At 35.2% G+C, this 57,671-nt stretch carries 64 protein-coding genes and 2 pseudogenes (1 of these 66 running past the window's edge); 11 read left to right on the top strand and 55 right to left on the bottom strand.

The genetic code is table 11. The annotated features are described in order from the left end of the window. The 7 genes from JI665_RS26105 to JI665_RS26075 all read right to left on the bottom strand — a co-directional run. Nucleotides 1-169, bottom strand: partial view of an RsfA family transcriptional regulator gene (locus JI665_RS26105; RefSeq protein WP_206845644.1) — the 5' portion only. The gene continues 347 nt to the left of window position 1, outside the view; 169 of the gene's 516 nt are visible here — the first part of the coding sequence; it begins with the start codon at nucleotides 167-169; its stop codon lies beyond the left edge, outside the window. A gap of 186 nt (nucleotides 170-355) precedes the next feature. Beyond that, nucleotides 356-595 carry a hypothetical protein gene (locus JI665_RS26100; RefSeq protein WP_035333209.1) on the bottom strand — a complete coding sequence of 80 codons (240 nt, stop codon included), beginning with the start codon at nucleotides 593-595 and terminating at the stop codon, nucleotides 356-358. Nucleotides 596-632: 37 nt separating this feature from the next. Next, nucleotides 633-1,514 (bottom strand): helix-turn-helix domain-containing protein, encoded by an 882-nt coding sequence (locus JI665_RS26095; protein WP_071158570.1) that lies wholly within the window; start codon nucleotides 1,512-1,514, stop codon nucleotides 633-635. A 205-nt stretch (nucleotides 1,515-1,719) separates the two neighbouring features. Continuing rightward, nucleotides 1,720-2,802 (bottom strand): DUF2325 domain-containing protein, encoded by a 1,083-nt coding sequence (locus JI665_RS26090; protein WP_206845641.1) that lies wholly within the window; start codon nucleotides 2,800-2,802, stop codon nucleotides 1,720-1,722. Nucleotides 2,803-3,008: 206 nt separating this feature from the next. Continuing rightward, nucleotides 3,009-3,200: an aspartyl-phosphate phosphatase Spo0E family protein gene (locus tag JI665_RS26085; protein WP_206845639.1), complete on the bottom strand. Its 192-nt coding sequence runs from the start codon at nucleotides 3,198-3,200 to the stop codon at nucleotides 3,009-3,011. 412 nt (nucleotides 3,201-3,612) lie between these two features. Next, entirely contained in the window at nucleotides 3,613-5,202 is a 1,590-nt protein-coding gene (locus JI665_RS26080; protein WP_244671325.1) for an NlpC/P60 family protein, read from the bottom strand. Nucleotides 5,203-5,659: 457 nt separating this feature from the next. Next, on the bottom strand, nucleotides 5,660-6,985 hold the full coding sequence (locus tag JI665_RS26075; protein WP_206845637.1) for a helix-turn-helix domain-containing protein: 1,326 nt from the start codon (nucleotides 6,983-6,985) through the stop codon (nucleotides 5,660-5,662). 732 nt (nucleotides 6,986-7,717) lie between these two features. Here JI665_RS26075 and JI665_RS26070 point away from each other — a divergent pair. After that, entirely contained in the window at nucleotides 7,718-8,317 is a 600-nt protein-coding gene (locus JI665_RS26070; RefSeq protein WP_206845635.1) for a hypothetical protein, read from the top strand. Nucleotides 8,318-8,595: 278 nt separating this feature from the next. On the opposite strand, the gene JI665_RS26065 is transcribed toward JI665_RS26070, so the two are convergent. The 8 genes from JI665_RS26065 to JI665_RS26030 form a co-directional block, all read right to left on the bottom strand. Beyond that, nucleotides 8,596-8,943: a hypothetical protein gene (locus tag JI665_RS26065; protein ID WP_206845633.1), complete on the bottom strand. Its 348-nt coding sequence runs from the start codon at nucleotides 8,941-8,943 to the stop codon at nucleotides 8,596-8,598. 82 nt (nucleotides 8,944-9,025) lie between these two features. Then, nucleotides 9,026-11,137, bottom strand: a complete 2,112-nt coding sequence (locus JI665_RS26060) for a type IA DNA topoisomerase (RefSeq protein ID WP_206845631.1) — start codon at nucleotides 11,135-11,137, stop codon at nucleotides 9,026-9,028. 18 nt (nucleotides 11,138-11,155) lie between these two features. Beyond that, nucleotides 11,156-11,407, bottom strand: coding sequence for a zinc-finger domain-containing protein (locus JI665_RS26055; protein WP_206845627.1), 252 nt, complete (start codon nucleotides 11,405-11,407; stop codon nucleotides 11,156-11,158). A gap of 134 nt (nucleotides 11,408-11,541) precedes the next feature. Further along, a complete protein-coding gene (locus JI665_RS26050; RefSeq protein WP_175502206.1) occupies nucleotides 11,542-11,709 on the bottom strand; it encodes a hypothetical protein in 168 nt (55 codons plus the stop codon). A gap of 146 nt (nucleotides 11,710-11,855) precedes the next feature. Further along, nucleotides 11,856-13,919: an ATP-dependent helicase gene (locus tag JI665_RS26045; RefSeq protein ID WP_206845623.1), complete on the bottom strand. Its 2,064-nt coding sequence runs from the start codon at nucleotides 13,917-13,919 to the stop codon at nucleotides 11,856-11,858. A 62-nt stretch (nucleotides 13,920-13,981) separates the two neighbouring features. Next, nucleotides 13,982-14,674: an XF1762 family protein gene (locus tag JI665_RS26040; RefSeq protein ID WP_206845621.1), complete on the bottom strand. Its 693-nt coding sequence runs from the start codon at nucleotides 14,672-14,674 to the stop codon at nucleotides 13,982-13,984. A gap of 66 nt (nucleotides 14,675-14,740) precedes the next feature. Further along, nucleotides 14,741-15,025, bottom strand: coding sequence for a hypothetical protein (locus JI665_RS26035; protein WP_206845619.1), 285 nt, complete (start codon nucleotides 15,023-15,025; stop codon nucleotides 14,741-14,743). Nucleotides 15,026-15,074: 49 nt separating this feature from the next. After that, complete coding sequence (locus JI665_RS26030) at nucleotides 15,075-16,451, bottom strand: phosphoadenosine phosphosulfate reductase family protein (RefSeq protein ID WP_206845617.1); 1,377 nt, start codon at nucleotides 16,449-16,451, stop codon at nucleotides 15,075-15,077. A gap of 579 nt (nucleotides 16,452-17,030) precedes the next feature. Here JI665_RS26030 and JI665_RS26025 point away from each other — a divergent pair. Then, complete coding sequence (locus tag JI665_RS26025; RefSeq protein WP_206845616.1) at nucleotides 17,031-17,441, top strand: DUF5301 domain-containing protein; 411 nt, start codon at nucleotides 17,031-17,033, stop codon at nucleotides 17,439-17,441. Nucleotides 17,442-17,481: 40 nt separating this feature from the next. Here the strand turns inward: JI665_RS26025 and JI665_RS26020 are convergent, their stop codons facing one another. From JI665_RS26020 to JI665_RS25970, 11 genes are all read right to left on the bottom strand, one after another. Then, on the bottom strand, nucleotides 17,482-17,931 hold the full coding sequence (locus tag JI665_RS26020; protein WP_206845615.1) for a hypothetical protein: 450 nt from the start codon (nucleotides 17,929-17,931) through the stop codon (nucleotides 17,482-17,484). A gap of 107 nt (nucleotides 17,932-18,038) precedes the next feature. After that, entirely contained in the window at nucleotides 18,039-18,194 is a 156-nt protein-coding gene (locus tag JI665_RS26015) for a YvrJ family protein (protein ID WP_081757371.1), read from the bottom strand. Between the two features lie 83 nt (nucleotides 18,195-18,277). After that, nucleotides 18,278-18,514 (bottom strand): hypothetical protein, encoded by a 237-nt coding sequence (locus tag JI665_RS26010; protein WP_071159777.1) that lies wholly within the window; start codon nucleotides 18,512-18,514, stop codon nucleotides 18,278-18,280. Nucleotides 18,515-18,519: 5 nt separating this feature from the next. Then, nucleotides 18,520-18,792, bottom strand: coding sequence for a sigma factor-like helix-turn-helix DNA-binding protein (locus JI665_RS26005; protein ID WP_206845614.1), 273 nt, complete (start codon nucleotides 18,790-18,792; stop codon nucleotides 18,520-18,522). 32 nt (nucleotides 18,793-18,824) lie between these two features. Next, nucleotides 18,825-19,103, bottom strand: coding sequence for a hypothetical protein (locus JI665_RS26000; protein ID WP_206845612.1), 279 nt, complete (start codon nucleotides 19,101-19,103; stop codon nucleotides 18,825-18,827). Between the two features lie 222 nt (nucleotides 19,104-19,325). Next, the gene (locus tag JI665_RS25995; RefSeq protein ID WP_035333511.1) at nucleotides 19,326-19,541 is read right to left on the bottom strand and encodes a hypothetical protein; all 216 of its coding nucleotides are present in this window, start codon (nucleotides 19,539-19,541) and stop codon (nucleotides 19,326-19,328) included. A 51-nt stretch (nucleotides 19,542-19,592) separates the two neighbouring features. Then, a complete protein-coding gene (holA, locus tag JI665_RS25990; protein WP_071159779.1) occupies nucleotides 19,593-20,567 on the bottom strand; it encodes a DNA polymerase III subunit delta in 975 nt (324 codons plus the stop codon). 823 nt (nucleotides 20,568-21,390) lie between these two features. Beyond that, nucleotides 21,391-21,618: a DNA translocase FtsK gene (locus JI665_RS25985; RefSeq protein WP_035333507.1), complete on the bottom strand. Its 228-nt coding sequence runs from the start codon at nucleotides 21,616-21,618 to the stop codon at nucleotides 21,391-21,393. Nucleotides 21,619-21,710: 92 nt separating this feature from the next. Further along, complete coding sequence (locus tag JI665_RS25980; protein ID WP_160169290.1) at nucleotides 21,711-21,887, bottom strand: hypothetical protein; 177 nt, start codon at nucleotides 21,885-21,887, stop codon at nucleotides 21,711-21,713. Between the two features lie 272 nt (nucleotides 21,888-22,159). Beyond that, nucleotides 22,160-22,843: a DUF4046 domain-containing protein gene (locus JI665_RS25975; protein WP_206845610.1), complete on the bottom strand. Its 684-nt coding sequence runs from the start codon at nucleotides 22,841-22,843 to the stop codon at nucleotides 22,160-22,162. 154 nt (nucleotides 22,844-22,997) lie between these two features. Next, the gene (locus tag JI665_RS25970; RefSeq protein ID WP_071159783.1) at nucleotides 22,998-23,564 is read right to left on the bottom strand and encodes a site-specific integrase; all 567 of its coding nucleotides are present in this window, start codon (nucleotides 23,562-23,564) and stop codon (nucleotides 22,998-23,000) included. A gap of 482 nt (nucleotides 23,565-24,046) precedes the next feature. On the opposite strand from JI665_RS25970, the gene JI665_RS25965 reads away from it, so the two are divergent. Beyond that, entirely contained in the window at nucleotides 24,047-25,030 is a 984-nt protein-coding gene (locus JI665_RS25965; protein ID WP_206845608.1) for a hypothetical protein, read from the top strand. 58 nt (nucleotides 25,031-25,088) lie between these two features. Here JI665_RS25965 and JI665_RS25960 read toward each other — a convergent pair whose 3' ends face one another. The 5 genes from JI665_RS25960 to JI665_RS25940 all read right to left on the bottom strand — a co-directional run bounded on the left by JI665_RS25960 (nucleotide 25,089) and on the right by JI665_RS25940 (nucleotide 27,136). Beyond that, nucleotides 25,089-25,925 carry a hypothetical protein gene (locus JI665_RS25960; RefSeq protein ID WP_206845607.1) on the bottom strand — a complete coding sequence of 279 codons (837 nt, stop codon included), beginning with the start codon at nucleotides 25,923-25,925 and terminating at the stop codon, nucleotides 25,089-25,091. Between the two features lie 2 nt (nucleotides 25,926-25,927). Then, on the bottom strand, nucleotides 25,928-26,203 hold the full coding sequence (locus JI665_RS25955) for a hypothetical protein (protein WP_206845606.1): 276 nt from the start codon (nucleotides 26,201-26,203) through the stop codon (nucleotides 25,928-25,930). Nucleotides 26,204-26,257: 54 nt separating this feature from the next. After that, entirely contained in the window at nucleotides 26,258-26,428 is a 171-nt protein-coding gene (locus tag JI665_RS25950; RefSeq protein ID WP_206845605.1) for a hypothetical protein, read from the bottom strand. A 125-nt stretch (nucleotides 26,429-26,553) separates the two neighbouring features. Next, nucleotides 26,554-26,856 (bottom strand): hypothetical protein, encoded by a 303-nt coding sequence (locus JI665_RS25945; RefSeq protein ID WP_206845602.1) that lies wholly within the window; start codon nucleotides 26,854-26,856, stop codon nucleotides 26,554-26,556. 46 nt (nucleotides 26,857-26,902) lie between these two features. Beyond that, entirely contained in the window at nucleotides 26,903-27,136 is a 234-nt protein-coding gene (locus tag JI665_RS25940) for a hypothetical protein (protein WP_206845600.1), read from the bottom strand. Nucleotides 27,137-27,307: 171 nt separating this feature from the next. On the opposite strand from JI665_RS25940, the gene JI665_RS25935 reads away from it, so the two are divergent. After that, nucleotides 27,308-27,850 carry a hypothetical protein gene (locus JI665_RS25935; protein WP_206845598.1) on the top strand — a complete coding sequence of 181 codons (543 nt, stop codon included), beginning with the start codon at nucleotides 27,308-27,310 and terminating at the stop codon, nucleotides 27,848-27,850. 73 nt (nucleotides 27,851-27,923) lie between these two features. On the opposite strand, the gene JI665_RS25930 is transcribed toward JI665_RS25935, so the two are convergent. The 7 genes from JI665_RS25930 to JI665_RS25900 all read right to left on the bottom strand — a co-directional run bounded on the left by JI665_RS25930 (nucleotide 27,924) and on the right by JI665_RS25900 (nucleotide 33,324). Then, a complete protein-coding gene (locus JI665_RS25930) occupies nucleotides 27,924-29,543 on the bottom strand; it encodes an HNH endonuclease (RefSeq protein WP_206845596.1) in 1,620 nt (539 codons plus the stop codon). A 204-nt stretch (nucleotides 29,544-29,747) separates the two neighbouring features. Continuing rightward, on the bottom strand, nucleotides 29,748-30,488 hold the full coding sequence (locus JI665_RS25925) for a helix-turn-helix transcriptional regulator (protein ID WP_206845594.1): 741 nt from the start codon (nucleotides 30,486-30,488) through the stop codon (nucleotides 29,748-29,750). A 14-nt stretch (nucleotides 30,489-30,502) separates the two neighbouring features. Continuing rightward, the gene (locus JI665_RS25920; protein ID WP_206845592.1) at nucleotides 30,503-30,775 is read right to left on the bottom strand and encodes a hypothetical protein; all 273 of its coding nucleotides are present in this window, start codon (nucleotides 30,773-30,775) and stop codon (nucleotides 30,503-30,505) included. Between the two features lie 526 nt (nucleotides 30,776-31,301). Then, a complete protein-coding gene (locus tag JI665_RS25915) occupies nucleotides 31,302-31,814 on the bottom strand; it encodes a hypothetical protein (protein ID WP_035333491.1) in 513 nt (170 codons plus the stop codon). A 76-nt stretch (nucleotides 31,815-31,890) separates the two neighbouring features. Next, the gene (locus JI665_RS25910; protein ID WP_206845591.1) at nucleotides 31,891-32,370 is read right to left on the bottom strand and encodes a macro domain-containing protein; all 480 of its coding nucleotides are present in this window, start codon (nucleotides 32,368-32,370) and stop codon (nucleotides 31,891-31,893) included. A 179-nt stretch (nucleotides 32,371-32,549) separates the two neighbouring features. Next, nucleotides 32,550-32,936, bottom strand: a complete 387-nt coding sequence (locus JI665_RS25905) for a hypothetical protein (RefSeq protein ID WP_035332677.1) — start codon at nucleotides 32,934-32,936, stop codon at nucleotides 32,550-32,552. A gap of 34 nt (nucleotides 32,937-32,970) precedes the next feature. After that, on the bottom strand, nucleotides 32,971-33,324 hold the full coding sequence (locus JI665_RS25900; protein ID WP_206845590.1) for a hypothetical protein: 354 nt from the start codon (nucleotides 33,322-33,324) through the stop codon (nucleotides 32,971-32,973). 75 nt (nucleotides 33,325-33,399) lie between these two features. On the opposite strand from JI665_RS25900, the gene JI665_RS25895 reads away from it, so the two are divergent. Continuing rightward, nucleotides 33,400-36,396, top strand: coding sequence for a Tn3 family transposase (locus JI665_RS25895; RefSeq protein WP_206845588.1), 2,997 nt, complete (start codon nucleotides 33,400-33,402; stop codon nucleotides 36,394-36,396). Between the two features lie 56 nt (nucleotides 36,397-36,452). Next, nucleotides 36,453-36,569: pseudogene (locus tag JI665_RS29295) on the top strand (transposase); the annotation flags it as partial. 144 nt (nucleotides 36,570-36,713) lie between these two features. On the opposite strand, the gene JI665_RS25890 reads toward JI665_RS29295, so the two are convergent. The 3 genes from JI665_RS25890 to JI665_RS25880 are packed head-to-tail and all read right to left on the bottom strand — an operon-like array spanning nucleotide 36,714 to nucleotide 40,556. Then, complete coding sequence (locus tag JI665_RS25890) at nucleotides 36,714-37,784, bottom strand: GerAB/ArcD/ProY family transporter (RefSeq protein ID WP_206845586.1); 1,071 nt, start codon at nucleotides 37,782-37,784, stop codon at nucleotides 36,714-36,716. 28 nt (nucleotides 37,785-37,812) lie between these two features. Beyond that, nucleotides 37,813-38,994, bottom strand: a complete 1,182-nt coding sequence (locus JI665_RS25885) for a Ger(x)C family spore germination protein (protein ID WP_206845584.1) — start codon at nucleotides 38,992-38,994, stop codon at nucleotides 37,813-37,815. Beyond that, nucleotides 38,991-40,556, bottom strand: coding sequence for a spore germination protein (locus JI665_RS25880; RefSeq protein ID WP_206845582.1), 1,566 nt, complete (start codon nucleotides 40,554-40,556; stop codon nucleotides 38,991-38,993). The genes JI665_RS25885 and JI665_RS25880 overlap by 4 nt, the downstream gene beginning before the upstream one ends. An 845-nt stretch (nucleotides 40,557-41,401) precedes the next feature. Here JI665_RS25880 and JI665_RS25875 point away from each other — a divergent pair. Further along, complete coding sequence (locus JI665_RS25875; protein WP_095373808.1) at nucleotides 41,402-41,971, top strand: recombinase family protein; 570 nt, start codon at nucleotides 41,402-41,404, stop codon at nucleotides 41,969-41,971. 193 nt (nucleotides 41,972-42,164) lie between these two features. Here the strand turns inward: JI665_RS25875 and JI665_RS25870 are convergent, their stop codons facing one another. The 4 genes from JI665_RS25870 to JI665_RS25855 all read right to left on the bottom strand — a co-directional run bounded on the left by JI665_RS25870 (nucleotide 42,165) and on the right by JI665_RS25855 (nucleotide 45,302). Beyond that, nucleotides 42,165-42,326: a hypothetical protein gene (locus JI665_RS25870; protein WP_160169274.1), complete on the bottom strand. Its 162-nt coding sequence runs from the start codon at nucleotides 42,324-42,326 to the stop codon at nucleotides 42,165-42,167. Nucleotides 42,327-42,390: 64 nt separating this feature from the next. Beyond that, complete coding sequence (locus JI665_RS25865) at nucleotides 42,391-42,906, bottom strand: hypothetical protein (protein WP_035332675.1); 516 nt, start codon at nucleotides 42,904-42,906, stop codon at nucleotides 42,391-42,393. Between the two features lie 426 nt (nucleotides 42,907-43,332). After that, a complete protein-coding gene (locus tag JI665_RS25860) occupies nucleotides 43,333-43,905 on the bottom strand; it encodes a hypothetical protein (RefSeq protein ID WP_035332674.1) in 573 nt (190 codons plus the stop codon). Nucleotides 43,906-44,390: 485 nt separating this feature from the next. Next, a complete protein-coding gene (locus JI665_RS25855) occupies nucleotides 44,391-45,302 on the bottom strand; it encodes a hypothetical protein (protein ID WP_009335983.1) in 912 nt (303 codons plus the stop codon). Nucleotides 45,303-45,432: 130 nt separating this feature from the next. Here JI665_RS25855 and JI665_RS29065 point away from each other — a divergent pair, with 130 nt between their 5' ends. Then, nucleotides 45,433-45,558 (top strand): hypothetical protein, encoded by a 126-nt coding sequence (locus JI665_RS29065; protein WP_256815743.1) that lies wholly within the window; start codon nucleotides 45,433-45,435, stop codon nucleotides 45,556-45,558. An 86-nt stretch (nucleotides 45,559-45,644) separates the two neighbouring features. Continuing rightward, a complete protein-coding gene (locus JI665_RS25850; RefSeq protein WP_206845580.1) occupies nucleotides 45,645-46,259 on the top strand; it encodes a hypothetical protein in 615 nt (204 codons plus the stop codon). A gap of 20 nt (nucleotides 46,260-46,279) precedes the next feature. Here JI665_RS25850 and JI665_RS25845 read toward each other — a convergent pair. The 10 genes and pseudogenes from JI665_RS25845 to JI665_RS25800 form a co-directional block, all read right to left on the bottom strand. Further along, nucleotides 46,280-46,405 (bottom strand): annotated as a pseudogene (locus JI665_RS25845) (Tn3 family transposase); the annotation flags it as partial. Between the two features lie 414 nt (nucleotides 46,406-46,819). Then, the gene (locus JI665_RS25840) at nucleotides 46,820-47,476 is read right to left on the bottom strand and encodes an organomercurial lyase MerB1 (protein WP_000845541.1); all 657 of its coding nucleotides are present in this window, start codon (nucleotides 47,474-47,476) and stop codon (nucleotides 46,820-46,822) included. A gap of 149 nt (nucleotides 47,477-47,625) precedes the next feature. Further along, nucleotides 47,626-48,255, bottom strand: a complete 630-nt coding sequence (gene merB2 / locus JI665_RS25835; protein WP_000792368.1) for an organomercurial lyase MerB2 — start codon at nucleotides 48,253-48,255, stop codon at nucleotides 47,626-47,628. Continuing rightward, on the bottom strand, nucleotides 48,252-48,641 hold the full coding sequence (gene merR2 / locus JI665_RS25830; protein WP_000389892.1) for a mercury resistance transcriptional regulator MerR2: 390 nt from the start codon (nucleotides 48,639-48,641) through the stop codon (nucleotides 48,252-48,254). The genes merB2 and merR2 overlap by 4 nt, the downstream gene beginning before the upstream one ends. A gap of 900 nt (nucleotides 48,642-49,541) precedes the next feature. Then, nucleotides 49,542-51,437, bottom strand: coding sequence for a mercury(II) reductase (gene merA / locus JI665_RS25825; RefSeq protein WP_032489320.1), 1,896 nt, complete (start codon nucleotides 51,435-51,437; stop codon nucleotides 49,542-49,544). 18 nt (nucleotides 51,438-51,455) lie between these two features. Beyond that, nucleotides 51,456-51,830, bottom strand: a complete 375-nt coding sequence (gene merP, locus JI665_RS25820) for a mercury resistance system substrate-binding protein MerP (protein ID WP_000867937.1) — start codon at nucleotides 51,828-51,830, stop codon at nucleotides 51,456-51,458. A 23-nt stretch (nucleotides 51,831-51,853) separates the two neighbouring features. After that, a complete protein-coding gene (merT, locus tag JI665_RS25815; protein ID WP_000660891.1) occupies nucleotides 51,854-52,150 on the bottom strand; it encodes a mercuric transport protein MerT in 297 nt (98 codons plus the stop codon). After that, entirely contained in the window at nucleotides 52,147-52,434 is a 288-nt protein-coding gene (gene merE, locus JI665_RS25810; RefSeq protein WP_254912385.1) for a mercury resistance MerE, read from the bottom strand. Before merE ends, merT begins: the two co-directional genes overlap by 4 nt. Then, nucleotides 52,431-52,829 (bottom strand): mercury resistance transcriptional regulator MerR1, encoded by a 399-nt coding sequence (merR1, locus tag JI665_RS25805; protein ID WP_000672080.1) that lies wholly within the window; start codon nucleotides 52,827-52,829, stop codon nucleotides 52,431-52,433. The genes merE and merR1 overlap by 4 nt, the downstream gene beginning before the upstream one ends. A gap of 77 nt (nucleotides 52,830-52,906) precedes the next feature. Beyond that, nucleotides 52,907-53,635 carry an organomercurial lyase MerB3 gene (locus tag JI665_RS25800; RefSeq protein WP_001073002.1) on the bottom strand — a complete coding sequence of 243 codons (729 nt, stop codon included), beginning with the start codon at nucleotides 53,633-53,635 and terminating at the stop codon, nucleotides 52,907-52,909. Nucleotides 53,636-54,067: 432 nt separating this feature from the next. Here JI665_RS25800 and JI665_RS25795 point away from each other — a divergent pair, with 432 nt between their 5' ends. Next, nucleotides 54,068-54,625 carry a recombinase family protein gene (locus tag JI665_RS25795; RefSeq protein WP_029343401.1) on the top strand — a complete coding sequence of 186 codons (558 nt, stop codon included), beginning with the start codon at nucleotides 54,068-54,070 and terminating at the stop codon, nucleotides 54,623-54,625. A 14-nt stretch (nucleotides 54,626-54,639) separates the two neighbouring features. Continuing rightward, nucleotides 54,640-57,579: a Tn3 family transposase gene (locus tag JI665_RS25790; protein ID WP_206845576.1), complete on the top strand. Its 2,940-nt coding sequence runs from the start codon at nucleotides 54,640-54,642 to the stop codon at nucleotides 57,577-57,579. Nucleotides 57,580-57,671: the final 92 nt, after the last annotated feature.

Below are 57,671 nucleotides of genomic sequence, written 5' to 3'. Positions count from 1 at the left end.
CATTTGCATTCCAGCGAAAGCCACAAGCTGCGGATGTACGTTCTAATTGTTTGCCCACTTCTTCAAAGGCTTGGAGCTGAGTGCCGCCTTCTCTTATATGTTTCAATACTATTTCCGCCAACAGAGTATCTTCTTCTTTTGTCCAGGAGTCCTGCCTGGTTTTAAGCATTAGGGCTCACTTCCTTTTTAATTATAGATATGCTTTCAAGTTATAATTAAGAAGAAAATTTATGTCTTTTAATGGGGAAAATAGTTTTTTACTTCTGTACCTGACCCCATCTGTTCTAATTTAAATTGGTGCTTGGTATATCAAAAAAACCACCCATTAAGGATGGTTTGGTGAAAGTACAATTTTTTAATGCTGTGTAGGTATTCCCATCACAGTGAAACCATTACCGATACTATGTTGAGTTGGGATTCCAGCTAATTCAATTTCTTTGCCAATGCTATGTTGAGTGGGAATGCCCGCATAGTCTAATTTTTCGCTAATTTGGTGTTGTGTTGGAATTCCGGATTGATCATTAAGATTTATAGCAAACAAACCTGCACCAGCAATACTTAGGGATAACGCAGCGCCAATAATTAATTTCTTCATAGTAAAATCCTCCTATATTTTCCTCTTTAATAAAATTTTAACAGTTGGCCAGCATTTTTTCCAACTCTTTTTCGATTATCTGACCCATCTTAGTCTGTTTCGTTAAATAACAGAGATGAATAGATTCTTCCACATAGGTCTTTCCTTTATCTCGCTCTCCCAATTTTAGATAGTTTTCCCCGCTCTGATAATGAAACTCTGCAAATAAATATAAAAGTTCTTCCTCTATACAAAGATTGATTCCTCTTAAACTATAATTTAAGGATTCTTCATACTGTTCATTATCTGTCAGGGCTTGTGATAGGCCAAATAGGATGCGTAATTTGACTTTTGGTTCCAGTAGAGTCGGGAGACTTTCAAGATCTCTAAGCGCTATTATGAAGGTAGAAATTGCTTTTCGATAATCCTTGGTTTCATATATAATCATTGCGATACTCGTTAATATCTCAATTTCACTTTCGTTCAAACTTTTACGCTGTGGATTAGTCAAATCAATGGCTTCATAAAGAGTTTCTACAGCTTTCTCTGGTTCGTCATGTAAATAGTAATAACATATTCCTTCATTCCATAATAAAAATTGTTTCAGTTTATTTGATGAAAATATATGAGAATTCTTTTCCTTTTGTGTAATCTGAAAGACTTTTTCATATTCCCTTTCTCTTTTATATTTGTTTATAAGGTCTATTATTAGTTTCACATAATTATCATTACTCTTAGTGATCATTTTCATAATATCTGCTAAATTGGTACCTAGTTTTTCGGCTATTAAATATAGTTGGTCTAGAGTAGGATATTTTTTTTCTCGTTCAAATAAACTATATTCATTATCTGTACATATCCCTTCTGAAATCTCCCTAATAGTAAATTTTTTGTTCTTTCTTAGAGTTTGCAGCACTTCTCCAAAGCTATACTCTTCCATCGTTTTGTCCCCTTATGCCATTAGGCCTATTTATGTAATATTATAAATATTTATCCAGCATTAAACAATTCAAACTTGTACCTAAAAATGTAAAAGACCGCTAAAGATTTTTTTAAGCGGTCGGTAAATATATTATTATAATGCGCTATAGGACTTATTTGTTAAGATATTAAAAAGAAATATGACTTAGTAGATAATAGAAGAGTTAAGCTATGTGAGTAGTTTCTTGTATAGATTCATTAATGGCAGTTATTAAAGATTCCACACCTCTGCTTTTAACAGGTGTAAAAGGTATACCATGATTCTTGCAATACTTCACTGTTTCTATACTTCCTCGATGGCTTACATGACTAATGATAATAACAGCTAAGTCTGACTTCTTTACCATTGCCTCAAGTCTTGATAGTTCTTCGTTACCAGAAGCCCAGATCATGGTCCCTCCCCTAGCATCAATTTCTTTTTCAAAGACAGATTTTCTTGCTTCTAATCCTACAACTAATATAGTTTTACTATCGAAGTCTAGGTTACATTTATTTATAATTTCTGTAGTGCCCTGCTGCTTTGCCTTTTTATAATGGCCAGATTTCAGCGGAGGAACCCAGCTATCGTAATTTTCTGTGTTATGTCGCCATAAAATTCTATTAGCCTCAGGTTTATCTATGGGAAATGCAATATCTACGATATCATTTTCTTTTATATTTAATGAATGGATATCATCTTCATTGAGGATAACTGTGTAAGCTACTTCACCTAGCCGAATATCTTCACCACTATCTAAGTTCTTTTTTACAACTAGTCTCCCGCTTTCCATCTCTACAGGACAATAATTATATTGAATTCGATCTGAAGGTTCTATCCCTAACCCTTTTTCAGCTATGCTGTATTCAAACCTTTTTTTCTGGTGATAACCCGGTTCGACTTCTACAGCATATAAATAATCCCCATGTTGTATTTCTAAATTCCTTACTACTCCTTCAGGAACGTACCCATCGATTTCTTGGATATAGCCACCTCTGAGTTTACGCTCAAATCGATATTTTTGTGGTGACGTTTCTATGTTTTTAGTTTGCTCTATAACCTCTGGGAGTACGTCATGATCCTTGGAAGTATCACTAACTAATGATATTTGATGTTCCGATTGGAAATTTTGGATATCCACCATATTTTCACATATCTGCAGTTGCTTAGTTAATAATTGCTTATAAATATGGAAATTTTCGATGTTCATTTGTTCAAGGGATTTTATCATTGACTTTCTAAAAAAATTAAAGTGTTCACTATTATTCATATATCTTCCTCCAAATTAGATTATAAATCCATTGCCTCACCTATTAAATTTATATCCTGTATTAAGAACTTTTTGGTTTCTGTGCATTGACACTTGATATAATCATCGACTAAACGGATAAATTCATAGGCCAAAAAAGTAAATTCTTCCTCAGTAATCATTTTAGTGATGTTTTCATTTAATATAATCGTCATAAAGCCTACCTTTTATACACTATTTTTAGATATATTTATAGAACCTCTATCTAGGAACCTATTAGAATTAAATTGATTAATTAAGTGGTCAAGCTCTTCGCTAATTTTAACCACTTTTGAACTGTCTAAACCTAAATTATTTGCAGCCAAGTACATTTCCGCGCGCTTGTCTTCAATTTTTCTTTGGATATCTCGGTCATTCATTTAGTTTAACTACACCTGCTTTCCTTTAGGTTTATAAAAGGTTTTTCTACCACTCGCTTTTTTTATTAGAAATAGCAACCAAGCAAGTCCTATGAAGGAAATGTTTATAAGACAATAAGATACAGCTAGTTGATCCCACATGCCGTAGGAATAAAGGGTGAATAACGTAAGAGTTAAAATAAACACTGAAGTAATAATGGGAATAGCAATATTTTTCATAGCTATGAAGTATGAATTTAATCCTTACTATTGAGCACTTCCTTTCACAAAAAAGAGAACCCAAAAAGCCTAATAGCTTCTCGGGTTCTTCCCTCTACACAATATTGGTAATAAGAAAATACTATCATTTAGTAATAGGGAAATAAAGGTATTATATTTGGTTTTTACAAAAGAAATTGATATTAGATTTTCTTTATTTAATCCGGATTACTCTACCATTAAATTTTTCTTTCCAATATCCTGTTTCCATACTGACAATGGCTATTCCCGTGGTGCTTTGAGCTCCAATGAATTTTCCATCGCCAACATATATACCAACGTGTCCGTCTTTTTTGTATGTATCAAAGAAAACTAAATCTCCAGATTGTATCTCATTAAAGGTAATTCTAACGCCTTGATTTTTTAGGGTATCGGTTGTGGTAGAAGTAAGAGGACCGAGAGAGATTCCTACTTGACTAAAGGCCCAATGGACAAAACTTGAACAATCGAAGCGGCCATTGTTAATATCCTTTTCATTTCTTCCACCACCAAATACATAAACAGAGTTACCAATTAATTTATTTCCTACAGTTACAACACTTTCAAGATTTGTAGTTGAAGCTAAGTAGGAGGCTTTGTATTTTTCGGATGTTTGCATGACCTCATTAATATACCAATCGGCATGATTATAATGCCAAATAGCTTTTCGAGGGTCCTTGTTAAAGCCATGTACTGAAAGATAGTTAGCTGCAGAGGCAATAGCATCTGCTAAGCTAAAAGGATCTGCCTTACCGTCCTGATCCGCGTCTATTCCAAAGTCTTCCCACGTTTTTGGCATGAACTGCATGTGCCCCAATGCACCTTTTGACGAAACCATTGGAGAAATTGTTGAGAAATTTGTTTCTATATCGTGAATAGCGCAAAGAATGTGCCACGGGATGTTATATTTTTTTTCAGCATCTAAATAGTAAGTCATATATTCTGTAGGGATTCCAGAAACAGAAATACTTCCTCCAGCAGTGAAATAAGGACTTCCGCTCTGAGCACTAGTAATTGATTGCTGCAGCTTTGTTTCTTCATTTGCCAAATTATTATCTTGGTTGATTAAATCTTTTTTGTTTTGATTAAGTTGTTCCTCTTTGTATTTCAAGTGGGCCAGGACGTCCTGTTTTTGAACCTGCTGATCCTTAACAACCTTTAAAATTTCTTCAAGCTCTATCTTAGCGCTATTTAAATCCTTCAATGCTTTTTCCACCAAAACTCTATTTAACATTACCTGTTCTTGGTCATGCACTTGCTCTTTAATAATGGTTTGATCCGCTTCTGCTATAGTTGCGACAGCTGTTAAACGCGAAACAAAGTCGCCTATTCCGGAAGCATCAAGTATCATATCCCAGAACCATGTACTTGCTCCTGATTGCTGATAGTTGCGGGCCCGCTCTTTAAGTATCTTATTCCTCTCGACAATTTTAGTCTCAAGCAATAATAATTCATTCGTGAGATTCTCTTTTTCCTCAGAGGCCTTATTTATTTGATATTTTGTTTGGTCGTATTTTTTCTGGTTATCTTGAAGTGCTTTTTCTATTCTGTTGAGTTGTTCTTTCAGCTGCGTCTGCATATTTCTTGATTCTGCAATTTCTTTATCAGCATTTTCTATACCCTTTTTTATAAGGGAGCGTTGTTCTGTAATTTTCTGTTTGTGATTTTTTATTGATTCTATAGTTTCTGCATTTACCTTAGGGTAGCCAACCAGAATTGACGTAATCAAAATGGTTGAGCTAATTATGATAATATGTTTTTTCAATGGAATACCGCCCCTGTTTTATTGAATTTTTATTCAAAAACAAAAAAAAGAACCCATACAAGCATCACGCTTATAGGGTTCTTCCCTTTTGAGTTTTATTTAATTAATCTAAGTTTACCATTTTATGAGAATAAATCAAAGTGGAATAAGAACTTAATACTAATTAACGAACATTAGAGACTTGTGGCAGCAAACTACCCGTCTCTCATTTTCTTTCGCTAAATTAGCGTACTGAGAACTACAAAACTTCAACAATGAACCCCTTTTCAAGATACCAAAGTGCTTTTGCTTTGCTAGCTGTCATTACTACAACTTCGTTTTTATGTGTTTTAACTGTATATACTTTCACTATCATTAAACACCTTTCCTATGTCGCTATTTGTGTCTTTTTTTCACTAAAAACATTTTAGCACTAAGTAAATAATAAGGTTAAGAATGCCCTTATTCTCAGTTAAATTCAATATAACATTTGAGGCATTAACATACTTAGATTAATATGGTTGAAGTAGTTATTTATGAGCATGGAATCAAAAAAGTTATCCGCTGCTTGCTTCCAATAACTATCTTTTATCTCTTCTATCTTCGCCAATTCATATAGAATTAACCCTTTTAAGACTGAAGGTTGACCGAATTCTATTTGCTTTAATGCCTTTTTTAAATAGACTAATTGAGTTTCTTTATCAGATTCTGATTGATTATGTATGATTGCTGCTAAATAATAGGTAATGGCATTCATACTTTCATTAGGATGTTTTTCGGCTAGATCAAATGCGAGTTTTAGATATTGATCAGCCTTTTTAAGGTCCTTTTGTTTTAAGAAGTGCAAGGTCATTGTTTGAAGTAAATTTGCAACTAAAATAGGATTAGTATTCTCTGGTATTCTCTTTATTTCTGACATATCCAAAATAAAGGACTCTACCTCGATTAGATAATTATTAAATATTTTTGGATGCTTGTCGTAAATATAAATGAAAAATATGATTGTTCTTAAGAAAGAATCAAATTCCTTTAATTGAAAAAACTCATTTCTTAATTCAAAGATTTTTTCTATAGACTGATTATAATCCCCTTCCAACACATCAAGTATAGTCGAAATATACCGAATCTTTTGTTGGTAAGGAAAGTGGCTAGAAATAATCTCACCAATTTTAAATCTGGCATCAATTACTTGTCCTTTCGTTGCAAAAACCACAACTAGATTATATAGAACTAAATTGGTCCATTGTTTATTAGTCGAACTGTTGATGGCTTTTTCAAACATTTCTTGGGCGGAAGAGTAGTCTCCTAATTTGTTATAAATAATCCCAATAAGGTTAAAAGCTTTTGAAATTAACTCTTTCTCTAATTCGATAGAATGCTTTTCCTTTATCATTTCAAAAAGAAAATACATTGCTGAATGATAATTCCTAATTTCATAGTTATTTAATGCTTTAAGGTAGTTAATTTGCAATGGAAGTAACATTTCATCATAAACTAATTTTTCTATTTTGCTTTCCGCTATATCATGAAAACCCATTCGAATAAAATCTTCTATTTTTGCAAATGCAACTCTTGATTGATCTAAGAAAAACTTTTCACTTTTTGGTAATAAGTCTTGAATGGAAATATTTAATTTTATACAAAATTTTTCTAAATCATCTAGAGATATTTCCCCAATTCCATTTTCAATGTTGGACAGCTTAGTAATGGAGCAAATGTTAGAACTTAATTCTTTCAAAGTCATGTCTTTTGCTTTTCTTATTTTTCTAATGTTTTGTCCAACTTTTACTTTATCAATATACATACATCTTCTCCTTTAAACCTCTCTATCATAAGTATATTCTTTTATGATAAGTAGTAAAGGGGGATAAGATGATTATTCTTTCAAATTTTGGAAAAAGTATATTTTTTGAACGTGTTTTGTAATAGTTATTAATTCTGCAACAAAAAAATGCCTCTTTATATTAAAGAGGACTCTTGTCTAATGGTATTTAAATTTGACCTTATGATATATCGAGAAATCTTTGTACAAATACTTTCAGATTGGCCTATGTTTCCTTTTCTCATGAGATATGCATCGGTGGCATTCTATTACAATAATAGAAATAAAGTAAATGGACGTTTTTCATTTTTTTCAATTAGTAAGTCTCCTTTCTTGTATTCTTCATGTGACTGCTGCGAAACATCTTCCTTATTCTGTTTCTTTCAGAAAATCAATAAAGTTCTCTAATTCAATAACAATTGAAGTTGTTAATACGGGATTGTCAATCTGCTTTGCAGCTATCCGTATAACCCTTTGTAGATCCTCGGATTTTGTATTAAAACTTGCAGTTCCTTTTCATCCATGATGATTCCTCCTTTAGTATATTCCCTTACTCTTAGGTTTCCTTGAGGGGGAAATTTCTATCATTTTGTATCCTGTAGATCATGATCGAACTGCGTAATAAAGGACATATTCTCCAGGTCAAATGTACAAGCAATTTTGCTAGATGGTCATAACCTAATAATGCATATAATTATTAATGGAGTGGCTTTTATGTTTATGGGTGATAAAAGAGATTGTCCCACATACGAACAAATAACGGTTCCCTTGCCGCAACCACCAGGGGTTCCAGATCTTCCATCTCAATTGTTCTTTTGCGTGGATAATCGATTTTCAACTAGTCAAAAAACTAGAATTCGAAATCTAATTGTTACTATCATTGGTTTTTGGCAGCAACACTATGTGCAAAAAGCTGCAACTGGAATATCCCAACTTGCTTCCTGCACAAATAAATACGCAGAAAGAAAATTAACACCAATGTGGTTTAGAGGTATTCCCTTTACAAGTGGTGCTGACGCTTTGAATTATGCAATAGACGTTTTGACTTTCCGTTTTCGAGAAAATGGTTTTGGTAAAGTGAAAACTTTTATTTGTTACAGTCCAATTGAAGCACGACCGATGGTCGTTGCCTTTGCAAGGACGAGCGATAATATAAAAGGTGTTTCACTGTCAGTCAAGATAAACCCGATTGCCATTGATAATTTAGTTATATCTAATTTAAACCTTACCGGCTCACTCTTTCACGCATGGCTTCATCGTTGTGGTTATACCCACCCATCCAAGAGAGATATACACCTCCTATTTAGTCGCTGAAGCACCAATGTGCGTTATGCGTGGATTTCAAGATAAGAACCCTAATGTGTCAGTTAGAGTTCTAACGAAATTTTTTGATTAGCTATTAACTATAGTAATAGATAAGGATAATTCTATTACTTTTTTTATTGCACAATATAAGTCGAGTATTCATTAATCGAGCGGCTGATGTGGCTCTTTAATGACATAATGTTTTCTTTGCTAAATTGGCTTTGTAATGTATTTTCTTTGTTAGCCATTTCTTATTCCCTTCCAATTGTTTAATTAATACATGATTATTAAGATTTTAATTGTTGCTGTCTATATTTGACTCCACTAAAGGAAATGTGTTTATACAATTTAGCCACATCATCAGAATCATAGTTTAATTCATCATTCCCCTGTGCTTTTGCAAATCCATGTAATTTATACCCCACTGAGAAATATAGTTGATCCGCCAAAGATGATGCCTTCTTCTGAGAAAATGGATTGCTGTTAATACTTAATAATGCTACAAGATAAGTCTTTGCAAGACTTACTGCAGCTTCTTCCTTGGAAAGTTGCAGCCATTTAATGCGGTCAACTTGATCTTCAAGATTAACATCTATAATAAGCTCTTTTGTTTTTGGATATTTATCTAAGTTCATAGCTCAAACCTCCTGCTTTTTTTTATTTTCCCATATTGAAATATTTAGTACAAATTCCATATGGTTCCATACTGGGTTGTGATTATTTTCCTTTGCTTTCATTAGCAAACTTTAGTTTCACCTGATTGTTTTCATCCAAGATTAATTTTGCGCTAAATTTAGTACCTTTTTCTTTACTTGTAAAGGACAATACCCCGGTTTCTCTTTTAGTCAGGAGTAAGAGTGCTTGTTTTTCCGAGATAGTTTTATTAAAACTCTTCTTCCAGATTTTAAATTCGCACCCTTCTTCTTTCCAATTTGAACACCCATAAGATTTTTTTCCTGAGACTATTTTTCCTCCCCCGCAAACAGGACAGTCACCGAGAACTTGAATTTCCTTTCTATATAATGATTCCATTTTACTCGCTTCGTTTATGATGGCTTTTGTAAATTTCTTAACGTTCAGCATAAACTCTTGTGGGGAGTATTGATTATTAGCAATAAGATTTAGACGTTTTTCCCATTCAGCTGTGTATTCCACTGAAGTTAGAGATTTAATATCAGTCTCCCTAATTGTTTCTATAATAAATTTCCCTTTGTCGGTAATTAGCAATGACTTCCCTTTATACGAAATATACTCGGTATCTATTAATTTCTTTATAATATCGGCCCTTGTTGCCTCAGTTCCTACACCTTCAAACGCATTTAGTACTTCTTTTAATTCATCGTTTTCAACTTTCTTGCCAGCTTTTTTCATCGAATCTACCAATGTTCCGTCTGTAAATAAAGGTGGCGGAGATGTTTCTTTTTCGAGTACTTCGGAATCAATACATAATACCGGCTCTTCTTTTGTTATTTGTATAGGTTTTAGAATCGTCTCATCTATGTTCTGTTCTTCCTTTTCTTCTAGGAAAAGAGCCTTCCAACCGGCCGACAATAAATGCGATACCGTGGTTTTAAAAATTTCTCCCTCAACTTCTGTGAGTATGGCATATTTATCGTAAAGGGCAGGAGGATAAAATTGTGAAAGAAATCTTTTAACAATCATGTTGTATATCAGCTGTTCATTTTGACTTAGGTTGTTAGGAATTTTATGTGTTGGTAATATGGCATGGTGATCTGTCACGCCTTTTTCATTGCACACTCTTTTATTTCCTGTATGAACCAGGGTCGGATCGGCTCCCTTAGCTTCATTTTCAAAAGGAGAATTTTCTAATGCTTTTAAACTTTGGTGCATGACCGGAATATCGTCCTTTGTAACATACGAGCTGGATGTTCGTGGATAAGTAATACATTTATGCTTTTCATAAAGTGATTGAGCTATTGCTAGGATTTCCTTGGCACCTAGAGGATATTTTTTATTAGCTTCTTTTGTAAGTAATGAAAGGCTAAACAATGGTGGAGCATATTTCTTTTCACTCTTTTTCTCGAAATCCTTAACAACACCTGGTTTGTTTTTTACTTTTGCTGCTATTTTTTCTGCCTGCACTTTATCTTTGATTTTTTCCCCTTCCCAGTAACTTACGTACTCCTCATCATTCTGTCTGAATAATACTTTTACGGGGAAATATTTAATTTTACTAAAATTGAAATGCTCCTCACACCGATCATAAATCATGGCCAGTGTAGGTGTTTGAACCCTTCCAATTGTAAATTTTTCACCATTGCTTTTTAATGTATAGATCCTGGAAGCGTTCATACCAATTAGCCAATCGGCTTGTGCCCTGGCATATCCGCTGAAGAATAAACCTTTATATTCCTCCCCGTCTTTCATGGATTGATAGGAGCGTCGGATTGCATCTTCTGTTAAGGATGATGTCCATAATCGTTTTATTGGTTTGTTTTTCATGCCCAAGTGGATAAATATATAATTGGCTATTACTTCTCCTTCTCTTGCACTATCACAAGAGTTGACTACAATGTCTGCCTTTTTAATAAGTGAGTCGATTATTTTCAATTGTCCTTCTTTTCCCGGGATAGGCAAAAGCTTAAATTGTTCCGGAATAATAGGTAAGGTTTCAATTGCCCATTTCTTTAGTTCAGGATTGTAGAATTCAGGCGGGGCCAGACTCAATAAGTGTCCGATAGCATATGTATAAATGTGTCCGTTATCCCCTTCGATATATCCCTTCTTTTCAGTAGTCTGTTGAGATAATGCAGCCGCAATATTTCTGGCCATGTCGGGCTTTTCGCAAATAAATAAAGTAGTGGTCATAAGTAACTCCCTTAATCGTTATTTCTTAGGTTGCGGCTTGGATAGCAGTGCTCCTATCTTTTGCATTTCCATACAAATTTGACATTGTTTAAGACAATACCTGGACCTTTCCTCGTCCCCTTTCTTCTCCGCTTTCATTTGCTTCATGACAAAACAGCCTCTGCATTCTTTGTCTAATATTTTGCCAGCAAGCAGTATCAGTTCTTTTTGTGAATAGGTTTCTAGGTTTTGAAGTACAAAAGGTTCACCTGCATGTTGTAAAAGATTCATCCATTTTCCCTCCTTAAAACAAAAAGCACTCCCCATGGTTGTAGGAGAGTGCTTCTCTTCACTTGAAATTATTAAATTATATTTGACAGAAATAATATAAAACACTTTTGATGTTTAATCAAAAACTTAGATATCTAATTATCTGGATTGTGCAACAATCCGAGAACTCTTTGGTGGAACTCTTCTTCAGTTATTTTACCTTCCAAACTTTCCTTTATTAACATTTCCTCTGCTGGAGTTAAAAATAATCCTGATATGGCTAAAGATGCCTTCGCACTGCCAATGGCTTTTTCAATCGACATTTTATCAGCCCTTTTAAAAAAATATAACTCCAATTATTACCTTTCTTCTTATTTTAAAGGAAATAAGCGGAGAAATAAAGTGTATTGAGCATTTTTTCGTTTCTCATAAGTAAAAGCGGCCCCCCTAATGTACCCGCTTTTACTTCTTATTTTTCTTGGAAACTTTCCTTTAAAAACCTACTTATTTCCACATTTTTACCTCTATACTTTTTGGGAGAAGAAATAAAAAGTTCTTCTTCAGCTCGTGTAACACCCACATAGGCTAAGCGCCTTTCTTCTTCAAGTGCTTCAGCATAAGTATTGGCGTTTACCCGGTCCTTTTGATCTTCAGCATTTTCAATAGCTTTGTGAGGCATGATTCCTTCACAAAACCCAATAATGAACACACAAGGGAATTCTAATCCTTTAGCAGAGTGTAACGTCATTAATTGAACTGCATCTGCATTTGGATTTTTCTTCAGATCCTCCATATCTCTATGCTTTTCAATAATGGTATCAATGAAATGGATGAAATCCTCTACTCGAGTAAATTTTTCAGAAGCTGACTCTAATTCATCTAAAGTCTCAATTAAAAATTCTTTATGAAGAGTGATTGTCTTTCGGTCATCCATGTTCAGGAACTCATCGTATTTAACGGGCCCCTTCCGTATGAACTTAATGGCTTCTTTGGGTGCCATATTTTTTAAGTTGCGAATATGCTCCACACGATTTAATATTTCTCCTTGGTGGTAAGGTTTTAACCCGGGAAACCTTAGGAGAAGTAAAAGGTTATTTGCCGTCTTTTGTTCCATAGAGTTCGATGTAATATGTTGACTCACTTTCTCACGACTTAAATACATAGAAGGTGCTATCCCAGAGATTGCGTCTAAGTTATTTGGGTCTAATGATAGTCTTAAATGATCTAACACGGGTTTTACAATATGATTCTGGTAAAATACTTGTTTTACTCCATGTGCAACAAAAGGTACCTCACGCTGCACTAATTCATCCCATATTGCCCGTCCCAGACTGTGAATTCTATAGAGAATTGTGTAGTCTTTGAATCGTCGGTTGCCATTTTGGGTATCAGCTACAATATTATCGACAATTAATTTTGCTTCATGATCAGAATCTTTCGGTCTCAGGTATATGGGGGTTGTTTCAGCCTCCTTAGTAGCCTTTAATACTTTCCCAATTCTTTTGGTATTATGTTTAATGAGATCATTACCCAGCCCTACAATCGCGTTAGTAGAACGATAGTTTGTATCAAGCGTTATTTGGGTTAGGTTCGGAAATTCTTTTTTCAAGTTTAAAATGAATTCAGGAGAACTGGATCGAAAATTATAGATGGATTGATCTTCATCCCCAACTGCAAGTAGATTTTGAGATTTATTTAATAATAGCCTCATAATCTCGTGTTGTACTAAATTCGTATCTTGGTATTCATCAATGCAAATGTATTTAAAGCGGTTTTGCAGTTGTTCTCTTACCTCGTGATTGTATTTTAATAAGTAATAGGTCTCTAAAAGAATATCATCAAAGTCCATTAAGTTTTTCTTTTCCTTCAACTGCTCATAAGCCATGTATATACGCTGTATCTCTTTTTCTATTGGTGTTGTTACTTCTAGGTGCCTGGGCAAGATCATTTGTGACTTATAATGTGAAATTAAGCTCAGCAAACTTTCCGGCTCATAACTATCAACCAGCGATAAATCCCTTAGTATTTGAGTCATAAGGATTTCCTGGTATTTGGAATTTGAAAGTATATCGGCCCTGTAGTTATGGGATCTCAACAATCTCAAGAAAATGGAGTGGAAGGTTCCTGAAACTATACGATTTGCAATGGAGGTGCTAAGTCCTGGCAAAAGTTTAATTCTCTCTAGCATTTCAGTGGCTGCCTTTCTTGTAAAACTCACCAGGAGGACCTCTTCTGGCTTTAAATCGTCTTTAAAGGTCAGAAGATAGGCTGTCCGACATGTTAAGACTCTTGTCTTGCCGCTGCCGGCTCCCGCAATAATTAACACAGGGCCATCGGTAGTTCTAACTGCTTGAAGCTGTGAGTTATTTAAATAGATTCCTTGCTTCTCCAAAGAACGAAAGAAGAAACTATCTTTTTCATCCTCAGCAACTAAACTTATAGTGGTCTGATTATCTGCCAGGTCAGCTAAAGGAATGCCGTTTTTAGTAGTTTGAAATGGATATTTAAATCCTTGCTTTTCTTTAATGAACATCTCGTGTTCCTCCCTTAAATGGTGTTCATGGGTTAAGCTTTATTTTTGAATGACATTACATATTAACTAATCTGTTTCACCCATTTTTTCTTTGGTCCCGTGGGCCCTTTATCAATTCTAGGGCGGGCTGCACTATTCCATGAACCACCCTTGCTAAGGCCTTCCAGTTTAAATCCACAAGCTCTTAGGGATACTCCAGATTCCTCATCAAGTGTATAGGTGACAATCCTCCGGTACCCCATGGCTTTTCCAGCTTGATAGATTGAACTGATCAACCTTGATACTCCGTTCTTATATATACTGCTTTTTAAACAGCAGCGGGTGATTTCAAGGGTGAATCCATCGTTGTTGTGCCTGGCTATTGGTAAGCCAGCTATCGCAACACCAACTAGTACGTCTGTATCCCATAGACCAACCGAGAACTTATGTCCGTGAGGGGCCACACAATGCCTGTGATGTTGATCAATAAAGTTCTTTGCTTCTTTAAAGCTGATTGGTATATTTTCGAGTGTGAGCGGCTGAGGATCCTCTAATGGGAGCCGCACCAATGGATAATCTTTTTGATAAGCATCCAAGTATGCATCAATTTGTTCTTTAACATGTGTTTTAGCCATTTCTTTATTTATGGCGCTATCCCACACAATATCGTATCCGTCTTGTAAGAGATCCCACATTTCCCCTCTTTTGCAATCTTCATCGGATACTATGACATATCGATTCGTCTTTACCTTATAAAAAATCCAATACCAATTCATTCTTACGATTCCTCCTGAAAAATAATAAAGAGAGAGAATATAAATTCTCTCCCTCAGTCTTTGCCCTTAGCTGGCCATTTCTTTTTTTAATTTAAGTCCTTCATAAAGGGTGTCGATCAGCAAGTGATGAATAGCAGCATCTTTTGATTTCCCGACCATCTTATTGAACGGCTTTCCGTCTGCTCCTAGTGCTTCTGCACCATCAATGTAAAGCCAGCGAGCTACATATTCATCCGCCTCTTTTTGTGTTTGAATATCTTCCCGGGCCACTACAAAGACCGCTTTATTCCAAACTATACCGTCATCCACCAAATCATCATGATCAAAGTAGCAAAAAATTTGATCCTTCATGAATTGTTGCCTTTCTTTGATATAAGCAATCATATCGTCAAAACCAAATTTAAACTTGTACTCCACATAGAAAATGGGATTTGGATTTGTAGTTTTCTTTAGTATTAAGGGTCCAATCCGGATGAAATACGATAGATCCATCATATTGATGATTGACCGGTTGGAGCTCTTTTCTGGAGAATTCAAACCCATCCTCATTCCAGGCCTCAAGAATAGAAGTGATTTCCTCTTCCTCGATGAGAGTATAGCCTACCTTTTCCTGGGTGTATAAGAGCTTCTCTAAAAGGATTTTACGTAATGTAATAGTAAAGCCGCCAGGACGGAATTCTCCATTCTCATTGCCTTTTTTGGCCCTTTGGAATGTATGATAATAGTGTGAAGAAGGATCCAACTCTTCGAATATCGTTATAGGAGTGTATTCCCCCTGATCTACACCACTTAGATGGGATCTATATTCCTTCCTTCTAAGCGGCTCCCGGTACCTTACATCATTTGCTACATCAAAGAGGAATGCCTTCCATTCTGCTAAATAGGGAGCATCCTTATGTCCCTTTTCTATTAATGTCTCAAGCATGCCATCGCGGCGTCCAGACATTAGACAGACCCAACACCCATTTCTAGAGGAATTGGAGCCACAGGCTTTGTCATTAACAGAACGAACAATCGGACATTCCTTACCATCCTCATACATAGCTCTCAGTTCCGAAACAAGTTCACCCCATGGAAACACCTGTACAAAGTTCTCAAGATATATCCACAGATCAAACGTGGTAATCGTTTTTATAGGCGTATACACTCGTAATTTCTCATAGGTATGGTGTTTGGAGAAATAATCACTTACCTCAAACTTACGTATACTATTTGCTCTGGCCACTGACTCGTCCAACCTTGTGCCGATGAGGAGCGTAGCATCAAAATCCACAACATCAAAATCAACTGGACATTGCTTAAGAATATATTCGATGGTTCTATTCATCGGGGATAGCTTGAGCTTTCCACTGCACCATCGAAATCGGGACTTGCCATTTGGTGCAGGTAGCCCTTTGCCAATTACGTTGTAAAAAAACTTTTCCTTTGGATTTGGAGCACTGAGCAAAATTTCAATCCCTAATTCTTTGCCAATCCTTCCGACTGCTTCAAGATTTTTTCTTACATACGAAGCCATTGATTCTGTCTCGACTAATGTATCTGCAGAAATCACATACACCTTTTTTTGTCTTTCAGCTGGGGTAAGGCTATTCAGCATTTCCAGAAAAAGTGTCAATACCATGGATGAATCTTTTCCAAACGACACCGCTAGAATCATTGGTTTATTGTCGGATAAGTATACTGCTTTCATATGGTTCTTAATATCCGTAAAGAGCTGCAGCTTATCCTCTCGATAAAACATCCAATCCATTAATACATCATCATACGTTTTTGACATTCTACTTCCTCCTAAAAAAGTATTTGCACAAATAAAAAAACCCATTAAGGTCATGTTTTAAGAAACACTTCCCTAATGGGCTATTGCTAATAAACGATATGCGTATTTGAGTAATCAAACCTACAACGGGTGTAAAAAAATAAAATACTTTCCCCGCTTGGGTAAAGTTAATACAAAAAAGTAATATATTTCAAGCTTACTATATATAGATTGGCAAGTAAAGGAATGGAAATGGCCAAATCCCGCTCTCTGTGGATAGACTTATGATAAAAAATCAAATTATTAGTACTCATGGGAGAGCAGTCATGAAGAAGAGGGATAACATTTATGAAAGAGGATTTGCCCAATTGAAATTTTGTATGGGGTACTACCAGCAAAAAGCGAAAAACATACGCCAAGGAATTGTTCAGGAAACCTTTAGATTCTTAATACCTTGGAACTAAAGAATATATTTGTATTTGATATTTATGGTAAAATGAATATTATTAAAACATTCACTTAATTAAAATCTTACAATAGTTGGATGAAGACATAGTAATATTCTTTACGTAATGAAGTATTTAAAAAAGGGGGATAACCTTGAAAAAAACCATAATTTTTTCCCTGGTAATAGTTTTGGGGATTTTCGGATTCATTTATTTTTATACTTTAAAAAGTTCATCATTTGAAGAAATTGTTATATTTAATGTAGAAGAGATAACTTCAATTGAGATCAAAAAAAACAGTAAAGAAATAATTCTGACTGATAAAAATGAAATAGAAAAAATTATGGATGACTTTTCTAAGATAGAATTAAGAAAAGATGAACAATCAGATAAAGATTTCAACGAATCTTATTGGATATCCCTATTTGAAAATAATAAGCAAACGTATGGATTAACTTTTTATGATAATAATTTTATAAATATTTATAGTTTTGAATCAAGGGAAAGTAGCCAATTTAAAGTAATCAATGACAATAAGTTGGAAATGCAAAACTTATTTAAATAAAAGAATGTTCGGTTATTATTCCGAACATTCTTTTTTTTGATTATAAGGTAATCCAGCCACTACCGGAGTGAACTCGTTTGATTACTCCTCTACCTGTCACAAATCGAATTCGTTTACCGTCTACTGTATATTCTATAAATGGAAGTTCAACTTCCATTAAATCGTATTTTGGATTATCCTCCATAAATCTTTCCAAGTAACCCATTTCCCAATATCCATTGTAAACCAAGTTTTTGAGCGTATTTTTAGCACTTGGAGCTAAACCCACTACTAGTCCAGTTACACCTGCTACAATTCCTGCAGGAGTACTTGCCACAAATACTAGCCCTAACACAGTGGCTGTTGTACCTAATAGGGATTGTAACTTGCTATAATTATTATTTTTGAAACCTTCAGTCCAGATATCTTGTTGTGCTCGTTGCATGTTTCTTATTTGACTCAAGCTAACTGTAATTTTAGCTGCATATTCACTTCCACCAGTTATAGCCATAATATATTTACCTCCACAATTTTAGTACAAGTAATTTCCCGCGCGGTTATTAACTTGTTACTATATAAAGAGAAATTCAAAAGAAAAAATCAACCCTTTTTAAAAAATTATAATTTAGATTTCATAAATTGCTGCAGCTGGGAAATTGCCTCTGTTAATCCCTCGATTCTCTTTTCGAACCTAATTAAAAGATAAATGGCAACCATAACAGGGAATCCGAAATTAGCCAGAATTCCCACAATTTGAGGAAAATTTATTTCCATTATCAAACACCCCCTTTAGCTATAAAGAGTTGGAACGTAGGTATAAATCAACCTTTAAGTGCTATCTAAATATAAAAAGCAAGCTAACTGTTGTTAGCTTGCTGAATGGCTTTATTGGTGAATACCTCATAGTAATCAGTAAATGTTGGAGGAAAGTCTATTTTACCGCCAAGAACCGCTTCTACAATTTTCAATTTAATTTCTTGTTCCAAATCATCTCGATCATTTAAGTCAGCACTTAATAGTGATTTCTTAATCTTTGGATTCATAATCAAAAGTGCTTTGGTTAGTATCTCCTTTTTATCTATATATTTTTCCACTTAAATTATCCCCTTTTTTCATATTGCTTCCTTATTTTCATTAAAGCTTTTTTCTTTGTTTTTGCTATGTTTTGAGGACTTTCGTTGAGTATTCTTGCTATCTCAATCTGTTTCAATTGATCCCCGAGAATAAGCTGGATTACTTCTTTTTCTTTTTTACCAAGTTTCATAAGAATTTTATATAAGGCTTCATCTACGACTAATTCAAATATGTTTGAAGATTCTCCTTCATTTACAATAGTAAGCTGTTCTTGTGTGACTGATAAATAATCCAACATAGTTGAATTACTCTCATTATTTGGTTGGTCTACTAGAAGCGGGAAATTTTCCTCTGTTTCCTTCTGCGCTTATTAAAATCAATAGAAAAACGAAATGAAAGAGTAGAAATATATTTTATTAAACGGCATAAAAAAAAGTGCTCTACAAACCGTCTATCCAGCTGATTTTGAGCCTCTATATCCCCGTCAACTACAGATAATTCTAAGAGAGAAAGGTTCCTAGAATCATCGAAAAAACTTTGTACAATAGGTTGTGATAAAAATTCGGTATTCTTTTTCTTAAACTCGCTCAAACTACTGTATTTTTCCACTAAGACACACCCCCTATTAAATAAAGAGCAAGTTCAAGAAAAAAAACAACCAAAATAGAACATTTGTTCCTATATTCTAGCATATTTTTAGAAATACTTGTAATTATTAGGGGGAATTTACCTATACGAAAACTATTACTAATATTTGATTAGGTACTCAGATCAGGACATTTTTTCATTTCGGGTAGATAAAAAGCCCCCCTATCTAAGGGAGGCTTTGATTTATAATCCACTATCTAAAAATGATCCTAATAAAACCACTCCTACCATTACTGCAGAAACTAAGGTCCCAACAATCAAGTTGCCAATCATCCTTTTTATACGTCTTGATTTTTGATTTCTCCTTTTAATCTCCAGTGCTAGTGCTTGTTTTTTCTGTTGTTCCTCTATAATCCTATGTCTTAAAGGACTCATTTCAACTTCGTAAGTGTATTTCATTTAAATTCCTCCTTAAAAAATGGGCAATAATTATTGAATGCAAAGTATGGTTTATGCGATTTTTGCAATAAAGGATTCTAATGCAAGTTCCTTGCTTACCTGACCCGTTTTCATTTGGTAATCTAGCTCAGTAAGCTGTGATAAAATTCCAAGCAGCTCTTTACCTTCGTATTGGCCAGATAAATTCATATTCATATTGACCAAAAAAGGTGGAAGCTTTATTTTGGAAGCGATTTGACCATTACTAAGTCCCTCTTTTTTCAATTCCTGTAGCTGAAAAAGAATGCGGAATTGGCGAGCGATTAGATTAATAATCTTTATAGAGTCCTCTCCTTGTCTGAACATGTCTTCAAGTAAGAGGAATGCTTCTTCTGCCCTTTTTGAAACAATGGCATTGATCAATTTAAAAATGTCTTGCTCCAATGTGCGTGAAACGAGGTTTTCGATATGCTGCACTTCTAGCTCATTACTTGGACCTATATGTAAGGCCATCTTTATAATTTCATTTTCTAATTGATACAGGTTGGAACCTATATAGGAGATAAGAAGATTTATTCCTTCTGTGCTCATTGAGACTCCTTGTTCCCTGGTTCTTTTATACACCCAATCAAAGAGTTGGCCGCCTTTTAACGATTTCGCCTCATAGACAGCTGCCAACTTCTTTAGATTTTTAACAACCTTTTTTCGGTTATCCAATTTTTCATAAGGAACCATAATTACTAACACGGCATCTCCACTTGGTTTCTCCATATAGGAAAGGAGAGAATCCAAGTTGTGATCCACTTTCTCGCGAGCTTTTTCAGTTGTGAGAAAATATGCATCTTTGACAATTACGACCCTATTTCCACCTAAGAAAGAAATGGTTTGACAATCATCTAACGCTTCTTGAATAGAGGTCTCTCTAGCGTCATGAATAGTTACACTTAAATCTCTTTCTTCCGGTGGAATAGTATTGTTAATTATTTCTTGTTTCTTCTTTTCCAAAAAATATCTCTCAGGACCAAATAAAACATGTACGTTTTTCATTTTGCCTGCTCCTTCCTCTTCAATTTTTGAATTAATAGGGCAAATAGCAACATTCCAATGCTGTTTGCTGCCATGCTCCCTAAGTCACCCAACATTGAATAAACAGCAACTTGTAAACCGGTATAAGCCCAGTAGGAATAAAATAGAATCCGTAGCAAGACTTCCACTCTCCTTAAAAATTTTTGGCCATAAAAAAAAGCGCCCTACTCAAAATGATTAAATCCATTGCTACTAAAATAGTAGATTTAATCACTTTGAATAAAGTGCTTAGTAATTTAAATTGTTAATCCCGCATGGGTTTAACATAAAGTTACAAGATTGGTATATGTTAATTATAAGTAAATTGTGAAACTATTGGAAGAATAAAAACAAAAAGTTTGAATAAAATACTCTTGACCAAATTTGCCCCGATTTAAATAGAAAAAGCAGAGGATATATAAATATATCGGTCTGCCTTGATAACTAGCTGGCTAACCATTTTAGAATTTGTTATAGTATTAACCGGAGTTTAGCTTAATTTCTATGCGACACCATAAATGGAGAATCTGGTCAATAATCTCCAGAATTAGAATCAGAACCCGTATTTGAGCCAGAACATGTATCCATTATAACCGAGGCTGTAGTTATTAGATTGCTATTGTTTATCGTAGTATTGTAAGGTTTTGTTTTAAGCTGAAGAGCTCCAGTTTCAGAAGAATGTTTCTTATTGGGATATATAGCTTCAATAGCCCTTCGCTCATTTGTTATGTAGTTGCAAATCAAACACCTACCATCCTTAAACATACGGACATTTCGGCACTGTGGGCATTTTAAATAGGACAACCTAGTTATCACTCCTATGTTTCTTAACTAATACTTCTCTGGGTAGTGGACCATTATAGGGGCCAACAACACCTTCTTCTTCCATGCGGTCCATAATCATAACTGCAGAAATGAATCCTATTCTTAATCTCCTTTGTAATAAAGAAATGGAGGCAGTTTGTTCATCGATTACAACTTGCTGACCTTCCACATACCTTTCATTTGCTACGGATTTTGTAATTCTCCTCATTTATTACTACTCCTTGTCCTTTTTATTTGATGTTTCATAAAACGACTTAAATTTTTATGTTGGTTTGTAATTATAGGTAACTAATAGCAAGATTAAAATTTATCCATCAAAAAGTGATAAGCTTTATAAATCCATATACCGGTAAAAAATAGGCCCACAACTGTGGCATAAATATTTCTAATAATTTTCAACACGCAATAAATAATGACAACTGCAGCTATTAAAATCCAAGTTGTAGGTGTAATTAGTAATCCAAGCAAAGTGTCCATTGAAATCCCCCTTAGTAGTTCCGAAATCTTCTTATACATATAAGTTTAATAACTTGTAAATATAAGCGCAAAAAAGCACTTTTCCAGTTCTTAAACGACAAAAAAGGCACAAATGCTTTTTATGGCGTTTAAACACTCGAAAAGTGCTTTAATAGTTAGTTGACTCTTACCGCTTGGTATGAGCTGAAAAGTAAAAATCAATATATGAATATCATAGCCTCTTACAATTTATTTAACAAGATGAAAAATATTATTGCTGGGCATGATTGCTTCTATTCATATTGCTTAACATTTAAAACATATGTGATCGAACCTGGTGAAACGTTAAACAGCTTTGCAAGGTCCCTCTGCGAGTATTTTCCCGTTTGGGAAAGGAATTGTATTGTCTTACTTTGTCCAAGCGTTAGTTTATAACCAGCACGTTCCCGTAAATACGTCCAGTCATGTTCAGGAAAAGCGTGCTCGACTGCAGCGCATGCATTGTTATGAAACACTAGCTGTAACATCCTACCTAAATTGTTCCGATGAAAAGTTGATCCTGAGACATGATTTGCAATCTGCTCATTGCTCCAATTTAACTTTTGTGTGAATAACCATCTTGTTGCTTTAGCGGTCTGTTCCTCTGTCCAAAATCCTACCGGTACCCGGCTTTTTTGTAGTTCCCAGGGATTTAACTCCCATTCAGGGAAGCTTTCAGATACATAAGGGAAAATATTGTATTTATACGCTTTTTGCAGCGCTCTATCTAATTTATATTCCTTCAAAAGTGAGAGGTTGAATGTTTGACAAAGAGTTTTACGGTTCATTGAAAGTTTTTCAAGAATTAGATAGCGGAGTAATTGCTGTGCATTTAATTTTCCTTCAGGTGTTCCGGTCCAGGTGTCTATCGGGAATCTGGATCTTTTTCCTGTTAGTACTTCTAGATAAATAGAAACAATATAATTTTCATGAGTCATATGGAATCTCCTTTATATGGAAGGCCTAATGAAATTGTAACTCTAATTCTTGAATGAATATTTGATGAATTTTGTAGATTTTGTTAACCTTTCTTAATCAAAAAAAAGAACCTTGCGGTTCTTTTTTACAGATGCGATCCTCGATTTTACAAATTTAATGAACATTACTCCAATCGACTATATCAAAATCTTCCAGTGCTTTGTCCTGCAAATCCTGTGTGATCCCAATATATTTAAGCGTTATTGATGGAGCAGAATGATTAAATAACTGCTGTAACATAGCAACATCTTTTTTCCTCTGATAAAAATGATAGCCAAAGGTCTTTCTTAAGGTATGGGTACCAATTTCCTCTAATCCAGCTTTCTTGGCTGCTTCGTTTAGGATCGCATAGGCTCTCTGCCTTAATATCGGTTGGTTGGAACCTTTTCTCGATTGAAATAGATAATCGTCATCTTTCATTTCTTCAATATAATCATTAATGATAACCCGAACAGAAGGAGATAATAAAAATCGTTTTGGCTTCTTAGTTTTCTTTTCAATAATACTCACATGAGTTCTATTCCTTATATCCCGGACTCTTAGCTTCAACAAATCCGAAATCCTTAAACCTGTCTGTGTTCCCATAACAAACAAAAAATAATCTCGAAAACTTCCTTTTTTCAAGATTGTGGCAACCTCTTGGATCTTTTCAAGGTCCCGTATCGGCTGAACTAAATTCAATTTACCTACCCCCAATCTATAAATCCAATATGTATCATTTAATCATACATTGCACTTCAATATGTCCGATATAAAAATTATACTATATGTAAAATAAGCGGTCTAGGCTTACAGCCACAAGGGGTTACGACCTTATTACCGAATGATACAAAATGACTATTGTGTATCATTCAATTTTTAAATAAGTTGACTTACCGGAGTGTATTGATTTTTATCTTTGTGGAGTGTAATAAAAAATATTGAACAAAAATTATATTTACTATTGTCGGAGAAACGTGTTTTAAGCAAATTATCTTTGGTTGGTTGATACCTTGATCATCTAATTTTACTGAGTAAAAAACGATAGAATATTCAGTAATTACTTGTTGAATCTTTTCTGAAAGAGTATATGATGAAAATATTAGAGGGGAAAATTGCTGTAGCTATGGAATTGCTATATCAGTTTTACTTTTAAGTAATAAATTCTAGGAGGAATGAAATCTGTGGATGAAAATAATTTTTCCAACAAAAATAATAGTGATGATGATATTTTAAAAGAATTTATACCGCCCTCTTTTATAGATGAGGCAACAAGGTTGCAACAAAAAATTCAAAGGCAAATCGAGCCCATTATAGAGATGCAAGAAAAAATGAGAAAGTTATATCAACCTATTATAGTTCCACAACAAGAGTTAATGAAGAAATATGAACCTATGTTAGACGCCCAGCAAAGGATAGTAAGTATCTTAGGTCCGTATTTTGAAGCTCAAAGCAGAATTCAGCAAACATTGGAAAAAGTGTATGCGCCATTAAAGAATATTGATTGGGAAGGTATAAAAGAAGCTGCAGCCGAACGTTTAAAGGAATTAGACCAGTTATTAAGAGAACAAGAAAATTCTAACTGGTGCTTAGATGTAGATCTTATGGATAGTATTGATGAAGGAGAAATCGAACTCAAAGAACTATCAAACCATGTAGATGCTAATCTCGATGGTATAGTGAAAGAACTAATTGCTGAACCTATATTTAAATTACATACTTCCTTAATTGATGAGTCCTATAGTGCTTATAAATCTGGGTTATATAAGCTATGTGCCTTTTCATTATTTGCCGCTTTCGAACATGTTATTGCATCCTGGTATGACGGTAATCTAACTAAAGAGAATATATCTGTAGATAAAAAGCCTAAAGCGAGGAAGTTATATAGAAGAATTGAAAGTATTGCAAAAAATGAGAAGGAACAGGACGAGTTTATTAAGGTATTCGCTTTATCTGTTTTACGAATGTATCAAAAGACTTTTTCTTTTATACCAGAGCAACTTAATAAAGAATTAAATCGTAATTCAATTGCACATGGATTTCATGATTACAACTCGATTACTAAAACAGATATTCTCAAGCTATTCCAATTGTTAAAAGCAAGTACTATTCTTGAACTAATTTCTGTAGATGAACTTCACGAAAAAAATGCAAAATCAAGCGGTTAACCTGGTGGAACAAAAATAAATAGCGATTCTTTTTATGAGAATCGCTTTGTTCATGGTGTTAGGTCACAATAGGAAGGTGCTCGATATATTTACTACTCTTAATTATCATCTCGGTAGACTGTTTATCATTGTATTTATTTTTTCTTAGAAATCCGTATGCCATGACTTTATGACCTAGCAGCTGATTCTCTGTATAGGTGAAATGAGGGAAATATTTCTCAAATACTACTAAGCTGAAATTTTTACCTTCTTCAAAGTTTAGGTAGTATACCTTCTCTCTTTTAATAAAATTACTTATTGTTCCATAAACAAAATATGGTGTCTTTTCAAGAGATTTATTCTCCCATAATAGTTCATGGGCTCGTTCCGGCGTAATGATCAGCTGTGATAAGGGAATTTTATTACCTTTAACATGTATGATAATAGATGCCAGGACATCCGGTTGGTGGTCTTTTATTAACTTTACAACAGACTTAAGTGAAGATATGCTGCTAGGTGTTAAGGAAGAATCATTCCTTACTTTAATAGCCTGTGGCGGTTTATTCTGTAGTTCCCTCTCAACGACCTTAGCTTCAAAATCTGGATCAATTCTATTCAAATTCATCTTGATGACAATCTGCTGCATGTCCTTGGCAAGCAAATCATTTTGATACTGCTCACATTTTTCTATGGTTTCTACAAAACTCAATTTTTTAGAAAGCCCACAAATGTCTGTATGCTTCGACTTCCCTTTTCCACTTGTTTTAAAGTATGGTGCTACACTGCCTTGAGCTGGAACGAAAATCACAGGAGCTTTGCAAGAGCTATCCAAGCAGTAAATGTTGTGGCCATGTTTTACCTCTTGGTACTCAAAAGCACTAATTACTTTTCCGTTTGCTAAAACTGCAGCATTCACGTTTATCCTCCTTCCTTTGAAAGGCTGCGGATTTGTTCCTGTAATCCGTGATAACGTCTTGTTAGATCCCTCATTTCCTCCTTAATAGATTGAGGGATTTCATTCAGAGTATCTGCAATTGTAAATCCTATAGACATTTGCTGAAAAGCTCTTCCCATAAAAACCAAAGTCTGAAAAATATAGTCTTCCTGTTTTCCTAATTCTTTAAATCTCTCTTTTTCAAACAATTCATTTTCCCTTTCCTCAACCCACATATCAAATTTAGTTTCAACATCCATGAAATGATATCTCCTTTAAATTTTTATCATCAAAAAAAATGATAATAGCGGGCTTTAATTACTGTAAAAAGAAGTTAGCTTCTGAATATCATATGAATTACTGTGGGTACCCATTTCAATTTTTAGAATGGTACTTGGGAGCAGTCCACATTGATTACTAACTTCAATAAGCAGTAAATTCATAGCTTTTCTTTTTTTCTTAAGTCCATTTGCAATTGTGTTCATAAATTTTTCCTCCTAATAAAAAACGGAAGAACTACAAACAAGGTTTCATCCCTGATTGCGGTTCTTCCGCTTTTAGTAATATGTATTTACCATATTTTATCATAGATTAATTGAAGATTTCAATCTTAGAATATACGAAATGGTGCAGCTAAGACCATTCTTTTTCTGTATTGTGAATATAAGCGTTCATCGCTCCTGGCTAAGTGGCTTATCATTGATGTACTAACTCCATAAGCCTTACCATCACCATAGTAGATCCAATTAAAAAGGCTTGGAGCTATATTGTTTAATTCAGAAATTTGATGTATTAATTTTTTTAACTTATTATGTGACAGCTCATTTTCTGTTAGTTCTAAAAGATGAATGTGGCCACGTTTAATGTCTGTAAACATTTCGATTCGTTGATGATAGCAAAAAGGGATATTCATACTCTCTCCTTCATTTGGCTTAAATTGTAAAAATGATCTTAAGCTATTATTGCTTAAGATCATGGTTTGTAATATTAAGCTCGAACTTGGCTTGTTCAAGTGCTGCAAGATTAACTGAATTTAAGATTAATGGCTCAAGCTTTTTAAATTCTACCTTTCCTTTTTCCTTTTGCTCTTTGTTACCGTAATTAATCATTCCATTTATCACAATCATCTTCTGTAAAAGAACCGCTGTATCTAATTGATCTAACCCATTCATATCAGGTTTATTAGTATTCACAATTGTTTCCCCCTTAAAGACTAGTAGATATATTCCATTTTTATTATTAGAACAATCATATGCGGAAATGGTTTTTATTGCAAAATCAAGAGAAAAAATACCATTTGTTAAAATTTAACCATTATAATCAGGTAAGAAGAACTATTAAAAATTAGAAATGGGGACTTAATATTGGAAATCATACACTTACCGAAAACCATTAATCCAAATTTAAAAGAGCTTTTAAATCAGAAGGAAATAAATATTTCCGACATAGAATTTATCGTAATTGCGGAGCATCCTATTAACAAGGAAGAAAAACAAGAAATGGAGGATGTAGCAAATCGATTAGGAAATAAAGAGAATATTCAAGTTCATGAATTTACATATTTGGAAGCGGATTCTACTATAGAATTTGATTCATTTGAAGATTCCTTACCGGCTAAACATGCTGCTTTTGTTATTTTAAATAAAAATACCAATAATGATATTACTGAACAACTCGGTATAGTATATAAACCGAAAAACAGTACTAAAACACTTCCAATCTTTACTTTAAGCGAAAATGCTGAATTCTTAATTCAGGTAAAAGCTGACCCTTCTGATCTGGGTGATACAAATGAATATTTGCAAGATATTAAAAATAGGCTTATGGGGAATAATAGAACTTCACTAAGTTTCAGTTATTGTACTAGTGATGAGAACTGCACTCAATATTGTTTTATCATAAAATAATAGTATATTTGGGGATAGATGAAATATATTCTTCAGTTCATCTATCCCTTTTTACTAAGGTTGTATAAACGATTTATCTATTGTAAAAAATGAATTCAAGTTTCTGCATTACTCCAAGAACGTCTTCCATTAAAGCACGTTCGTCCTTTTGGTTAAGAGTAAACAAGATATTATCTAATGTATTTTCAACCTCTTCCTGCAACAGCTTTTTATCAATACCTATATTCTGAGGTCTTAGTTGCTTATATTTATTTTTTTTAAAATTAGCTAAACACCTTTGAAATGCTTGCTTAATATCCGCTGTTTCAATTACTCCGTGGCAGGAAGAACAAAGTGTAACTAGATTATCAGGGTGGTGAATTCCCCCTTTTTCACGCGGGATCTTATGGTGAACATGGAGATCTGTTTCAGACTCGCAAACAACACATTTCCAACCATCCCTATCTTTCACTTCATTTTTCAAACTTTCATTGAATGGTTTATTCCAAACGTTTGCAAATGTGATTTTTCCCCCATTCTTTTGAATTAGATCTATAACTTCAAGGTGTGGCAAAATAATCATTTCTACTAAGCTCATGATACTGTCTGCCACACTATCAATGGATTCAATTACATCTTCTTCATCCTCTTCATCTTGATTGACATCTTGGTCAAAAATTATTTGGGACATTTCAGATATGAAAGGAATCACTTCATTTCTATGTGTAGGGATCAGAGCTTTAGCTTGATCGTATATAGTGTGTATATCTTCTTTTCTCCAGTTCCTTACAGTATTCTTAACTACTCCTGGAATCATACTGCGCCAAGAGTCATCTATTTTTGCTTCCTTTTGATCAACGGTTTTGATTCTTCCATCTTTATACTTGTCAATGACTTCAAGAATATCAATAGCTTCTTCATTTTCTGAATACCTCAGATCTACAAGAGTACCTAGAAAATCATCAATCTCATCTCTAAGGCTGCCAGAAGTTTTGTACCTAATATAGTCACTTATTTCTTCTTCTAAATCAATTGGTGGGTATGTATACCAACCTGGAATGGATTCTCTTACAATTTTGGGGGTTTGGTAGCGCCATGCATCTTGTAATGGAAAAATAGCAGGTTCATGGATAAAAGTATCATAGTCCTCGAAGTCGTCTTGTTTTTCCTGAAGACCTACTAAAATTTTTAAAAAATCATCTATTTCATTTCTAAGGCTGCCAGAAGTTTTGTACCTAATATAACATCTAATTTCTTCCTCTAAATCAGCTGGGGGATATGTATACCATCCTTCTATCGAATCTCTAACAAACTTTGGAGTTTTATACCTCCAAGCATCCTGTAATGGGAAATTGGCAGGTTCATGGTTAAATGGCTCAGTAGCAGGAGAATGGTCTTCCTTATCAATTGTTACACTGCTTAACTTTTGATCATCCACATGTGGTTGGTCATTACCAATCTCAGAATGATCATTGAATCTTCTGTTTTCAAATATACTATCCAGTTCATCAAGTAAAACTGATAGTTCATCTGTAAGTATTGAAGTATTTTCTTTTAAAGAAGATATTTTAGTGAAAGGAACATCCTCCCATCCCGCTAATTCTTTTATTTCCAAGACATTTACTAGGTTTATAATTTCGTTAATTAGCAATTCCCTAGTAAATTCGTTAAAAGAGGATTTTTTTTTGTTTTTATTTCGAGTTTTTGTAGCCATTTACCCTTCCCCATTCGCTGTTAATTAGTTTCGTTAACCTTATCGTATGTAATACGAATTACCTAAATTATAACAATTATTAGGAGTTATGGGATTATATTTTGGAGATTAAAAACACCCTTTAGTTTTTTCTTTACTAAAGGGTGAAATTTGTATTTGATTATTACATCAAATAAGCTTTAAGATAACTTTCGTAAGCTAATACTACAAGTAGTTTAAGACAGCAGTTAAATAATGTTGTACAGTTTGGACCCTTTCAGCTGCAGAATCCGCGATTTGTTTATAGTGATGTTTTCCATCCTCCGTAATTCTCAACAAACGCTTCGTCCTGGTTTCGCCTTCCCACTGGCCAACTAATAGACCGTTTCTTTCCATATCCTTTGCCAGTTCATAGTGATAGCCACTACTGGTCACCCATCCATACTTTTGTTTTAAAATATCCTCAATGCCGGCCATATGAACGTGGCCGCGTTTCATTGCTGCTTTTAATGTGACATACCGGACTAGATCCATAACTGAAACCAATTTGGCAAAATACTTTCGATGCTCATCCGGTAGCTCATGCTCAACCGGCGGATTCTCACCGGACCCGGTCAGATCGTAGACAAACCGGTCGATGACCATTTTCACTTCACTGAGGCGTTCTTTGAAAGTCAGCTGATACCACTGGTAAAGGGATTCCCCTTTCTTCGTAATGTGGTAGACATTAAAGGAGCCCTCTTTTTCCAGGAGCAGATGCCCGCTTTCGGCCAGCTCTTTAGCCACTTTGCAGAAGTAAGCATAACTATGCCTTTTACCGCTAAACCGCTCGGATAACTCTTCATAAAGGGCTTTGGGGAAATTCGGACTTTCCATCAAAGTCTTTAAAATAAAAAGAGTATTAAATTCCTTCTGGCTAAGTCCAATGGTTTCGATAGAAACCGGCTGCCTTTGCTTTTCCTCCATATAACTAACCTCCCTTACAGCAAAATCAGATCCCCGCTGTAAAAGTAACCTTTCACGTCTCTGTCAAAGCCAACCTCATAGCATTCCTTCCCCTGAGAATTTGTTTTAGCGGAAAGGATAATGCCTTTTTTATTGCTGAAGTCTTTCAAATAATAAAAGTCCTCTGGATCCAGCGGTTCATTCTCCTGGACCTTTCTCACCTTCACGTCATCCCCTATTTGATACACCATATCTTCCTTCGAAAGAGGGGAGACTTCCTCGCTCTCAAATAACGTCAGCTGTTCCATTAAAAACATCACCTTCTATCATAACTATAAACTATTTTCAAATTCAGCAAACCTCGTTAGAGTATTCTTCTACACTGTATGCCGCTTATCCTCCCTTCTCCCGCTTTTTTTACCTTGAACAGCCCGTTTTTTCATTTAATTTTTCCGAATCCATTCCATATATTCGATTCATTACATTTATCGGACTCATTGAATTATTCAATTTTCTCGGATCCATTCCATCCCTTCGATACATCCAATCCTTCGGATCCATTTTCTCGGAAGAATGGGTGGGGGTTTGTCGCGCGTCGCAAGCGGAACCTGCAGCGAGTCCGAAAAAAAAAGCTCTCCCCCTATTCAAAGTCAAAAGCGGGCGGTTTAAGAGGACCGACGGGCCAACGAACAGTAAAAAACTGGATATAAAGAGTATATAAGCGGGAGAGGAGCGGATCTGGAGCATGCTGAAGGAAGGAATACTCTAGCGAGGTCTGCTGTTAAGTACACAATGTATTTTATGTGGCCAGCTGCTGTTCCCATCCGATTACATTCAGGCCGTTTCTTCAGTAGAAACATATAAATGCTCCCATTCTTTTCTTATATCAAGGCAATGGTAATGATAATCTAGTCGAATAATTTCAGTTTGATGTAAAATTTTTAGAAACGTTAAAAATTCACTAAGGTGGTAATTCAATACATGAGCTTTACCCAACCTTGCTGCAATTAGACTGCCTGGTATATTGTGAGTGGCATCCGACAACTTCCCAATAACAGCAAGGTGAAAATGTAGATTTGACTTGCTCATATTTTCTGTTTTAATTGTTGAGATATTTCTAACGAAGCAACAATATAAATATAAGACATCAGCTGCCAGCCTTTCTATTTCCTCTGGTGTATATGATTCTAAGTTTTCTTGAACTACCTCTTGCAACTGAAAATATTTATTACTTTCATCGTAAAAATATTCCTTAAAATCTATATTAGTTTCTTTAGTTGTTCCTATACTTTTTAATCCATCTTCCTTTGTAAATGTATACTTCCGTTTCCGTAACCACCCTAACATTATTACTTCCCCCTAATCCAATTATGAAAGCTGTTGCTACACTTTTCTCAAATAAGCTTGCAATTAATAAGATATTCTATCTTTTATAAAGGACAATTTTAAAGTGAGTGGAGTGATTTCTTAATTTTTTTTCGAATATCTTCATTACTTTCTCCTTATCTAGGCCACCGGTCCCAGTGCCCAATAGAGGGATTGTCGAAGATTGAATCCCTTTTTCAACACAAAAGGCACAAATGTTATTTAGGCATTTTTCAATCGTTAAGATATCTGCTTTTTGCCCGGGTTTTAGCATCGTTACTGCATGCAGTACACCTTCTTTAAACCCCAATCTTCCTGAGCCAGTAATATAAATATCTCCCAGGCAGATCTTTCTTGACCTGCAAATAATTTTAGCCTCCCTCTCAATTGAGTGATCATTATAGTGGATTGTATCTGCAACACCTTTTAGTGGAACATATCGACCGAAAATCCCACCCATCCATCCTTTGCCGTTAGCAGCATTGATTAACAGATCAGATTTATAATCTAATAAATTTCCATGGAGCTGTTCGATCATGGCAATTCATTCCCCTTATTAAAATATTTTTCAAGCTAGAAAAGACTTCATTGCCATTCCCCTCTATGCCTTAAAAAACAAAAAAGCACCTGATTCATAGGTCATCCCTATGGATCAAGTGCTTCTTGATATTTCAATATTAACAGAATTTGGACATTGAGTATATGTATTTTTTGCTACTATTTTATTTTTCTTTCATACTTTAGGCTTCCCAAATGGAGCAAGTATTCTCGTGCTCTTTCATAACTCATTCCCTTGTCCTCAAGGTAATTCATTGAATCGAATTTATTTCTTCCCACACCATCTATTACATAAATCTCTTCGTAGATACCTTTTTCACAATGTAAATACCAGTAGTCCCCTTCATTAGGCGTTCTATTTCTTTCCTTCATTTTTTCATAACTTAAAAACAATAGCACCACTATTACAAATGAAGCAATCAACGATATAATGAATCCAATGATTGAGAAATTCATCGCATACCATAAGAAGACCAACACTACGAAATAGATTAATATATAATCATGTAGCATTGTTTGGGGATAGTTAGCTTTCCAGCCGGCCATTATTTTATACCTTCCATTCTTTGCTTAATTTTTTTTAGCTTTTACGAATATTTAACAAATCATTACCAAACTCAATTAAATGGATTAATGAAGTTATCCTGGCATCATGAATCAGCCCTTCTTGAACTAGTACTTTTTCTAAGTTTGTCGAAAATGCAATAAATTCATTAATATACTGTAGGAGCAGCTGCTTATCGTGGAAATTGTGACGATCTGGGATATTTTCTAAAACATCATTGACAGCAAAAATAATGGTTCTATACAATTGGGGATTTTCATCTATTAAAAAACTGTGGCTAAAACCTTTGATGCTTATAATACCATGTCTAATAATTTCTAATCCTACACTTTGTAGGCCTAGTGACAGGGTAGCTGCTCTAGACCGCAAAGTATTGTTTTCATCCTCTAATCAATAGATTACACTCAAAAGAGTGATTATTCTAAAGTTAGGGGAAGGTTATTTATGAAACGAAATTGGAATGAAGATGAGCTACTAGAACATTTTGTAGTACTACCCATTGAAAGAAAGCTAATTGGTAATAAAACAGGGGCAAGTCGTTTAGGATTTGCGATATTATTAAAGTACTTTCAACAAGAGGCTAGATTTCCTTCCAAGAAACAAGATATTCCCAAAGTGGTAGTTGAATTTATAGGGCAGCAATTAGGGTTATCTTCATCACTCTTTGAGGAATATCGTTGGGGAGCAGATGAAAGAAACTTTACTTATCATCGAAAACAAATTAGAGAATTCTTTGATTTTCAAGAACTTACAGCAAAAGATAACGAACTTTTGACAGAGTGGTTAAACGAACAAGTTCAGTTTACACATGATATCGACTATTTAAAAAGTCAGGCATACAGTCTGTTTCGCAAGTGGAAAGTCGAACCTCCTTCAAATGGAAGTTTAAAGCGTATGATCGATTCCTCCATTGACACTTTTGAAAAGGATTTATATCAATCGATTTATCAGCAGCTATCTTCTAGGACTTGTTCGAGATTAGATGCGTTACTGGAATCTTTTACTGATGAAGTAACAGTAGAAGGTTTTGAAGAAGAGTTTCATAAGGAAAAGGAATCAGATATTTTAACTTTTCGGCAACTTTTATCTTCTCCTAGCAAACCAAGTGTAAGTACCATGGAAATGGAAGTTAAAAAATTGTTAGCTATTCGGCACCTACACATTCCTCCAAGATTATTTCATCATTTGACTCCGAAATTAGTAAAGAAATATCGACTCCGTGCAGCTACAGAAACCGTAACAGAATTGCGTGCACACCCTGCACCCATTCGCTATACCCTTCTTGCCATTTTATTTACGCATCGTCATGAAGAAGTCATTGATTATTTAGCTGATTTATTGGATGAAATTACGCATAAATTTGGAAATAAGGCCAAAAATACAACCCGAAAAGAAGCAGTAGAAGAATTAGAAAGAGTCCAAGGAAAAAATAGACATATTGTCAATTTATTAAAAGCAACCGTAGATCACCCAGAAGGGGTCATTCAAGATACTTTATTCCCTATTGTTAGCTCTGATATGATTCGAGATATTATTAAGGACATGACAAAAAATAATCGGGAATACAAAGAAAAAATCTATACAAAAATGCATTCTTCTTACCAAGGGCATTATCGAAAGTCACTTTCTAAAATTTTAAACAACCTTACTTTTCGCTCAAATAATCAATTTCATCAGCCGATTATTAAGGGTATTCAACTCATACGAGAGTATGGAGAAAGTGGGCAACGTTATTTTGCTGCTGGAGATGAAGTTCCCATTGAAGGTGTAATTCAGCCGAAATGGAAAGATGTTATTGTCGAGACAGACAGCAAAGGGATAGAAAGAGTAAATCGAATCAACTATGAAATTGCAGTGATCCAATCGCTTCGCACTCGACTTCGGTGTAAAGAAATTTGGATTGAGGGTGCTGATCGATATCGAAACCCAGATGAAGATCTCCCTCAAGATTTTGAAGAGAACAAGGAAGAATATTTTCAAGCACTGAAAGCACCACTTGATGTAGAGCCTTTTATTGAAGATATTCTACAGTTGATGAAAGATAAACTCCATTTATTGAATCAAGGGCTAGGAGATCATAGTAACGAAAAAGTAGCCATTACTACCAGAAATAATAAAGGATGGATTAGAGTCACTCCACTCGAAAAGCAACCAGAACCTCCACATGTGACGATGCTTAAACAGGAGATTAAGAACCGTTGGACCGACATTAACCTATTGGATTTACTAAAAGAAACAGATTTTCATACGGAGTTTACCAAACACTTTAAAACCACCGCCAATCGAGAGATTTTAGATCGAGAAACCGTCCAACGAAGGCTTCTTCTAAGTTTATTTGGATTAGGAACGAATACAGGTTTGAAAACAGTTTCTGCTGGAAACCATCTAGATAGTTATCGAGAACTTCGATATATACGCCAAAAATTTATTCATAAGGATCATTTGCGAAAAGCCAACGCCGAGGTTACCAACCATATCATCTACAATCGAATGAAAGAGGTATGGGGAGAAGCTACCACTGCATGTGCTTCCGATTCAAAACATTTTGGCTCTTTTGATCAGAACTTGCTTTCAGAATGGCATCCTCGTTATAAGAAGCATGGAGTCATGATCTATTGGCATACAGATCGAAAATCAGCTTGTATCTATTCTCAGCTTAAGTCCTGCCTTTCTTCTGAGGTGGCAGCAATGATGGAAGGGGTTCTTCGTCACTGTACGGACATGGAGGTTGACAGAAATTATGTCGATACACACGGACAAAGTGTCGTTGCATTTGCTTTTTGTCATCTACTTGGTTTTAAACTGATGCCACGGTTTAAAAATATTGGATCTCAAAAGCTATATCGTCCAGAAGCCGGCATGAATGAGGAATATCCTCACCTACAACAGGTTTTAAGTAGACCGATTAACTGGGATCTTATTCGGCAACAGTATGAACAAATCATTAAGTTTGCAACTGCTCTACGGTTAGGTACTGCTTCTGCCGAATCCATATTAAAGCGATTTACAAGGGATACGAAACATCCAACCTATCAGGCTTTATGTGAATTAGGAAAAGCGATTAAAACGATCTTTTTATGTGATTATTTACACTATGAAGAGATTCGAAGAGAGATCCATGAAGGATTAAATACAGTGGAACAATGGAACTCAGTGAATACTTATATTTTCTATGGGAAAAACAGTGAGATTCGTTCCAATTCGATAGAAGATCAAGAGGTGTCTGCCTTATCACTTCAATTGCTGCAAAATTGCTTAGTCTATATGAATACCTTAATGGTACAAGAGGTTCTTTATGACAACAACCAATATTGGTTGAAGAAAATGACTCCAGAAGATTTTAGGGGATTAACACCTTTATTTTATCATCATGTCAATCCATACGGAACTTTTGAACTCAATATGAATCAGCGAATCCCTATTAAGTTGAAGGTGTCGTAGTTTTTTATCATTTTGATCGGTGACAAAAGCCAGCTAATATCCCATCAAGATATTAGCTTGAGGACTTTGAGGTTGATGCGAGAAAAATTCATATACGTGATCGAGGTGAATTGTCCAATCTAGCTGAAATTAAAACGGTATGTAGTCCCCGTAGTATTGATGTATCTGCACAATGATAGGGTGCTTGCCTTGCTTACTTTTTTATCAACTGATAGTTATACTTTTAAAATCATAACTCTGAAAATACCCCCTTATCTAGCAATGATTTTTGCAAAACTTAAGACATAAGGTAAGCATCACTTTTCCCTTTTTGGGAGCTAACTCTGCTTTGTTTTTCCTTTTAAATAAGAGATACCTAGTAACAAAAATGGAATAGGAAACAGGACAATCATATATGCGTAAATATCTAATGTTTTATCTAGCCGAAGATGTTCTTTTGATAAATAGTACGTACCAAGGAATACGAGTAAAACAAACCCCGTAAACCCAAATCGTCTTATCCACTTTGAGGAAACCTTTGATACAGTTATATCATAAGCGATTCGGAAGTATAGACTGCAGCGTATGTATGTCCCTACAGCCATTAATAGTAATCCATAAATATCAAAACGATCAATGAATCCTAAACTAATAATTCGTACTGACTCTAATGCGGGATATACAGAATTATCAGCCTGACCTAATCCGAAAATCGTAATACTACCTATAGTTGTTGAAAACATCATAAGTGCATTTAACAAAATTCCAATACTCCATAGTAAAAACATTCGTTTTTCACGAATGTTTTGAATGGGTAGAAATAAAAGTAGTAATAATTCTACCCATATACTTAAAATTATCAAAGATCCCCATAATATTGGATTCCAACCAAACTCAAATATAGGTTGGAGCTCACTCCAATCTTTCATTGGTCTGTCCAAAATCGTGACTGTATGTCCAGTCGCCATAGCAATTATTGCTAGTATTCCTGCCGTTAATGCAATTCTTTTAATACCTTTTGAAGCTGCATAAACAAAGAATAACAAAAACCAGACCAGTATAGCCAATCGTGGTGTCTCAGGCAAAAAGGCAATGTAGATAAAATCAACTAACAAAGCAAACGAGAAAATTGTTAAAAATAAAAAGTAGATAATGAAAATTATCTTTATCATCACTCCAAAAGGTTTTCCTAATAAATTGTGAAGCATATCAGAAATATTTTGTTTTGGGTATTTAAGTCTCAAACGATAAATGGAGATTGCCAACGTAAATGCTACCGGAAGTGATAGAAATATGGAAATCCAAGCATCTCTCCCGGCAACATCGAGCATTAACGGGAGAATTACGACATGTCCCATGATTGGAAGTGTCATTACTAATAAAAAAAGTGTTTCCCATTTTGTTAACATGTCTGTAATCTCCTTCTTCTTTGATCGTTTAATTCTTCAGCTTATAAGGGTTGTTATAAGGCTTTTTGTGATTTTTTTCTACACTTTTATTAATAAGACCTTGATGAGTAATATTTGTATGAACATCAATCATTATATCTGCATTAGAAAAAATCTCATTCCATTCAGATTGGACATTTTGCCATTGTTTAGGATATTCCCTGTAGGTTTCCAGTCCAATTCCTGATATATCAGTCTTTAATTCCTTTTGAAGCTTATTCAAAGTTAAACGTACGTTTTTTTCAGTCTGATTTGATACTTCCTCTTCAACTTTACTTATCCACTGATCATTTATATTCCTATTCGTAGTATTATCAGCTAAAGTTCCCTCTATCTCGATTTTCAGATGTGCTTTAAGCTGATTACCATCTAATGTTGGATTTATTTCCGTCTCTGATTTCTTTATCTCTACAGAGACTTTCTCCTTGTCATTCAGAGATACGGTTTTACTTCCGCCTTTTGCCTTGTTTAAAAGGACATTCAGCCCAACAGTTTCATGTGTATTCAGTTTACCGACCATTTTATAAGTGTTAATAACAGCAGTACCGTCTATTGAAGTAATTGCTTTATCCTTTTCTTTTTTTGTTTGAATTATCGGCAAATAAGCATTAGGAATAGGACTCTCAATTAACTTATAAAATTCATACATTTTTACGGGTGTAAATTCAGCAATATATTCTGTTTGTTCTAAAGCAGAAACTATTTCTGTCGAAGAAAGATCTTCATAAAGGGTAGAAGTATCCAAAATATCAATTGGACTTTCCTCTGTAATGAATAGATAACTATTCAAACGAAACATTTGATCGCGTCTGCTTTCATCAAGGTAGTCAATAAAATTATCTTTTGCTAATTCCTCACCAATCACCCATAAACGAGTATGCTCAAAATAAAGCCGACGTTTCGCATCTTTTATGAGTTCTCTTGCGCCTTGTATAAGTGAGTCCCCGTCTCTTTCTAATAGAATATTTTGGCCATTTCCTCCGCCCCCCTCTCCTCCACCTTGTTCACTTGGTCCAGTTGGTTTTATGATTTCGACGCTAATTCGTAATTGTCCGTCAGATTTATCCAACCCTATCCCATGTACAAGTGCTGATTTATCAAGTTCTTGACTACTCCAACAGCCGGTTAATAAAAATAATAATGGGATGATAGTTAGCATCCTTACCATCATTTATCACCTGTTTTAGGTAATGATCTAATTCTAGTCGTACGCTGATTCGGTATACTTTTTGGTCGCTGTTTTTTCCACCTCAACGGCAAACGAATCAGTGAATCTTTCCAATCCTGAAAATAAAAAGGTGCAAATGGCGCCATAAATGGAATCCCAAGCGATGTTAAAGAGATCATATGTGTTAATAAACCGAGCATGGCGACAATTAGTCCATATCCCCCGAATAAGCTACTAGCAATAAATAATCCTATCCTAAGAAGTGCGGTGACATCTGCAATTGGGGTGATAACAAAGGCAGCAATGTACGATATGGATACAACAATAATGGTCGGTGCACCAACAAGTCCGGCTGAGACTGAGACTTGTCCCAGAATCAAAGCACCAACAATACTTAACGCTGAGCCAATTTGTTGAGGAAGTCTGACACCAGCCTCACGGACAACTTCAAACATTAAAATCATCATGGCAATTTCCATTGCTAGAGGGAATGGGACCGTCTCTCGCGCTTGAATAATAGGGACAATCATATCAGATGGAATCATCACCTTATGAAAATTAATAGCTGCAATATAAATGCCTGGTAAAGAAATACTGATTACAAATGACACGAAACGCAGCATTCGAATGAAGGAACTATAATAGGGTCGAGAACTGTAATCTTCTATGCTTTTTATATTTTCAAGAAATAGGGATGGAACAAACAAACTGACCGAATCCCCATTTACAATGATCACAATTCTTCCTTCCATTAATAAGGCTGAAGCTTTGTCAGGACGTTCTGTATTTCCAATCGTTGGAAAGATTGAAAAGGGATGGTCTTCGATGAATTGTTCGATTTCCCCTGAATTATTTATCTCATCCACTTTAATTTGTTCTAATCTTTGTTTGATCCGTTCAATCAATTTTGGATCCGCAATGTCCTTTACATATCCGATTGTAATATCCGTTTGACTATATTCACCAATTTTAATTGTTTCAAACTGTAAAGAAGGATGTGAGATTCTTCGCCGTAACAATGCAATATTAGTAGGTGATGATTCAATAAATCCGTCATGTGCTCCTCTCACAGCTCGATCAGATTGAGGTTCGGAGATTGCTCGAACCTCGTACCCTGGTGCATTTAGCAGTAATCCTTCACTATACCCATCCAGTAATAGTAACGTATTTCCCTTCAGTATTTGGTATACAGATTTTTCTAAATTATTTTCCTTCTTTGTGTTAAAAATAGAAATTCTTTCTTTTACTTGTTTTAATTCTTCTCCCATAGAGCTATCTAGAGATTCCTTAGTCAGTGGCTCTAATACATTATTGCGAATGGCATCTTCATCAATTAACCCGTCTACTATAACTAGTAGTGCTTTCAATGTGCGACCGTCATGTAATGGAATGATGAAATCATGAAAAATGATATCATCACTTGAATCTAACAGTTGTTTTAGTTTTTCTTCATTTTTATGAACATCCGATGAGAACAAAATTGAATTATTAAATTGTTCTTCCTGTGTCCATTTAGTATTTTGCTTCATTTTTTGCATAATGGATTTAATTTTTAAATAACGCATAGTTTAACCCATCCTAGAAAAGTTTGTTTTTTATACTGTTATTATGGCTTTTATAACTAATAATATGTGCCGTTTTTGGAAATGATATGTTAATGATTTTTGTGCGAATTACATTAATTTACTGGGAATTTATTAATATAGAAAGGTGGGGAGTAAGGTGGATCAAACAAAGTTAATAAAAATGATGATAGCTCTTAATATGAATTTTTTCATGGTTATTGGGTATATTGGCTGGTTTAAATATTATTTTCTTTCCGTATGCAGGGGAAGATCCTCTTTTCCAGGCTTGGGCTAAAATGATTTTTTATTTTGGAAATGGATTAGTATTACAGTATGTCTTATTACATTTTTTCAATGAAGACGAACAAAAAACAAGAACAAAATAGGCTATATAAGCATGGTATACATATGAGTGAAGACATTATTAAAAATGTCCTTGGAACAAAACCAAGAGCTAGACATAAAGAGCAATATATTAATAATTAAGATCAATGCTTTTCAAATCCTATTATACATAGGGAAATCTTAAGCTTCGAATTCACTTTCTAATAATTCCTTCTCTTATTCAAGAAAATAGCCCTTTTCTTGAATAATTAACGTGTTTGAGAGGTTATTTAATCACACTCAAGCACACATAAATTTTAAACACTAAATTAATAAACTTTTTACTCAACTAGATTACCAAAAACCAGTGTTTTTGTAATGTCCCCCCATCGCCCTGTTACCCTTTGATTTTATTAAGATTAGCAGTTACCAAAAATAATTACCAAAAGTATTATCAAATACCTTTACAATAATTGCCCCTCTAGTAAAATAAAAATATACAAGTTTATTGGAGGTTACAAATGATAATTGGTTATGCTCGGGTATCTACTATTGACCAAAATATAGATCGGCAAATTGGTATGCTTAATGAATATGGTTGTGAAAAAATAGTTGAGGAGAAATTCACTGGTACAGTTAAAGATAGAAAAGGACTTCATCAACTTTTTGATGTCATCCGGAAAGGCGATACAGTTGTAGTGGAGAGCATCTCCCGTTTAGGACGTAAAACATTGGATATCCTCAACATTATTCAACAGTTAGAAGAGATGGGGGTGCAATTCATTTCTTTAAAAGAAAATATGGATACAAGAACCTCTACAGGCAAAGCCATGTTCCAAATGATGTGTGTCATTGCAGAATTAGAAAGAAACCTTATTGCTGAGAGAGTAAAGGAAGGACTTGAAGCAAGTAAAAGGCGTGGGAAAACATTAGGTAGACCCAAGTTGGATAAAGAAAAGCTTGCTGTTGCGCTAAGGATGTATGATAGTGAGGAATATTCCATAAAGGAGATTGTCTCGGCAACTGGAATATCACAAGGTTCCTTATACAGAGCAGTCAATAGAAGAAAGCTTGAAGAACTAAAAAAATAGGATTTTATTACTTCTCCAAAGTTACTTTGCGGTCTACAGCAGGAACCCTGTCACTAGGCCTTGTAGGTAGGAGAGGTCCTTATCTTTAAAGAGCTCTTCGTTCTCTTGGGGATGATTTAGCAACATATTATGATATTTATTGTTTAGTTTAATATTCATTCTTCCACCCTTTCATTTGGTATAAAAAAAGAAATTAGCCTACCAAATAAATTTCAACATGCTCAAATTTTGCATTAGGGGGTGCGAACTCCTTTTTAAATTCTTTTTCATTAATACAAATTGCTTTATAACAATTGTTCGATGAACCAATAATTAATTTGTGTAACTTAACTGCGTTATTATAATTTTTCTTCATATAAGATTCCCCTTACTTAATGGCTTTCACCACCACCTATAATTAGGATGTCGCTATTTGGTACTCATATTTTTTTATATTCCTCATATTGATTGTTTAAGAATTCCTTAAGCGTAATGAGAATTTTTTCTGCATAAAGTTCACTTTCAACTTCTGATTTGAAATAATCTTTTCTTTTTTTTAATGAATTCATCTTTATGACCCCATCCTTAGTCAAATGAGTTTGCACTAACCCTAAGGTCAATGTTTCTAAAATGAAAGCGTCAGATGTAGTTATCACTTGCTTCGTCATGTACATCTGAAGGTTAGTTTTATACATAGGTTTGAAAATGGAGCCTTCGTTTTCTTCTTTAAATTCATACACCAATAAATATTTTTCTTCTTTCAACACAGCTGACAATCTCTTTTTAAAAATTGGATCACCAAAGCTAATAAATGTTTCGATGAAGTAGGGCTTTGTTTTTGAAGCATCTACCCCTGGATTTACATGTACCTCAAATGGGGACCTTTCTGGGAATAGTGACTTTGAGTGTGCTTTTAAAGTTTCCTTAGCAAGTCTTTTGACATTATTAAGCGGCAACTGAATCATCCCTTTGCAAATTTATATAAATATTAATTTCTGTTCCACTCTTTACAGCTACTATTCTGGAACACTATAAAAAAGAATCTAAAAATATTTTGATGCTTTTATCATCTTACTCCCTCTGTTCTTCTACCCTGTTATTACTAATAAACTTTTTATAAATTTGGAAGTTTAGGGCCAAAGAGTCAGTGTGATAATCCATCCACTTATACTCTTCTTCAATTCTGTATACTTCTTTACCATACAAAAGGGACAAACATCTTGACACAATTCTCTTTGGTAACCTCGATGAAATCTATTACAAGACGAACAATCATAAATGAAATTTAGCCTTTTAACTGGAAAATGATTTTTCCTATTCATGTATTGTATCCGCAGCACAATATCCTTTAAAATCCCCTTATATTTATAGCAATAATATCATCAATCAACACTAACAAACTTAGTTATTTCCTCACCTTCAAATCTAACCAGATACTCTTTCCCATCATAAATCACTTGATAATCACTGGACGAAAAGCTCTTTCGTTCAAGTATCAGCTCAGATGTTTCCGCTTTTAAATAATCAGCAACTAAAGCTTCTTTTTTAGTTGTTTCATGAGAAATATCTTTTGACATATTATTCATTGTATTAATTAGAGCACGACCCACAAATATAAGGATTAATAATAAACACATAACTGTAAGAGTAGTATAAAGTGTATCCCTACTAATGTTTAGATTAAATTTCATCTTATTCGCTCCTAAAATTTGACTTCTGTTCCTAACTTCTCTATTTTCATCAGTCAGTTTCATGTAATTTTGTTTTTGATTTTCAACGAATTTCTCTAGGGTAAATACCATTTGATTCATTATATTGTTAGCATCTTCTTTACTTTTGAATGAACGAACAATCACATCACTTATAGAATTATCCTTTTCCATCTCAATTCGAAATAAGTGAGTAAATTCTAAAAGTGGTTTCTCAATCTGAAGCAGGTTGGAATGATAATCCACTATCTTAACTTTATATCGGGAAGAAGATAGAAATCTTTGATTAATAAAAATTGCATATTTTATACTAGTAATCCGTAGTCTTTCGTAAAAGTCCTTATTGGGGTATAGTCAGGAAAATGCGGATTTACAACGTTAAGGAAGTTCCAATATAAAAAGCCCAATTTCTCGGTATAACGCAAAAGAAATTGGGCTTTTGGGTATTCCTAAAATGAGAACTCAATCTTTATTAAACTCCACTAATATCAGTTTCAATATGTTGATTTCCTAAAAGTAATACCATAATTCGATCAAATAGTTCTCTGGAGGAGACAGCTCTCAATTTGCTTTTTCGACGAAAAGGCAGAACCCTTTAAAGAATTCTGTTGCCAGGAACTAATACTACTATAGAGCTAGCAATAAAATTGACTAATGTTTTATTCATGTTCTCCTTCCAATCAACAGTTCTATGAAATAGGAAATGTCAAACTTTTAATACATTTCCTATTCTAAAATGAGAGCATTCCCTTTTCAGTTAGTAGTTCACTTTTTGATCTAATAAACTCATATGTCTCATTACCATATAATTCTTTTATAAATCGTTTTTCTTGTTCGTAAGCAGGAACGTATTCATCTAAAACAAACACACCATCAGGAAGTGATGCTTTACTATATTCGCTCTGTGGTTTCCTAGTATCCATGATGAGTTTACGATGATTTTTGTTCAAACAGATATAGTTCAAATCAAACTTATTCCATCTGCTGAAACCTTTATTATCATTAACTGTTGATAAAATAACTTCATCATTTTCAGTTAGTTTTACGACATCAAGTACTGTATTATCATCAGCACCAAAAACAAAATCACTATTATCTGATAACTTTACTATATCTAAAGGATACATCATACAACCCTTGGGTTTTAGTTTTGTGTAGTTTATATTGTTCTTTATTGCATAACCATGAATTGCACAACCATGTGAGCCTTTTTCACCTATTTTAATTGAAAATATACACTTCCCACAATGCTCTATAAAGCTTCCGTTTTTATCTAATATCCCGTTTTCACTATAATATTTTTTTGATTTAAAATAGTCGGAATTTGATTGAGTTTCTTTAAAAATATTATCTACGTGGTTGTATACCTTATTAATATCTTCCTTAGTTGGGGGATAGGGAGAGCCATCACAACAAAGTGAAAAATGCGCTAAGTGACAATTCATACAATCTAGATTAACGGGTCTGCTTAGAGATTTAATATCAAAAAGATTCCCCATAAATTCAAATACACTAATATTGTAATTTTGTGAGATGTATTTATCTAAGTTCTCTTTTAAAACAGTTGCCATTGGAAAGTTAATGTAAGCATACTCCCTCGCTTTTTTATTTGATAATATACTAAACCCTCCTCTCTTTTTCAAATAGATTTAATAAAATAATTATAAAACAACAAAATAAATAATTACAATATTTTAAATTAATAGAAAATATTCGAAATTTAAAACAGAATATTGTATTATAATTCTGAATTTGGAAAAAGGAGGTGGGCTGATGTCTAAAATCAATGAAAACATAAAGCTATTCTCAAAGAACCATTTTAATGAAAAAGGAAGACGTGTTGTTGTCGTCCTAGTAATGCAATTACATGATGAAGGTAATAAAACAAGCGAGGAGTAAGCAGTGATTTGATTGGGGCAAGCCCCCTATTAAGTCATAAGGGGCTTGCCCCTAACCAGTAATTATCGAAAGGGGTTGTAAAAATATTGAGTAGCGTTGTCTCAAAGAAAACAAACCTAACTTTTTTAAACAAAAGGGAAATTAACAGAAACATTGATGCTGTTATTGATTATCATTTTGGGGAAGGTACTAGTAGCGGAATTCCTGATAATGAAAAAAAAGGATACTTTATTCAAACATTAAACGCCCTTCAACAATCACAGATTCCTTTTGAATTGGATAATATTAAGATAATTTTTGATAGCGATATTCTGTGTGAACATTTAATCAATAATTACTTAATAGAAAAAAAGGATACCTTAGATGATAAACATTTATTCAACGAAGAGGAACGCAGAGAAATTGTTTATAATGTTGAAAAAGCGTTAGATTTAATAAAATTACTCCATCCTGATCTCCACTACCTAATTAATAAACACATTGGAACCCTCTACTTTATTAAGAAAGAAGGATTTGGTGGGGGTTCTGTCTCTGGTTTATTAGGCTTAATATGGCTTAACCCCCCTAAGAGATGGACCGTGATCGACTATGCTGAAGCACTTTACCATGAATTTATTCATAATAGGGGTCTTACCAACAAAACGCGGAAAACATACGCTAAGAGAATTTTGGGAGGAAAAAAGCCGATTTTCCCTACCTAAGGAATCATCGGCCTTTAGTATTATTGAATAAGAGGGCGTAGTGAATATAAACTTGCTACTTTCTTCATATCAAATGTGTATTCGCCAAGAAAATTAATATGTTCCCATCCCAATGGAGAAATATGTTTTAGCAGGTCTTCTCGTAAACTTATATTTGTACACAGCTGCCCTATCTTTTTCAATCCCTAGTCGTACGAGGGAACATCCGCAAGCAGGACAGATTAATGTTTGCATATTTTTCCCTCCTAGAATGATGAATTTTTTTATTCAATACCTCCATGATTTATGGATTTTAACTGTATTTTTGTACTGTTTTTCCGTCTTTAAAGCCTTCAATCGTAGCATCGAATAAATACTCCGGTACCATGGCATATACGGATCGGCTCCTTAGTACAGAAATACCGGGTATTTTTGTAGGTTTTACCACCTTTGCATACTTCGCGTAGTTAGCGGTCAGAGATATAAGAAATCAGGTATAAAAGAGGGAAACCTGTCCTGAGCTGGCCCTGGGTTTCATCTTTCAGACCTGTGGCTCCTTCTGGTATCGTGGTTACTTGCGACTAAATGTCACAGCATGACCCATTGGCAGGTCTAGATTCCTCGTAACGCGTCCCCATTAGGCGACCCAGTTCAAAGGCATCTTCTACAGATAACACTTTTCCCCCTGGATGTTGGTCAAGCCAGTCTTCGGCTGCATTCGGTGAGCTGAAGAAATGGACTTCGTTGCAGAATGCCGTACGAATCGAGGACATATCATCTGGCGTCACGATTGAGACAACGGCAGTGGAAGGTTCCACGCTTACAATGTGGTCCGGTTCCACATTCAACCGTATAGGTTCTCCGGTGCTGTGACAGGGTGACTCGATGTTGACCGAACGACCGATGAGTGCTGGAAATATAAGTGTGTCAAGGGCGCACCAGGCATATAGTTGCTTCCCATCAACCGTAAAGTGGTGAGGGGTAGGGATAAGGGTAAGACCTAAACCAACGACACGGCCTTGTTCGTCGATTTCCACGCTTGGCAGAGACTGGAGAACTTTCTTCACCTCTTCAACAGGTTTTCCGGTCGTTGTCGCCATATCTTCAATGGTGACAGACTCCCCCCCTGCTAGCATTTGTAACAACGGGCGAAACAGCCACTTCATGGATTCTCCTCCCTCTCCCTTGTTCGACTGTTGGTCAAGTCGGGTTACGATTTCCTGAATTTCAGTTTTCATGTCTTTTTCCTCCTTTGTTATTTTTTGTTCCTATTATTATTTTCGATATTACTTTTCATTACCTAAAAACTCCATTTGTTGGACTAATTGACCGATAAAAGCATCCTTTTCATAGCTTGTCTGATTTTTGAAACTTCATGGGCTCTACCCTATGATAAAAATTTTTTCAATTCGTTTCCAAAAGAGAGAGCTTGTTCCAAAGTCATAATTTCCCCTTGCAATTTTGGATGTTCTTCTTTCCACTTGTTTGCATGCTCAACTGAGCTAAAATAGTGAATTTGTTTACATGTTCCTCCGGCCCATGGAGCCTCAGAATCAAACGGCACTGTCCAGATTACTGTTGAATCAGGAGTTGTTTTTGCTAATTTTCCATTTCGGACAGTTACCTCAATCGGTTCACCTGTGTACGCACAACGGGAATGTATATCGACATCAGCAACCAGAGCAGTTGACAGCTCCAATGTCGATATTGCACACCAGGCAAATAAAGTTCGTCCTCCTAAATGAATCTGGTTAGTAGTCGGTATAATCGATAAGCCCAATGCCCCTACTATTTTTTGATCCGCCTCCCGAACGATCATCTGCCGTTGGGCTAATATCTTCACTACTGACTGAACTGTTTTTGTATTAATTCCCGTTTGATTTATTAAAGAACTTTCTGTAACTGCCTGCCCATCACGAATGGAGAAAAAAATTGTCCGAAGAATAGGCACTGATTCTTTAGGCAGCTTAGCTAACAATAGTTCATAAAATTTTTTGAGTTCTGTTTTATTCTTCATTGTTTAAATCCCTCCATTTGATTGAATGCCTCTTTCGGGGAATCAAGGTACGATTCAATGTGTTTACGCAACTTTTGTAGTTCGTTGATTTGTTCGTCTATCTTGGTCAGTTTATCTTTTAACAAATGTTGTAGATGCGGTTCTATCTCCACCGTATTTTTTTCGAAAATCACTATTAAATCTTTCATTTCCTCCAGTGATACGCCTAATGATCGGAGTTGTTTAATACCATTGATACAAAACACATGCTCTTGGTTATAAACGCGGTAATTACCTTCGCTACGCTTTATAGAAGGCAGTATCAATTCCTTTTCTTCATACAGTCGAATGGCTTTTCGACTGACTCCTGTTTGTTGGGCTAGTTGACCAATCGTTAAATCCTCCATTATCTCCCCCCTTTTCGTTAACTGGAAGACCATCACTGAATTAACTAGAGTTTACAACGTTCACCTTAGGGGAAGGTCAAGTGCAATTTTATAATTTAAATACAAAGTTTAATCAGGAGATAGAAGTAACATCATCTTTAAAATGGTGTTATTGCAACATTTCTATAATAAACTCGACATGAAAACCGTTTCCTTGATACTAGCGAGTATTATATGGTAACCCAAGGCTACCTTCGCGAATGGGTTTGCTTGGGGTAATGTAATTTATACATTCAGATTTTAAAGAATCTTCAATTAAAACAACTTATGGAAATCTATCGTCGGGATGTATGCGAACCCAATCTAACAGAGTTATATCAAATTTTAATTCGTCTTGGTTACACTGTTCCAGCTCCATATAATGCTATTTCGGAATCAAAAACAGTTAAGGAACTAGGAGATATTCAAACGCCTGTTTATAGATGACCAGAAGATACTCATTGGACATTATTTCGCCGTACAGGGATTTATGGACTTTGGAATACTGGGGCAATTTCGAGCCATCGAGCAGACGTAAGTGATGCATTTATTCGTAATTATCATCGTGCAAATCGTTGCACCTAGCCACTGACTCAATGGCTGTTAAAAAGGGATTTATTCCTCTGCCACCATTAGTCATTCCTCGATAATTTGTAGAGAAACTCAATCCTTTTTATTAAGTAAGTTTTATAGATTTCAATAGCAAGAAGACTTAACCAAAGTGCACAGATTGTTGACATAATAAACCGTGTAAAACAAATATGCTATATAAATATTTCATTTCCTTAAACAGTTTAAAGTTAATTTGGCAAAGTACGGAAAACCTTATTCATAAAACAGAAAAAAGATTCCTGAGCAATAATCAGGAATCTTTTTTCTAACTTATCCAGCACAGCAAGATAATTTCGAAACATCTTTATCAAAAGTTAGGACAGCCAGCTTCAATCCTTCTGCCATTGTTAGATATGGAGCCATCGTTTCTCTCAGATCTCCAACAGTTAAACCGAATTTCACAGCTAATGTTGCTGCATAAATTACGTCTCCTGCGTTTTCTGCCACTACATGCGCCCCTAACACTTTCAATGTTTTCGCGTCTGCCACTAATTTGAAAACACCTGTTGTTTCCCGATTAACGAGCGCTCTTGGAACAGCATCCAACGGCAATACCGATGTTTTCACTTCATATCCTTTTTCTTTTGCCTGTTGCTCCGTTAAACCAACCGTTGCAATCGATGGAGAAGTAAACGTAACGCCTGGAACCACTTCTAAATTGACCTTTTGATTTAGTCCTCCGATTGCATTACGAGCAGCAAGTCCACCTTCATAAGCAGCTACATAAACAAATTGGGGACCGAGAGTGACATCTCCAGCTGAATAAATTCGGGAATTGGTCGTTTTAAGATAATCATCAATGACAATTTCACCACGGGAACCAACTTCAACGCCTGCTGCATGTAAGTTTAATGATTCTGTATTTGGTTTTCTTCCAGTGGCAATTAGCAATTGTTCTGCTTCAATAATTCGCTTTTTACCATTTATCTCAACATGAACTTTTTTAATGTCTCCATCTTGCTCAACTCGTTCATAGGTTGCACCTGTTACTAAATTAATTCCCTGTTCTGTTAAGGCCTTAGTAATGGCTTCTGAAATTTCAGGATCGTATTCTTTTAATAGACGCTCGCTTCTTTGAATCAAAGTGACTTCTGACCCGAGGTTATGAAATAGTTGTCCTAATTCCATGCCGATATATCCTGAACCAATTACGGTAAGACGATTTGGAACCTTCTTTAATTCCAATAAGCTAGTGCTTGTTAAATAATCTACTTCATCTAATCCGGGAATATTAGGTGCAGTTGAAGAAGCACCTGTAGCTATTAAAAATCTTTTGGCTGTGATTTGATTGCCATTTACTTCAACTGTATTTTCATTTACGAATTTTGCTTCACCTTTTATTAATTCAAAACCATAATCATCAATTAAATTCACATATTTTTCATTTCGCATCTCGGTTACTAAATCATTCTTTTGTTTTACTAATGGCGCTAAATCAACATTTGAAGCCGAAGTGTGTAATCCCACAAATGGATTATTTTTTGCTAGATGATTGATTTCCCCTGCTCTTAATAAGGTCTTAGAAGGAACGCATCCGACATTAACGCAAGTTCCACCCACCGTTCCACGCTCAATCATAGCCACTTTTGCGTTCAAAGCAACGGCTTCAATGGCAGATGAAAAGGCAGCTCCACCAGAACCGATGATGATGTAATCATAATCATAGTTACCTTCATCATTTAAACTTACATCTGTCCTTTTTTCCGATTGCACTTGTATTTCTTCTGCTTCGCCCGGTTGATATTGTGCGTCAGTAATCGCTGTTTTCGCGATATCAATGTCTACATCATACGGTAGTTCAAACAGTGCTTCTCCGCGACGAAAGTCTACTTCAATCCCTTTTGCACCTGCATTTTCAAGAGCAACCGCAATATGTTCTTCACAACCAGTGCAGGTCATTCCTTCAACGTTTAGCCGATATTTTTTCAATAAATTCGTCTTTTGTTCCGATTGAAATTCTTCTGCTTCGCCCGGGTGATAGTTTGCGTCAGCAATCGCATTTTTCGCGTCTTCAACTTTCACGTCATCAGGAAGCTCAAATACAGCTTCTCCACGGCGAAAATCTACTTCAATCGCTTTTGCACCCATGTTTTCAAGAGCGACAGCTACATGCTGTTCACAACCCGAACATGTCATTCCTTGCACGTTCACTCGATATTTTTTCATGGTAAAAATATCCTCCTTTTATTCGACGGGGAGACCCAAGTCTGAAACCTCCGTCTTAATTGCATCTAAATTGGTTTTCGTATCATCAAAAGAAACCGTTACTTCCGCGGTGCTTCCATTAACTTTAATGGCTGTTTTGCCAGCACCTTCAACCTGTGCAATGGCATCTTCCACAACTGATGGCGGGCAGCAATCCATCCCTGCTATAACCATGAATGTCCCCGTCTTCTCAGCTTCAGTAATAGCTTTTACATCCTTCTCTGAATTCATAGCAGTTGTTTTCACTTCACTCTTAGATACTTCAGTTTTTTGGACTTCTTGTTCGTTACTGCATGCACTAACCACTAGCATAAGGGATAGCAACATCATAATCCTGATTATTTGTACTTTCACATAATACACCCCATTTTTTATAGTCAACTTTCAACTGAAAATAAGAAAAGAAACATGGTAAAAACAAGGAACGTTGTAATCCATAAGCCAATGACAGAACTTTTCCTTTTACCCTTTCTTCCATAAACCATATAAAAGGAGTACGCAAGAAGGACAATGGTAACGATGCTGAACAATAACCGATACTTCAACGAGTAGAATGCGATTGCGCCTGCAAACCCAGTGAGTCCAAGGGGAATCAAGATTAGTGGACCCAGGCAACAACCCGCCATAACAAAAGCTGAAAATACAGTGGCTACTTGTGAAACTTTTTCTTTCATGACTTGAACTTCTCCATGCTGCAACAATCATGTGTGGTTGTATCTTTCTTTGTTTCCTCTTTTGTTTCTGGATCAAGTTTTCTCCAGCCCTTGAAAAGAGCGAAAACGAATAACAGACCCATCATGATGAAAATAACATTTTTAAATTCCGTGAAGTATGATCCCAGTGCTGTTCCTGCAATCAACGGAAGTAGTAAAAACAGATGACACGGGCATGTGATGAGTGCGACAAGAAACCAACCTGAACTTTTTATTATGTTTTTCATTTCTGTTTCACCTCTTATTTCTTCATCAGTGTTTCAATAATGGGGCATTCGTAAATATCTTTGTTTTCGGGACATCTTTCTTTAAGATCCATCAGCATTCGTTCAATCCTTTTAAGATCTTCAATTTTACGTTGAATGTCCTCTATCTTCAAAATAGTGAAATCATACATATCACGACACTTCGCTTCATCGCGATCGACAACCCCTAGCAATTTATCAATTTCATTTAAGGTAAATCCTAATTCCTGCATTCGTTTTATGAAATGCAATCGATCGACCGTTTGTTGGGAATACATTCGGTATCCTTTTTCCGTACGTTCAGGCTCTGGAATTAAGCCTAAACGCTCATAATATCGAATGGTCTCCTTGTTAACACCGCACTTGTCAGCCAGTTCTCCGATACGAAATTTCATACGTCTCACCTCACTTACAGCATAAACCACGTACCTTAGTACAGGGTAAATATATAGTTTACTTCATTCATGAGATTTTACTTACCCTTAGAGCCAGATAACGTGCCGCCAAAAACAGCAGCCCCAACCTCAAAGGCTTCCGCAAGAGTCAGCTTGTCCTTCGCCGTTGTTGAATTCTTTTCATTCGCTTTTTGCCAATGTTCCTCAGAACAATAAAATTGAATGGCTGGGCAACAGCTGGTAGAAATGGACGTTGGCTCATTCGATTCGCAAGAAGAATCGCAGCATGCGTTGGTATCGGCAGCATCCGTTGTTCCCAAGCCTACAACCACGGTATCAGGATTGGCAACGGGCATGTTGTTTTTCACATCGATGGTAATCTTTTCACCGCAAAATGCACATTCCGATTCAATAACGGCATCTGTAAACATCGATGGAATGCCAAGGGCATCAATCGCACACATGGAATAAGCTGGCAACATTCCAGCCAATGTAACACGGTGTGGAGTCGGAACTCCTGAAAAAGGATACGCCACGTTCACATCCCCAGAGTTTTGGTCCCAGTGAATTAAATCCAATTCCCTTAAACGTTGAAGAGCAGATTGGACATCAATTTGTTCCTCTGTTGCAGTTAAATCATTGATGTTGACGATTTTTCCCTCAGCCATGAAAAGAAGAATGTCTAAACGGATACTATTTTCTGAAGGAGACAATAAACGGATTTTTCCCTCAAATCCTTCTTCTGGCAAACCAAGTGATTGTAACACCTTGTCCTTTAACGAAGTATTCAAATGATTTTGATTCATGTTGCTGCCTCCTCTATTTGATCTGCAATTATTTACAGGAATTTTTCTTCCTAGTACAGAATAAACCCTGTACCATAGTACAGGGTCAAGTATGATTTATTATTTTATCTTCTAAAACTAAACTATCCCATTAGTTAAGTATAACCTTACCATCTATTCTGAAATTTAACATAGATATCCAATTTTCTTTAAAAGTGTTGTTCCACAATCTGGCCCGATTATTGAACAAAATTAAAAAAGCCATTTAATTCATTAGTTCATGGACAAATCACCATAAACGACCGTTTTTGGTTATGAATAGAGAACTTCTCTAAAAACCTTAAAAACTACTTAAATACATAACCAAAAATATAACCAAAATCAAAAGACCAATATATCTATTTAAAACCCCTTTTTGGTATAGTTAACATATTAGAAAAGGGGAGATTTGTGTTGAAATTTGGATATGCACGCGTAAGTACACAAGATCAATCATTATCATTACAACTCGATGCATTAGCTCACTACGGAGTGGATCAGATTTTTGAAGAAAAAGAATCAGGAAAAATGAAAAATCGACCTCAATTAGATGAACTACTTAAAGTTTTACGTAAAGATGACACGGTCATTGTTTATAAATTAGATCGTATCAGTCGTAGTACCAAACATTTAATTGAGCTTATGGAATATTTCGAATCAAAGGAAATTCATTTTGTTTCCATACAAGACAAGATCGATACCACAACTGCTATGGGACGGTTCTTTTTCAGAATGTTAGCCAGCATAGCAGAATTAGAACGAGATATTATTAGTGAACGAACGAAGGATGGATTGACGGCTGCTAGAGCTAGGGGAAGAAACGGAGGCAGACCGAAGGTTGATTTAAAGAAAATAGAACTTGCTATAAAAATGTATGAAAGCAAAGATTACTCTTTATCTCAAATTAAGACGGCAACAGGCATTGGAGCGACAACCTTATATCGTTATCTAGAAAAGAAAAAAGATATCTAGCAAGGAGTTGTAGCATGAGAGGGAAAGAATTACTAACAGAAGATCAAAGAACGGAATTTGTACGAATTCCAGCTGATATGAGCGAAAGTGAACTAGAAACTTATTATACTTTTTCACAATATGACCTTGAAATTATTAAACGACACAGAAGAGATCATAATCGATTAGGCTTTGCTGTTCAATTATGTGTTCTACGCTATCCTGGATGGTCCCTTTCAGATGTTGGACCTATTCCAGATTACATAATCGAATACATAGCTAGCCAAATAGATGTTAATCCTAATTCATTTTCTTTATATGCCCAACGAGAGCCAACTAAACATGAGCATATGGAAGAAATCCGTCAAGTTTATGGTTATCAAAATTTTTCCTTAGGGAACTATCGCAAGGCAGCTCAGTTTCTTTTGAATCATGCCCTTCAAAATGGAAATTCAATGTATCTTCTTCGTACAGCACAAGAAGAACTACGTAATCAGAAAATTATTCTCCCTGGCATGACTACTATAGAAAGGCTTGTTTGGGAAACTCGTCAACGAGCAGAGGAAAGGATTTTTAAATCATTAACTTGTACTCTTTCCAAATGGCAAAAACAAAAGTTAGATAAACTTATAGATCCATTTGTAGACAATAGAAAAACCCCTTTAGCATGGCTGAGGGAGCTTCCCGGCCAATCTTCACCTGAAGCCTTTTTAAAAGTCATAAAGCGCTTAGAATATATTCGAGAATTAAAATTAGAAATAAATACAGAACAAATCCATCCCAATCGGTTACTTCAATTATCTCGTATTGGAGCACGGTATGAACCACACTCATTTCGAAGATTTAAAGAAATGAAGAAATATGCAATTCTTGTTGCCTATCTAGTAACACTAAGCCAAGATCTAATTGACCAAGCAATTGAAATTCATGATAGACAAATGATGATTTTACAATCAAAGGGTCGTAAAACACAAGAGGAAATGCAAAAAGAAAATGGAAAAGCAGTGAATGAAAAAGTCGTGCATTTTGCAGATATTGGTGCTGCACTTATTCAAGCACGAAATGAAGGGCTTGATCCATTTAATGCTATTGAAATGATTATGCCGTGGGATAAAATTGTTTCTTCCGTTGAAGAAGCCCAAAAATTAGCCCGACCGATGGATTACGATTATCTAGATTTGTTAGAAAATCGGTTTTCTTATCTAAGAAAATATACTCCTACTTTTCTTAAATCTCTTGAATTTCGTTCTACACAAGGTACAGAGCCATTATTGCAAGCCCTAAAAACGCTAAATGAAATAAATGAATCTGGTAAAAGAAAAATTCCAAATGATGCCCCGGTAGATTTTATTCCTAAACGTTGGAAGAAGCATGTTTATGGTGATGATGGAATAATTAACCGGCACTATTATGAGATGGCTGCACTAACAGAGTTGAAAAATCATATTCGTTCAGGCGACATATCCGTAGTCGGTAGTAGACTTCATAAAGATTTTGAAGAGTATCTTGTTCCTAAAAAAGATTGGACAACAACTCGTCTTACGGAAACTAAACTAGCCGTTCGTTCATCGGCAGATGAATATATTGAGGAAAGAAGAAAGTCACTAGCTCAACGCCTTACATGGGTTTCAAATAATCTTGATTCTCTAGAAGGAGTAAATATCGAAAAGGCTAAGATCCGAGTGGACCGTTTGGAGAAGAATACACCCGAAGAAGCGAGAGCTTTTAGCCTGTCTTTATATAATATGTTGCCAAGAATAAAGCTCACTGATCTTTTAATGGAGGTAGCACACTGGACAGGATTTGATGAAATGTTGATACATGCCTCAACCAATCGCCCACCAAAGGGAGAGGAAAAAGTAGTTCTCATGGCTGCTCTCATGGCGATGGGAACTAACATAGGTCTTACTAAAATGGCAGAAGCGACACCAGGAGTTACCTATCATCAAATGGCTAATGCAGCGCAATGGCGTTTATTCGATGATGCTATAAGTCGTGCACAAGCGACATTAGTAAATTTTCAACATAAGCTTAAACTAGCTTCCTATTGGGGAGATGGAAGTACCTCTTCCTCTGATGGAATGCGCGTACAGGTTGGTGTTTCATCGTTACATGCCGATGCCAATCCACACTATGGGTCTGGAAAAGGGGCAACCATTTATCGATTTACCAGTGATCAATTTTCAAGTTTTTATACGAAAGTCATTAATACCAATGCTCGTGATGCTGTACACGTTATCGATGGATTACTTCATCATGAGACAGATTTAAATATTGAAGAGCATTTTACAGATACAGCTGGCTACGCCGACTCAGTATTTGGATTGAGTCATTTACTAGGATTTCGTTTTGCACCAAGGCTACGTGATTTAGCTGACTCTAAGCTATTCACCATCCAAACGCCGAATGAATTCCCAAAACTAGAAAATATACTCCGTGGTCGTATTAATACTAAAATTATTCAAGAGAATTTTGATGACGTATTACGTGTAGCTCATTCTATTCGAGAAGGAAAAGTGTCTGGTTCACTTATTATGGGGAAATTAGGGTCATATGCGAGACAAAATAAACTTGCAACTACTTTGCGAGAAATGGGGAGAATCGAAAAGACCATTTTTATTTTGGATTACATATCTAACGAAACACTACGCCGTCGAATTCAGCGAGGACTAAATAAAGGGGAAGCCATGAATGGGTTAGCAAGAGCCTTATTCTTTGGAAAACGAGGTGAGTTACGAGAACGAGGAATACAAGACCAACTACAACGTGCAAGTGCTTTAAATATTCTAATAAATGCTATTAGCGTATGGAATACCGTTTATCTTACAGAAGCAACAAAATTATTGAAGGAAAAGGGGAATTTGAGAGAAGATTTACTTAAACATGTTTCTCCGTTAGGATGGGAACACATTAATTTTCTTGGTGAATACAACTTTGATGCAAGTAAAGTAGCAAGTCTACATTCACTACTGTAGACGTCAAGTCGAATTTTACACTTTTTGCTCGTTTCCTTTTTACACTTTTGCCGAAAAAATGCTTTTTCGGTTTTTCATGCGATGACTTTCCT

The sequence above is a fragment of the Bacillus sp. NTK034 genome, assembly GCF_017303275.1.
In the GTDB taxonomy this organism is placed as follows: Bacteria; Bacillota; Bacilli; order Bacillales; family Cytobacillaceae; genus Cytobacillus.
Note: the sequence above shows the minus strand (reverse complement) of the source record. Positions and strands in the feature narration are given on the sequence as shown.

Coding starts and splice junctions, on each gene's coding strand:
- JI665_RS26100 (WP_035333209.1), bottom strand. CDS start 595: ATGAAGAAATTAATTATTGGCGCTGCGTTATCCCTAAGTATTGCTGGT.
- JI665_RS26095 (WP_071158570.1), bottom strand. CDS start 1,514: ATGGAAGAGTATAGCTTTGGAGAAGTGCTGCAAACTCTAAGAAAGAAC.
- JI665_RS26090 (WP_206845641.1), bottom strand. CDS start 2,802: ATGAATAATAGTGAACACTTTAATTTTTTTAGAAAGTCAATGATAAAA.
- JI665_RS26085 (WP_206845639.1), bottom strand. CDS start 3,200: ATGAATGACCGAGATATCCAAAGAAAAATTGAAGACAAGCGCGCGGAA.
- JI665_RS26075 (WP_206845637.1), bottom strand. CDS start 6,985: ATGTATATTGATAAAGTAAAAGTTGGACAAAACATTAGAAAAATAAGA.
- JI665_RS26070 (WP_206845635.1), top strand. CDS start 7,718: ATGTTTATGGGTGATAAAAGAGATTGTCCCACATACGAACAAATAACG.
- JI665_RS26065 (WP_206845633.1), bottom strand. CDS start 8,943: ATGAACTTAGATAAATATCCAAAAACAAAAGAGCTTATTATAGATGTT.
- JI665_RS26060 (WP_206845631.1), bottom strand. CDS start 11,137: ATGACCACTACTTTATTTATTTGCGAAAAGCCCGACATGGCCAGAAAT.
- JI665_RS26055 (WP_206845627.1), bottom strand. CDS start 11,407: ATGAATCTTTTACAACATGCAGGTGAACCTTTTGTACTTCAAAACCTA.
- JI665_RS26050 (WP_175502206.1), bottom strand. CDS start 11,709: ATGTCGATTGAAAAAGCCATTGGCAGTGCGAAGGCATCTTTAGCCATA.
- JI665_RS26045 (WP_206845623.1), bottom strand. CDS start 13,919: ATGTTCATTAAAGAAAAGCAAGGATTTAAATATCCATTTCAAACTACT.
- JI665_RS26040 (WP_206845621.1), bottom strand. CDS start 14,674: ATGAATTGGTATTGGATTTTTTATAAGGTAAAGACGAATCGATATGTC.
- JI665_RS26035 (WP_206845619.1), bottom strand. CDS start 15,025: ATGAAGGATCAAATTTTTTGCTACTTTGATCATGATGATTTGGTGGAT.
- JI665_RS26030 (WP_206845617.1), bottom strand. CDS start 16,451: ATGTCAAAAACGTATGATGATGTATTAATGGATTGGATGTTTTATCGA.
- JI665_RS26020 (WP_206845615.1), bottom strand. CDS start 17,931: ATGGCTATAACTGGTGGAAGTGAATATGCAGCTAAAATTACAGTTAGC.
- JI665_RS26015 (WP_081757371.1), bottom strand. CDS start 18,194: ATGGAAATAAATTTTCCTCAAATTGTGGGAATTCTGGCTAATTTCGGA.
- JI665_RS26005 (WP_206845614.1), bottom strand. CDS start 18,792: ATGTTGGATTATTTATCAGTCACACAAGAACAGCTTACTATTGTAAAT.
- JI665_RS25995 (WP_035333511.1), bottom strand. CDS start 19,541: ATGAAATACACTTACGAAGTTGAAATGAGTCCTTTAAGACATAGGATT.
- holA (WP_071159779.1), bottom strand. CDS start 20,567: ATGAAAAACGTACATGTTTTATTTGGTCCTGAGAGATATTTTTTGGAA.
- JI665_RS25985 (WP_035333507.1), bottom strand. CDS start 21,618: ATGAGGAGAATTACAAAATCCGTAGCAAATGAAAGGTATGTGGAAGGT.
- JI665_RS25980 (WP_160169290.1), bottom strand. CDS start 21,887: ATGGACACTTTGCTTGGATTACTAATTACACCTACAACTTGGATTTTA.
- JI665_RS25975 (WP_206845610.1), bottom strand. CDS start 22,843: ATGACTCATGAAAATTATATTGTTTCTATTTATCTAGAAGTACTAACA.
- JI665_RS25955 (WP_206845606.1), bottom strand. CDS start 26,203: ATGGATGTTGAAACTAAATTTGATATGTGGGTTGAGGAAAGGGAAAAT.
- JI665_RS25950 (WP_206845605.1), bottom strand. CDS start 26,428: ATGAACACAATTGCAAATGGACTTAAGAAAAAAAGAAAAGCTATGAAT.
- JI665_RS25945 (WP_206845602.1), bottom strand. CDS start 26,856: ATGAATATCCCTTTTTGCTATCATCAACGAATCGAAATGTTTACAGAC.
- JI665_RS25930 (WP_206845596.1), bottom strand. CDS start 29,543: ATGGCTACAAAAACTCGAAATAAAAACAAAAAAAAATCCTCTTTTAAC.
- JI665_RS25925 (WP_206845594.1), bottom strand. CDS start 30,488: ATGGAGGAAAAGCAAAGGCAGCCGGTTTCTATCGAAACCATTGGACTT.
- JI665_RS25920 (WP_206845592.1), bottom strand. CDS start 30,775: ATGGAACAGCTGACGTTATTTGAGAGCGAGGAAGTCTCCCCTCTTTCG.
- JI665_RS25915 (WP_035333491.1), bottom strand. CDS start 31,814: ATGTTAGGGTGGTTACGGAAACGGAAGTATACATTTACAAAGGAAGAT.
- JI665_RS25910 (WP_206845591.1), bottom strand. CDS start 32,370: ATGATCGAACAGCTCCATGGAAATTTATTAGATTATAAATCTGATCTG.
- JI665_RS25905 (WP_035332677.1), bottom strand. CDS start 32,936: ATGGCCGGCTGGAAAGCTAACTATCCCCAAACAATGCTACATGATTAT.
- JI665_RS25895 (WP_206845588.1), top strand. CDS start 33,400: ATGAAACGAAATTGGAATGAAGATGAGCTACTAGAACATTTTGTAGTA.
- JI665_RS25890 (WP_206845586.1), bottom strand. CDS start 37,784: ATGTTAACAAAATGGGAAACACTTTTTTTATTAGTAATGACACTTCCA.
- JI665_RS25885 (WP_206845584.1), bottom strand. CDS start 38,994: ATGATGGTAAGGATGCTAACTATCATCCCATTATTATTTTTATTAACC.
- JI665_RS25880 (WP_206845582.1), bottom strand. CDS start 40,556: ATGCGTTATTTAAAAATTAAATCCATTATGCAAAAAATGAAGCAAAAT.
- JI665_RS25875 (WP_095373808.1), top strand. CDS start 41,402: ATGATAATTGGTTATGCTCGGGTATCTACTATTGACCAAAATATAGAT.
- JI665_RS25870 (WP_160169274.1), bottom strand. CDS start 42,326: ATGAAGAAAAATTATAATAACGCAGTTAAGTTACACAAATTAATTATT.
- JI665_RS29065 (WP_256815743.1), top strand. CDS start 45,433: ATGTCTAAAATCAATGAAAACATAAAGCTATTCTCAAAGAACCATTTT.
- JI665_RS25840 (WP_000845541.1), bottom strand. CDS start 47,476: ATGAAAACTGAAATTCAGGAAATCGTAACCCGACTTGACCAACAGTCG.
- merB2 (WP_000792368.1), bottom strand. CDS start 48,255: ATGAAGAATAAAACAGAACTCAAAAAATTTTATGAACTATTGTTAGCT.
- merR2 (WP_000389892.1), bottom strand. CDS start 48,641: ATGGAGGATTTAACGATTGGTCAACTAGCCCAACAAACAGGAGTCAGT.
- merA (WP_032489320.1), bottom strand. CDS start 51,437: ATGAAAAAATATCGAGTGAACGTGCAAGGAATGACATGTTCGGGTTGT.
- merT (WP_000660891.1), bottom strand. CDS start 52,150: ATGAAAGAAAAAGTTTCACAAGTAGCCACTGTATTTTCAGCTTTTGTT.
- merR1 (WP_000672080.1), bottom strand. CDS start 52,829: ATGAAATTTCGTATCGGAGAACTGGCTGACAAGTGCGGTGTTAACAAG.
- JI665_RS25800 (WP_001073002.1), bottom strand. CDS start 53,635: ATGAATCAAAATCATTTGAATACTTCGTTAAAGGACAAGGTGTTACAA.
- JI665_RS25790 (WP_206845576.1), top strand. CDS start 54,640: ATGAGAGGGAAAGAATTACTAACAGAAGATCAAAGAACGGAATTTGTA.